The organism is Sphingomonas sp. PP-F2F-A104-K0414 (assembly GCF_004340945.1).
Taxonomy (GTDB): Bacteria; Pseudomonadota; Alphaproteobacteria; order Sphingomonadales; family Sphingomonadaceae; genus Sphingomonas.
In genome coordinates this window covers 115,343-171,410 of sequence record NZ_SLYD01000005.1, presented here as the reverse complement: position 1 = coordinate 171,410, position 56,068 = coordinate 115,343, and the positions used below count along the sequence as shown (strand labels likewise).

The window sequence follows — 56,068 nt, the reverse complement described above, 5'->3', positions numbered from 1 at the left end:
AGCATGCGGTTGCCGATGAACCCGTAGGTGACGCCGGCGACGACCGCGACCTTCTTGATCTTCTTCGCCAGCGCCATGACCGTCGCCAGCACGTCGTCCGCGGTCTTGTCGCCGCGCACGACTTCCAGCAATTTCATCACGTTTGCGGGCGAGAAGAAGTGCATGCCGACCACGTCCTCGGGCCGATTGGTGCACGCCGCGATCTCGTCGATATTCAGGTACGAGGTGTTCGACGCCAGGATCGCGCCCGGCTTGGCAATCGCGTCGAGCTTGGTGAAGATCTCCTTCTTCACCTCCATTGTCTCGTACACCGCCTCGATGATCAGGTCGCACTCGGCGAGATCGGCGAAGTCGAGCGTCGGCTTCAGCGCGCCCATCGCCTGCTCGACCTGCTCGGGCTTGATCCGGCCCTTGCCGGCGGTCGCCTCGTAATTCTTCCGCACGACGCCGGTGCCGCGATCGAGCGCATCCTGCTGCATCTCGACGATCGTGACGGGGATGCCCGCCGACAGGAAGTTCATCGAGATGCCGCCGCCCATCGTGCCCGCGCCGATCACGCCGACGCGCTTGATTTCGCGGAGCTTGGTATCGGCGGGGACGTCGTCGATCTTGGCGGCCTGGCGCTCGGCGAAGAAGATGTGGCGCTGGGCGGCCGACTGCACGCCGGTCATCAGCTTCATGAATTCCTGGCGCTCGAAGGCGATGCCCTCCTCGAAGCTGGAGCCGTCGGCGGCCTTCTCGACGCAGGCGATATTAGCGGCCGGCGCGTCGAAGTTACGGAAACGGCGTGCATTCTCCTTCTTGAACGCAGCGACGGCGTCGGGATCAGCCTGCGCGGTCTTCTCGGACGCACGGGGCAGGGGGCGCTTGCTCGCTACTTCGCGTGCGAAGGCGACCGCATCGGCTTCGAGTGAATCCTCGCCGACGATCTTGTCGATCAGGCCGGCGTCGAGCGCCTTCTTTGCCGAGATCGGATCGCCCTTCGCGGTCATCTCGAGCGCGAGCTTCACGCCGGCGATGCGCGGGATTCGCTGCGTACCACCCGCGCCGGGGAGCAGGCCGAGCTTCACTTCGGGCGTGCCGATCTTCGCCGAGGGGACGGCGACGCGGTAATGGCAGCCGAGCGTGACTTCGCAGCCGCCGCCGAGCGCGGTGCCGTGGATCGCCGCAACGACGAGCTTCGACGACGCTTCGATCATGTCGACGACGGTGGGCAGGCCGGGTTCGACCATTTCCTTGCCGAACTCGGTGATGTCCGCGCCCGCGAAGAACGTACGGCCGTCGCAGCGGATCACCATCGCGGTGATGCTGTCGTCCTTCACGCCTTCCTTGATCGCCGCTTCGAGACCCTGCCGGACCGCGGCGCCGAGTGCGTTGACGGGCGGGTTGTTCGAGATGATGACGAGGACGTCGTCATGGCGTTCGGTGCGGATCGGCGAAGTCATAGAGTCTCCTGTGATTTGAACGTCATGCCAGCAGAAGCTGATATCTCCTCGTAATCGGGAGACCCCAGCGTTCGCTGGGGTGACGGGGTAAGTTTGTATGCGTGGATCAGGTCATCGCGGCGTAGATCATCGTCTTCAGTTCGCGGCGGATGGGATAGACACTGCTCGGCGAAAGCTGCGTCATGAACACCATCGACACGCGTTCGACCGGGTCGACGAAGAACGCGGTCGAGAACATCCCGCCCCAGTAGAATTCGCCCTTCGACCCCGGCACCATCGTCTTCGCGACGTCGTCGGTGATAGCGAACCCAAGCCCGAAGCCGGTGCCCGCGTTCGACGCCTCGCTGAACAGCGACTTCGACATCGTCGCGAGATCGGATTTTCCGGGCAGGTGGTTCTGCGTCATCAGGTCGAGCGTCTTTCGCCCCAGGATCCGCGCACCATCGAGTTCGCCACCGTTCAGCAGCATCGTATTGAACCGGTGATAATCGAGCGCGGTCGAGACGAGCCCACCGCCGCCGGACATAAGCTTCGGCGCACGGCTCCAGGCGCTCTCGGCGCCGCGATCGTACATCACGCGGCCCTTGCCGGGCAGCAGCGTATAGCAGTCGGTCAGACGGTCGAGCCTGCCCTTGGGGACCTGGAAGAAGGTGTCTTTCATCTTCAGCGGCGCGAAGATGCGCTCCTTGAAGAACTGATCGAGCGGTAGGCCGGATACGCGCTGGACGACAGCGCCGAGCACATCGGTCGCGACCGAATAATTCCACGCGGTGCCGGGCGAGAATTCGAGCGGAATCTTGGCCAGTGCGCCGATGAACCCGTCAAGGTCATGGCCACCGTGCCAGCTCTCGATCTTGCCCTCGCGATAGGCGGCGTCGACGTTCGAACGGTTCTGGAAGCTATAGGTCAGCCCTGACGTGTGCCGCAGCAGGTCGACCATCCGCATAGGCTCGGCGGTCGGCTTGGTCACGAACGGAACGCCGCCACCGCCGCCATTATACACCGCAATATCCTTGAACTCGGGCAGCACGTGATGGACCGGCGTATCGACCGCGACGAGGCCTTGCTCGACCAGCATCATGAACACGACCGAGGTAATCGGCTTGGTCATCGACGCGATCCGGAACAGCGATCCTTCGTCGATCGCCTTGCCGCCCTCACGCGCCGCGCCGGCGTTCGAAAAGTGCACGATCTCGCCGTCGCGCGCGATCAGCAGTTGCGCGTTCGGCAGCTTGCCCGAATCGATGTAGCGCGTCTGAAGCAGCGTATCGATCGCCGCCAACCGGCTCGCGTCGAAGCCATGCGCCGCGGGCTTGGCGATTTTCATGTTTCGATCGTTCCCACCATGACCCGCTCCATACCCCTAGTTCGAACTTGTCGCCTCTATTGCCTTGAGTGCGGCAGGAATCAACTATAACCTGTCTTCGAACAGGCGATAAGCCAAACCCGAAATTCAACTCTGGAGTCAACCGGTCTTGGCAAGCGAACCGATCATCGCACTCGATCCCTCCTGGCCGGCGATGTCGCTCGCCGATGCCGAGCGAATGCTGACCGCGCCCGGCGCGAAGTTCGAGATGGAGACGATCACGATCGACGGCATCGCGACGCGCATCTGGAAGAATGCGCCGCCGTCGTTGCGCTGGCTGGCCGAGGCGGCGCGCGCGCATGGCGAGCAGGTGTTTACGGCGTATGAGGACGAGCGCGTCACCTACGAGGCGAACTTCCGCGCGATTGCGGTGCTGGCGCATCGGTTGCGCGAAATGGGGATCGGTCCCGGCGACCGCGTCGCGCTGGCGATGCGCAACCTGCCCGAATGGCCGGTTGCGTTCTTTGCGGGTGCGAGCATCGGCGCGATCATCGTGCCGCTCAATGCGTGGTGGACCGGCGCGGAGATGGAGTACGGCCTAGCCGATTCGGGGGCGCGCGTGCTGATCACCGACGACGAGCGTCATCACCGGCTGGAGGCGGCCTACGCGACGCTACCGGCGTTGGAGCACGTGTTCGTCGCGCGCGCCGCAGAACCGCTGACGGGGATCGTAACGCGGCTGGAGGACGTGATCGGCACCCCGCACGACTGGGCTGCGCTGCACGATGTAGGCCTCCCCGAAGCAACTATCGCGCCCGACGACGATGCAACGATCTTCTACACCAGCGGTACCACCGGCGCACCCAAGGGAGCACTCGGCACGCATCGCAACATGATGTCGAACATCATGTCCGGCGGCTATTCCTCCGCCCGCTCGTTCCTGCGGCGCGGCGAGGCACCGCCGGAGCCGACGCCGCGCGTGACCTTGACCGTGATTCCACTGTTCCACGTTACCGCCTGCTCGGCGGGGATGATGGGGGTGATCGCGACCGGCAGCACGATGATCTTCATGCGGAAATGGGACACCATCCGCGCGATGGAGATCATCGAGCGCGAGAAGGTCAACATCACCGGCGGCGTGCCGACCATCGCGTGGCAGCTTCTGGAACATCCCGATCGTGGGAAATACGACCTCTCGTCGCTCGAATCGATCGCCTATGGCGGCGCGCCCGCTGCACCAGAACTGGTGAAGCGCATCTACGCCGAGTTCGGCGCGATGCCCGGCAATGGCTGGGGCATGACCGAGACGATGGCGACCGTCACGCATCACGGCGGCGAGGATTACCTCAACCGCCCGACCAGCGCGGGGCCGCCGGTCGCGGCAGCCGACCTGAAGATTATGGCGGATGACGGCGTGACCGAGATGCCTCCGGGCGAGGTCGGCGAACTCTGGGCACGTGGCCCGATGATCGTGAAGGGATACTGGAACAAGCCCGACGCGACCGCCTCGACGTTCGTCGACGGTTGGGTGCGGACAGGCGATCTTGCCCGCCTGGGCGACGAAGGCTTCTGCTACATCGTCGACCGCGCCAAGGACATGATTATCCGCGGCGGCGAGAACATCTACTCCAGCGAGGTCGAGAACGTCCTCTACGCGCACCCCGCAGTGACCGACGCGGCGCTGATCGGCATTCCGCACCGGATCCTCGGCGAGGAGCCCGCTGCGGTGGTGCACCTCGCGCCGGGGGCGGTGACCACCGAGGCCGAGTTGCAGGGCTGGGTGCGGCAACATCTGGCGGCATTCAAGACCCCGGTCGCGGTGCGCTTCGTCCACGAGACTCTGCCGCGGAACGCGAACGGTAAGATCCTGAAGAAGGACCTGCAGGCGCTGTTCGAGGACCGGGTGGGGGTGTCGGCGTAGGAGACCGTACCTGATACTGCTCCGCCATCCGGACGAAAGTAAGGATTCAGGGTAACGGAGGGCCGCGCTTTTGGCTCTGGGTCTGACTTTTGTCAGGAGGACGAAGAGCGGGGGGCTTGGGATCAAGACATGATCGGACATAACGCGGCCTTTTCGAGGAATTCCATCGCGCTGGCACCGCGCGCCGCTTGAATGCCGGCCAGGATTACGGGATGGGAGTGGCAAAGGAATTGCCATGACGGACGAGGGTCTTCGCCAGGAAACGCACCAGCCGGGGGGCGGGGACGACATCGTCGCAGAAGGTCCGCCGGCGGAGAGCGCGTTCGGGCTGCCGATCGCGGTCGGGGTCGAGGATGCGATGCGGATCGCCCAGCGTCGCGATCGGTTGCTGGCGGCGTTGACGCTGACTGCCGGCGTCGGGCTGATCCTAGCCACCCCGTTCGCGCTGAAATCGGGGGCGGAGTTCTTCCTGCCTCTGACCATCGCGCTCGTGATCTCGGTCGCGCTCGTGCCGGTGCTGGAATGGCTCGAGCGGCGTCACGTACCGTCGCCGCTGGCCGCGATCCTGTGCATCCTGGTGTTCCTGATCGCCGCGAACATTGCGATCGCAGCGATCCTCGTGCCCGCGACCGACTTCTTCCGCCTGCTGCCGACACGGTTGGACCGGATTCAGAGCAACCTCGCACCGTTGCTCGACCTCTATTCGAGCCTCGAGAAATACGTGAACAAGACGCTCCGGCAGGTCGCGTCCACGCCGATAAAGCAGCCGGCGACCGCGGGGGTGGCCGCGCCGGGCTCGATCCTCGAACTCGCCGCGACCTCGGCGCCGGCGGTTATCGTGCAATTCCTGTTCGGTGTCCTGATCGTGTTCTTCTTCCTCTCGGGATGGACGCGGATGCGGCGGCAGACGATCACGGGGCGGACCAGCTTCGACGGGGCGATGGCGACCGCTCGGGTAATCCAGGATATCGTCGACGACGTGTCCGCGTATCTCGGCACGATTACCCTCATCAACATCGTGCTCGGGATCGTTACCGGGACCGCGTTGTGGTTCATCGGCATGCCGTATCCGGCGATGTGGGGCGGGATCGTCGCGTTGCTCAATTACATCCCGTATTTCGGGCCGGTGATCGGGGCGTTCCTGCTCGCGCTGGGCGGGCTGATGACGTTCTCCGACATCTGGATGGCGATGCTGCCGCCGGCGCTGATGTACGGGCTGCACCTGGTCGAGGCGAACGCGATCACGCCGTTCGTCGTCGGGCACCGGCTGACGATCAGCCCGTTGCTGATCCTGATCTCGCTGAGCTTCTGGGGATGGGTGTGGGGCACGTCGGGCGCGTTGCTCGCGGTGCCGCTGCTCATCATCATCCAGACGATCGTGAAGGCCGCCGGCAAGCCCGACATCGCCGGTTTCCTGTTCGAGCACGGGACGCTGGTACAGCCCAAGACCGGGCGAAACCATCGGCGTGGCGACGCACCCGAGGCACAACGTGAAACTGGCGGATAATTTGGGTTGACGGTATCCGAACCCTCGCCTAGTTGCCGCCTCCACGCTGTTTCAGCGGGTGTAGCTCAGTTGGTTAGAGCGCCGGCCTGTCACGCCGGAGGTCGCGGGTTCGAGTCCCGTCACTCGCGCCATCGTTTGCCCTGACCGGGTAGATGGTTCGAGATCGTGTTGAGGTTTTGACGAGCCTTCCCGCGTGTCTCTTGGGACGCTAGGGTTCGTCATTGGGAATGCGGGTGTAGCTCAGTTGGTTAGAGCGCCGGCCTGTCACGCCGGAGGTCGCGGGTTCGAGTCCCGTCACTCGCGCCACCCTATGGGTGGCCGAGACCCTTCAAAGTTATGGATGCTGCGGGCATTCCGTCCTGCCGCTTGGTCAGGACCATCTCCTCATACACCGTTCGTGCTGAGTAGAGACCGAGTAGCTTCGAAGAAGCGTACCGAGGGCTCGTATCGAAGCATGGGTTCCGCGCCCCACCTGTCCTTCGATACGCCGCTGCGCGGCTACTCGATGGCTACTCAGGACGAACGGTGGGGGCCAGGGGGGCAGCGGAGCGCATCGGCGCAGGGAGCCGGCAGGCGGGGCTGGGTTACCGCCCCAGCTCCATCCAGCGCAGGACTGGCTTCAACGGTGCGATCCAGATCAAGCCGGTGAACAGGTAGAACACCAATTGCGCCAGCCAGTGCCAGCTGCCGACGATGTTCGAGAGGCTGACGATGGCTACGCACCACACCAAGATCAGTAGCAAGATGCCGAGCATGCCGACGGGTTTGCGCCAGGTTGGCGTCATGGCGTGATCCAGTCTGATTCGGTGGCGATGGCGTGGAGCGGGACGTCCCACGGGTCTGGGGTCAGGCTATCGACCTGCTGCACCGATAGCGCAATGCCGACACGCCACGCGTTCGGGTGCGCGAGGAAGGCGCGGTCGTAATAGCCGGCGCCCTGGCCGATCCGGTTGCCGCGGCGATCGAAGCCGACGAGCGGCGTCAGGATGATGTCGGGTTCGAGTTCTGCAGCGTCGGCGGCAGGCTGGTGCAGTCCGAACGGTCCGGCGATCAGCGCCGCCTCGGTCGCCCAGGACAGGAAGCGCATCGGCAACGAGCGGCGGACGACATGGGGTAGGGCGATCACACATCCCGCATCGACGGCAGCGCGCGCGAAGGGCGAGGGATCGGCCTCGCCGCCGAACGGGACATAGGAAGCAACCGTCAATCCGGGCTTCAGCCGGGTCAAAAACGCCGATGGCACCGGAATATCCACAGGCGGGCGCGCTTCCCGCGCGGCGCGGAGCGAGGCTCTCAGCGCGCTCTTGTCGGTCATGCGCTTGCGACCCTGAAATAGGGAGAAAATGGTGGTGTGGCGGGCCCACCATGGCCGTGTGCCGGGTTATCCACTGACGCACGGTACGTCAGGTGGGGACCATATGCTTCGGACCAGGATCCTAACAGGGACAGCCCCCTATGGATGATGAATAGCCTCAGGGATAATAAAGGCTCGTACCGGGCAGAACCCGCCACAGCCAATCTAGGCGTTGGGCGGGCTAAGCTCAAGGGCTTGTGCGAGGCCTTCAAGACGATCTGCGATCCGCGTGAGTGCGATCTCGCTGACCGCCGAGCCTTCGGGTGGGCGATGCGCGGCTTCGTCGAGGTCGTCGGCGAGCATCAGCGCGACGAACAGCATCGCGCGCTCCGCGCTGAGACCGCCGGCCGCGCGGTCCGCGGTCGCCCAGCGTTCCGCGACCATCGCGCCCAACAAGCGGACGCGGGATTCTTCGCCATCGCGGCAGGCTACGGCGTGGGGACGACCGCCGATATCGAGCATGACCTGGGCCATCAGTTGGGGCTCCCGCGCGTGATGACATCGTCGAGCGCGGCGACGGCTTCGGCCATCCGCGCCTTGAGGGCGGCGTGGCGCTTGGCGAGCGCGTCGCCGGCTTCGGTGCGGGCTGCAATGGCGGATTCGATCCGTGCGATCGCGGCGTCGATCCGTTCGACGGCAGTTGGTCCGTCGGGAAGTGTTTCTGACATGCCATGCGAGATAGCATGGACGGGGGGTGCGACAAGTCGGTTTAGGCGAAACCCAACACCATCCACGGTGTTGACAGGGCGCCCCACCGCCCCGCAAAGGCTGCGCGCCCGGAACGGACTCGCGGGCGTAGCGGAGAGACAGCAATGACGGTCAAGGTTGCGATCAACGGTTTCGGGCGCATCGGCCGTCTCGTCGCCCGTGCGGTACTCGAACAGTCGAACGGCGCACTCGAACTCGTCGCGATCAACGATCTCGGCGATGCGAAGTCGAACGCCTGGCTGTTCAAGCGCGACAGCGTCCACGGCAAGTATCCGGGCGAAGTTTCGGCCGAAGGCAACGAGCTGGTCGTCGACGGCAAGCGCATCCGCGTCACTGCCGAGCGTGACCCGGCCAACCTGCCGCACGCCGAGCTGGGCGTCGACATCGTCCTCGAGTGCACCGGCTTCTTCACCGACAAGGCAAGCTGCCAGAAGCATCTCGATGCAGGCGCCAAGAAGGTGCTGATCTCGGCACCGGGCAAGAACGTCGACCTGACGGTCGTCTACGGCGTCAACCACGACAAGCTGACCGCCGAGCACACGATCGTCTCGAATGCGTCGTGCACCACCAACTGCCTCGCGCCCGTCGCCAAGGTCCTGAACGATGCGATCGGCATCGAGCGCGGCCTGATGACGACCGTCCACGCCTACACCAACGACCAGAAGATCCTCGACCAGATCCACCCGGACCTGCGTCGCGCGCGTGCTGCGGCGATGTCGATGATCCCGACGACGACCGGTGCCGCGCGTGCGGTTGCCGAAGTGCTGCCGGAGCTGAAGGGCAAGCTCGACGGTTCGGCGATCCGCGTGCCGGTGCCGGACGTGTCGCTGATCGACCTGACCTTCACCCCGTCGCGCGATACGACGCGTGAAGAGGTGAATGCGGTGCTGAAGGCGGCCTCCGAGAGCGGCCCGCTGGTCGGCGTGCTCGACTGGTCGGACGAGCCGCTCGTGTCGATCGATCTCCAGCATACCCCGGCGTCGTCGACGATCGACAGCCTGGAGACCGCGGTGATCGACGGCAAGCTGGTTCGCGTCGTCAGCTGGTACGATAACGAGTGGGGCTTCTCGAACCGCATGGTCGATACCGCCACCGCGATGGCGAAGTTCATCTAAGGTAGACGGACGCTGCGTTCCTACAACTTCCGGTCCGACCAAAACCGTCATCCCAGCGAAAGCTGGGATCTCCCCATTCGGGTCGAGACACCCGCCAACGAGGAGACCCCAGCTTTCGCTGGGGTGACGGACATTGGGATGGGCCGTTGATCGGCACCATCGCCGGCATAGCCCGCCACGCCCGTGCGAAAGCCCCGATGGAGGTCATCGACCATGTCGAGATCACCATCGAGGCGGGACTGCACGGCGACTTTCGCGGCTATGTGAAGCCGGGCGGCAAGGGGCGGCGCCAGGTCACGTTGCTGGAACACGGCGACTGGGCCGCGGCGATGGCCGAGGTGGGCCAGGATATCCCATGGTATGAACGCCGCGCGAACCTGCTCGTTGACGGCTTCGACCTACCGCAGATACCCGGCACCCGTCTGCGCATCGGCGCGGACGTCGTGCTGGAGGTGACGCGCCACACCGATCCGTGCGAACGCATGGAGGCCTTGGCGCCAGGATTGTTCGCCGCGCTGACGCCCGACTGGCGGGGCGGGGCCTGTACCCGAGTTTTGATGGGCGGCAAAATTGCCGTCGGTGATGAGATCAGGATCGAAGAACCATGACCAAGCCATTCAAGACGCTCGATGATATGGGCGACATCCAGGGCAAGCGCGTGCTCGTCCGCGAAGACCTCAACGTGCCGATGGCAGAGGGGCATGTGACCGACGACACCCGCCTGCGCGCGACCGTCGCGACCGTAGGCGAGCTTGCCGACAAGGGCGCGATCGTCCTCGTCCTCGCGCATTTCGGTCGTCCCAAGGGCGTGCCGAGCCCGGAGTTCTCGCTGTCGCAGGTCGTTAAGCCGTACAGTGAAGTGCTCGGGCGCGAAGTCCGCTACATCGACTGGGAAGGGGCGGATGACGCCGTCGCGACGCTGGAGCCCGGTGACATCGCGGTGCTTGAGAACACGCGCTTCTTCGGTGGTGAAGAGACCAACGACGAAGCGGTGGTCAAGCGTTTCGCGAGCCTTGGCGACCTGTATGTCAACGATGCCTTCTCCGCCGCGCACCGCGCGCACGCCTCGACCGAGGGGCTCGCGCACGTCCTACCCGCCTTTGCCGGCCGCGCGATGGAAGCCGAACTCGACGCGCTCCAGAAGGCGCTCGGCGCGCCCGAGCACCCGGTTGCGGCCGTCGTCGGCGGCGCGAAGGTGTCGTCGAAGCTCGACGTGCTGCGGCATCTCGTCACCAAGGTCGATCATCTGATCATCGGCGGCGGCATGGCGAATACCTTCCTCGCGGCACGCGGTGTCGATGTAGGCAAAAGCCTTTGCGAGCATGAGCTTGCGAGCGTTTGCGAACAGATCATGGAAGCTGCGGACAAGGCGAACTGCACGGTTCACCTGCCGTATGACGTCGTGGTCGCTAAAGAGTTCAAGCCGAACCCCGCCACCCGCACTGTCAACGTCCACGAAGTCGCGGCTGACGAGATGATCCTCGACGTTGGTCCTGCGGCGGTCGAGTCGCTTGGCGACGTGCTGAAGAACTGCCGCACGCTGGTTTGGAACGGTCCGCTCGGCGCGTTCGAGACGCCGCCGTTCGACAAGGCGACCGTTGCGCTCGCCAAGACCGCTGCGGCCCTCACCGAAGGCGGCTCGCTCGTCTCGGTCGCAGGCGGCGGCGATACGGTCGCGGCGCTCAACCATGCCGGCGTCGCGGACGCCTTCACGTTCGTCTCGACCGCTGGCGGCGCGTTCCTCGAATGGATGGAAGGCAAGGACCTTCCCGGCGTCGCCGCGCTGACCCGCTAGGATGCGGGCTCCCGAAGCATCGGGACCAGCAGGCCGTTCAAGGCGTCCAGGTCGAACGCGCCGGTTTTCGCATAGCGAACGATACCGGCGCGATCGATGATGTAGTTGGTCGGCAGCGCGCCCAGAACCGCAAACGGGCCCTTGATCCGGCGTGCGGACGGGATCGTCATCGCGGCGAACAGCGGCTTGAGCTTGTACGCGGGCAGCGAATCCTCTGTCGCCACCGCGAAGACCCGCAGGCCGTTGTTCTTGCGAAGCCGGTAGTAGGCATCGAGCAGCGGCAGTTCCGCCTTGCACGGCCCGCACCACGTCGCCCAGAAATTCAGGACTACGACTTGGCCGCGAAGGTCGGCGCTGCGGACCTTGCTGCCGTCGATCAGCGTCAGTTCGAAGTCGGGTGAGCGCTCGCCGATCTTTACCGCAGCGGTCGTTGCCGTTGCTGGTCCCGGTGCCGCGGATGCCGCCAGCAGCGCCGCACACGTCATGATCCCGCGCAAAATCGTCATTGCCCTCGTCCCCCTATGGACAGTTTCCGCGTCCGACGACCTTCCGTCAATCACGCGGCAAACCGAGCGGGCAGGGGATTGATCCCGGCTATCCGCGCGCCTATGTTTAACATGTTAAACGGAGACACGGATGCTCGGCGTCAGGCTCGACAGCGAACTCGAAGAGCGACTCGCGGCGGTTGCGCGCACCCAAGGGCGCAGCAAGAGCGATATCGCACGCGAAGCCGTGCGACGCTATGTCGAACGCCACGACGAGGCGTTCCTAGCGGAGGCACGACGTCAGTCGCTCGCGGCGGCTGATCACGATAGGCAGGCAGGTGAAGAGGATTGGGACGCACTAATCGGGGCGCCCCCTGCATGAAATTCGTCCGCGGTATGATCGTCGTCGGGGCGGGCAAGGGCGACTTCTCTAGCAAGCCGCGCCCCTTTCTTGTCGTCCAATCAGACCTTTTTGCCGATCACGCGACGATTTCTCTATGTCCGCTGACCAGCGTCATTAGCGGGACGAGCCTGTTTCGCGTGTCGCTCGAGGCATCGGCGGAAACCGGCCTATTTCGCGATAGCGAGATCCAGATCGACAAGGTTGATACGCTCGACCGCAACAAAATCGTCGAGATTATCGGTACGATACCCATCACCACCATGACCCGAGTCGACGACGCGCTGCGCCGCTGGCTCGAACTCTAAGACAGGATTTACCATGACATCCACGATCACCCCGCAAGTCAAAACCATTCTCGACAAATACGAGGCCACCAGTTCGGCGGTGAAGGCAAACCTCGCGCGCATCCTCATGCAGGGCAAGCTTGGCGGCACCGGCAAGCTCGTGATCCTGCCGGTCGACCAGGGCTTCGAGCATGGCCCCGCGCGCAGCTTCTCGGTCAATCCCGCGGCGTACGACCCGCATTACCATTATCAGCTGGCGATCGACGCAGGGCTCAGTGCCTATGCCGCGCCGCTCGGGATGCTCGAAGCGGGGGCGGATACGTTCGCCGGGCAGATCCCGACGATCCTGAAGTGCAACAGCTCGAACAGCTGGGCGACGACGATCGACCAGGCGGTGACCGCGACGGTATCGGACGCGGTACGGCTTGGCTCGGCGGCGATCGGCTTCACGATCTATCCGGGTGCGGACCAGTTCTTCGACCTCGTCGAGGAAATCCGCGAGCTGAGCGAAGAGGCGAAGTCGGTCGGCATCGCGACGGTGATCTGGTCGTACCCGCGCGGTGGCGAGCTGACCAAGGACGGCGAACTCGCTTTGGACGTCGGTGCTTATGCCGCGCACATGGCGGCGCTGCTCGGCGCGCATATCATCAAGACCAAGCTGCCGACCGCGCATATCGAGCAGAAGGAGGCCAAACCGCTTTACGCGAACACCGACTGGTCGAAGCAGTCGGACCGCGTGAAGCATGTCGTCCAGTCGAGCTTTGCCGGGCGTCGCATCAACGTCTTCTCGGGCGGCGCGTCGAAGGGCGAGGATGCGGTGTTCCAGGATGCGCGCGACATTCGCGACGGCGGCGGCAACGGCTCGATCATCGGCCGAAACACCTTCCAGCGCCCGCGCGAGGAAGCGCTGGCTATGCTCGACCGCATCATCCGGATCTACAAGAACGAGGAATAAGCGCCGTTCTGCGCGCTCGTCACCCCGCCACGCGCCGGGGTGACGAGCGCGGCATGAGGGGCTAGGGGGCGGACATGACCGAATTCGAAGATCCGCTGGGCCCGCTCGATCCCAATTTCGCCGAGAATTTCCGTCGCGACATGCGTCGGCCGGCTTGCCAGCTTTACCTGGTGTCGCCGCTGGATGTCGGGGGCGACTTTCCCGAACGCCTGGCGCGCGCCCTGGATGCTGGCCCCGTGGCCGCGTTCCAGTTCCGTGTGAAGGATATCGACCAGCATGCGGCTGCCGCACTCGGCGAGCCGTTGCGCGCGATCTGCGCCGAGCGTGATGTCGCGTTCATCGTCAACGACGACATCGGGCTCGCCAAGCGGCTTGATGCGGATGGCGTGCATCTTGGGCAGGACGATGGCGATCCGCGCGAGGCGCGGGCGCAGCTCGGCCCCAATGCGCAGATCGGCGTGAGCTGTCACGGCAGTCGCCATCTGGCGATGGAAGCGGGCGAGGCCGGGGCCGACTATGTCGCGTTCGGCGCCTTCTATCCGACCACGACGAAGGTCGCGACGCATACCGCCGAGCCGGTGATCCTGTCCTGGTGGTCGACGCTGTTCGAGATGCCCTGCGTGGCGATCGGTGGTATCACCCCGGAAAACGCCGCGCCGCTGGTTGCTGCCGGCGCGGATTTCATCGCTGTTTCGGGCGCCGTCTGGGGTGGTGACGAGGTTGCGGCGATCAAGGCGTTCGCTGAGGTTCTTGCGAAGCGCTGAGATCGCGCCCAACCGTTGGAAACAACCGTCCTCCCGACCGTTTGATGCAGAAGCGTAACGGTTTGGGATGAGCGGCATGACGGCATTTGTGACGAAAGCTTCGGTTCTTGCGGCGTGCCTGTTCGGCGTGGCCTCGCCTGTGTTGGCGCAGCCTGCACCGACCACGCCGGTTCCGATCGACCGCAATATTCTCCACGTACAGGTGATCCTCGATCATCTCGGCTTCGGGCCGGGTGTGCTTGATGGTCGTGGTGGGCAGTCGCTGGTCGCGGCGTTGAAGGGATTCCAGGAGGCGAAGGGCCTGCCGATTACCGGCAAGCCCGATGCGCGGACTTTGCAGGCATTGTATCCATACCGCGCCGCGCGGCCGACCGTGACGGTCGCGCTGACCCCCGAGATGCTGGCGGGGCCGTTCGTCAATCCGTTCCCGACGGACCCGGCAAAGCAGGCCGAACTCCCATCGCTCGGCTACAAGAATGTCATGGAGAAGCTCGGCGAGATGTTTCACACGACGCCGGCGGTGATCGTTGCGCTGAATTCTCCGACCACGAAACTATCGCCGGGCACTAAGGTGGTGTTCCCGAACGCCCTGCCGACCTCGCGCGCCTACGATCCGAAACTCAAGCCGGACTGGATCGCGACGCTCACGATGCTGAACGTCGATGCCAACCAGCCCAAGGCGGATCACGTCGTCGTCGACAAGTCGGACGGCGTGCTCCGCGTGCTCGATGCTAACGACAAGCTGATCGCGCAATTCTCCGCGACGATGGGGTCGAGCCATGATCCGCTGCCGCTCGGTACGTGGACGATCAAGGGCTCCGACTACAATCCGAAGTTCCACTTCAACCCTGCGCTGTTCTGGGATGCGAAGAAGGGGCAACAGAAGGAGATGCTGCCGCCGGGGCCGAACGGTCCTGTCGGCGTCGTCTGGATGGACCTGTCGAAGGAGCATTACGGCATCCATGGCACGCCCAACCCGGAGACGATCGGGCGAGCGGAGAGCCACGGCTGTATCCGCCTGACCAACTGGGATGCGGCGCGGCTGTCGATGATGATCAAGCCGGGGACCAAGGCAGTCTTCCAGGCCTGAAGCGATGACGCGGACGTTCTGGATCATTCTCGGGCTGATCGTCGTCGCGGTCGGCGGGTTTGCGTCGATGGTGTCGTTCGGCAGCAGCGGTGGCGGCATCGAGCGGCGGGTGCCTTGGCGGAAGCCGGCGCCTTCCGCCGAGGTCGATGCTGTTACCGTGATGCCTGGGGCTCTGGCCGTTCCGGTGGCCGGCGTTCCTCGGAAAGCTATCGCGGATAGCTGGAACGATGCGCGGGGCGGCGGTATACGCGGGCATCACGGTACGGACATCATGGCACCGGGCGGCACACCCGTCGTTGCTGCCGCACCGGGTCGGATCGAGAAGCTGTTCCAGAGCGGGCTTGGCGGGATCACGCTGTACGTGCGTTCGCCCGACCGGCGTTGGACCTATTATTATGCGCACCTTGCCGGGTACGCGGCTGGCATCCGGGAGGGGATGGCGGTCAAGGCAGGCGATACGCTCGGCTATGTCGGCGATACCGGCGATGCGGGTGCGGGCAATTACCACCTGCATTTCGGGCTGACCAAGATGCAGCCGGGTGAGCGGTGGTACCAGGGTGAGAACGTCAACCCGTACCCGCTGCTTGCCGGACGCGAGCGCGCCCGCTAAAGCCCGCCGCTTCGGGTTTCCGCAGAGCCACGCCTTGATGGCCAAGCTTCGCGGACGGCCCCTAGCTCTTTCCAGCAGGAATCGGTCATGAAGATCAACGCGGTCGAGATTCGTCCCGGCAACATTCTTGAATATGAGGGCGGCATCTGGCGCGCCGTCAAGATTCAGCACACCCAGCCCGGCAAGGGCGGTGCCTATATGCAGGTCGAGATGAAGAACCTCATCGACGGCCGCAAGAACAACACCCGCTTCCGCTCCGCCGAGAGCGTCGAGAAGGTGCGGCTCGAGACCGTCGACTTCCAGTTCCTGTTCCGCGAGGGCGACATGCTCACGTTCATGGACAAGGTGAATTACGAGCAGATCTCGCTCGACGCGGACATCCTTGGCGACGCCGCAGCGTTCCTGCAGGACGGCATGGACGTGGTGATGGAGCTCTGGGAAGAGCGGCCGATCTCGGTCCAGCTGCCCGATACGATCGAGGCGTTGATCGTCGAGGCGGATGCTGTTGTTAAGGGGCAGACGGCTTCGTCTTCGTATAAGCCTGCCGTGCTAGAAAATGGCGTGCGCGTTATGGTGCCACCGCATATCGGTGCGGGCACGCGGATCGTCGTCGATGTCTACGAGCAGACCTACGTTAGGCGCGCGGACTAAATTCCCCTTCCGCTTGCGGGAGGGGTTAGGGGAGGGCCTTCTTCCAGCTTCGCGTATTGGTTCAAGCCCTCCCCCGACCCCTCCCGCAAGCGGGAGGGGAGGAGATTTCTAATGCCCAGCCATTCCGGCATCATGACCGTCATCGAGCGCGCCGCCCGCAAGGCCGCGCCGCGTCTGCGTCGCGACTTCAACGAGGTCCAGCAGCTCCAGGTGAGCCGCAAGGGTCCGGCCGACTTCGTCAGCCAGGCCGACCAGCGCGCCGAGCAGACGATCTTCGAAGAACTTTCGCACGCGCGTCCCGACTGGGGCATGCTGATGGAGGAGCGCGGCGAGGTCGAGGGTGACCCGAACAAGCCGCGGTTCATCGTCGATCCGTTGGATGGGACGTCGAACTTCCTCCACGGCATCCCGCATTTCTGCATCTCGATCGCGGTCGAGGAGCCGATGCCGAACGGCAAGCGAGAGGTTACCACCGCATTGGTGTATCAGCCGCTGACCGACGAGAGCTTCTGGGCCGAGAAGGGCCGGGGGGCATGGCTCACCGACCAGCGCTTGCGCGTGTCGTCGCGGCGCGATCTCTCCGAATCGCTGATCGCTACGGGGATTCCGTTCCTAGGGCATGGCGACTTCGCGCAGTGGAGCCGGATTTTTGGCGCGGTTGCACCTGAGGTTGCGGGGATCCGTCGTTTGGGCGCTGCGGCGCTTGATCTGGCTTGGCTTGCTGCGGGCCGGTTTGACGGGTTCTGGGAATCGAACCTGAAGCCTTGGGATGTTGCGGCTGGCATGTTGCTGGTGAAGGAAGCCGGCGGTTTCGTTACCGACTTCCGCGGTGGCGATCGCGCGATGGAGCGTAATGAGTTTCTTGCGGCGAACGACGCGCTGCATTCGCGGCTGCATAAGCTGGTGGCCGGCGCACTGCGCTAAGTTGGATTGTGAAGAGGGCAACTGGGACCGAATTCGGTTACTCCCGCTCCCAATCCGACTGCCATCCCCATCCGTCACCCCAGCGAAAGCTGGGATATCCCCGTGATGGTCGCCGCGCCCGCCAACCACGATACCCGAGCTTTCGCTGGGGTGACGGATGGGGGAGCGTAAAGGCCAGAGTGGGGTCAACAGCGCAACGGCGTCGACCCCGGCTCGGTCCGTCATGCCGGGCTTGTTCCGGCATCCACCGTTCCGCATTCTCGCCGCCGCTGGTGTGCGGCACCGTGGACCTCGGAACCAGTCCGGGGTGGCGGGCATGGTTCGGTGACGTCCCCGACATTCAGTGGAAGTCGCGGCCGCAGTCATCGGCGCGCCAAGTAACGCATGTTTCCCACCACCCCCGTCCCTCCACTTGCGAGTGATTCTCACACCCCCCGAGCCTTGCCCCGAACCCCCCATCGGCCTAAAGCGGCCCCGTTCCGTTCGCACTTGCGAGAAGCAATTTGGTCGACCTGTCGCACTATCTTCCGATCCTCCTGTTCCTCGGGATCGCCATCGCATTGTCGAGCACGTTCGTGTTCCTGCCGATGGCCGTCTCGCGCCTCACGGGGTCACACAAGCCTACGCCTGAAAAGCTCAGCGAATACGAGTGCGGCTTTCCCGCATTCGAGGATCCGCGTAGCCAGTTCGACGTACGCTTCTACCTGATCGCCATCCTCTTCATCATCTTCGATCTCGAGGCCGCGTTCCTGTATCCCTGGGCTGTCTCGGTCTTCACGCTCGGCTGGACCGCGTGGATTTCGATGATGATCTTTATCGGCGAATTGGCCCTCGGCCTCGTCTACGCATGGAAGAAGGGAGCACTCGATTGGGAGTAGAGCTTCAGCCCGCACCCGGTTCGCCCAGTTCGCTGGTGCCACCCGACCAGGGCTTTTTCGACGGTTTGAACGGTGAACTGACGGATAAGGGTTTTCTTGTCACGTCTACCGAGGAGTTGTTCCAGTGGGCGCGTACCGGCTCGCTGTGGTGGATGACGTTCGGGCTCGCGTGCTGCGCGGTCGAGATGATCCACGTCAACATGCCGCGCTACGATCTGGAGCGCTTCGGCGCCGCACCGCGCGCGTCGCCGCGCCAGTCGGACGTGATGATCGTCGCTGGTACGCTCTGCAACAAGATGGCCCCGGCACTCCGCAAGGTCTACGACCAGATGTCCGAGCCGAAGTACGTGATCTCGATGGGATCGTGCGCGAACGGCGGCGGCTATTATCATTACAGCTACAGCGTCGTGCGTGGCTGCGATCGGATCGTGCCGGTGGACATCTACGTTCCCGGGTGCCCGCCGACGGCTGAGGCATTGCTGTACGGCATCATGCAGTTGCAGCGGAAGATCCGGCGGTCCGGGAGCATCGAGCGTTGAGGGCTCCCGCACCAGCATACACGTCGAACGACGGTGTGATCGACAGCGCCCGCGCGGCGCTCGGCGGCATGCTGCTCGACGCGGTCGACCATGTCGGCGAAGTCGCGCTGCACGTTCGTCGCGAAGACCTGTATGACGCGATGATCGCGCTGCGCGACACGCCGGGGCTTGCCTATCAGCAGCTCATGGAGATCGCCGGCGTCGACTATCCGGATCGCACTGAGCGGTTCGACGTCGTCTATTGCATGCTGTCGCTGACGCGGAACCATCGCCTGCGCGTCCATGTCGCGACCGACGAGGAGAAGCCGGTGCCGTCGGTGACGGACATCTGGCCGGTCGCGGGCTGGCTCGAGCGCGAAGTGTACGACATGTACGGCGTGCTGTTCAGCGGCAATCCGGACCTGCGGCGCATCCTGACCGACTACGGCTTCCGCGGTCATCCGCAGCGCAAGGACTTTCCGCTGACCGGGTATGTCGAGCTGCGCTATTCGGAAGAGTCGAAGCGCGTCGTGTACGAGCCCGTGCAGCTTGCGCAGGATTTCCGTACGTTCGATTTCATGAGTCCGTGGGAGGGTGCGAACTACGTGCTCCCCGGTGACGAGAAGGGCGCCTTGCCCCAGGCCAAGGGTGCGCAGACTCCCTTGTCGGCGGACACGATCGTCAAGGCCAACGCGGCGCAGTCGCCGACCCAGGCGCCGACCGAACCCAAGAGCACCGAGTCGACCGCGCAGACGGGCGCCGGCAAGTCGGAGTCCGATGCGACGCCGAAGCCTGCGAACCCGGACGTGGTCCCGACCAAGGGTGGAGGACAGAACCAGTGAGTCTGTATGTCGAAGAGCTTCTGGGTGAAGCCGACGCAGCCGATCCGACGACCGGCGACGTCACGATCCAGAACTACACGATCAACTTCGGTCCGCAGCATCCGGCCGCGCACGGCGTGCTTCGGCTCGTCATGGAACTCGACGGCGAGATCGTCGAGCGCGTCGATCCGCATGTCGGCTTGCTCCACCGCGGCACCGAGAAGCTGATCGAATACAAGACCTACACGCAGGCGCTGCCGTATTTCGATCGTCTCGATTATTGCTCGCCGCTGTGCATGGAGCATAGCTGGGTGTTGGCGGTCGAGAAGCTGCTCGACCTCGAAGTGCCCGAGCGTGCGCAGTATCTGCGGGTGTTCTTTGCCGAACTGACCCGCATCTCGAACCACATGTTGAACCTCGGGTCGCATGTCATGGACGTCGGCGCGATGACGCCGAACCTGTGGCTGTTCGAGATCCGCGAAGACTGCATGAACTTCTTCGAGCGCGTTTCCGGCGCCCGCATGCATTCGAACTATTTCCGTCCCGGTGGCGTGCATCAGGACGCGCCGCTGAAGCTGCTCGCCGACATCGGCGACTGGCTCGACACGCGCCTGCCGCGGCTGTTCGAGGATGCGATCTCGCTTGTCGCGGACAACCGCATCTTCAAGCAGCGCAACGTCGACATCGCCGTGGTCAGCCGCGACGACGCGATCAAGTGGGGCTTTTCCGGCCCGATGATCCGCGGCTCGGGGATCGCCTGGGATCTGCGCAAGTCGCAGCCCTATGACGCCTACGCGAAGATGGACTTCGAAGTGCCGGTCGGCACGCGCGGCGATTGCTATGACCGGTTCATGGTGCGCGTCGAGGAAGTGCGTCAGTCCGCGCGGATCATGAAGCAGTGCCTGCGCGACATGCCCGAGGGGCCGATCGCGTCGCTCGATCGCAAGGTCGTGCCGCCCAAGCGTGGCGAAATGAAGCAATCGATGGAAGCGCTGATCCATCACTTCAAGCTCTACACCGAGGGCTTCCACGTGCCCGCCGGCGACGTCTATGTCGCGACCGAGAGCCCCAAGGGCGAGTTCGGCGTGTATCTGGTCGCCGATGGCTCGAACAAGCCGTACCGCTGCAAGATCCGCCCGACCGCGTTCTCGCATCTGCAGGCCATGGACTTCATGGCGAAGGGCCACATGCTGGCAGATACGACCGCGATCCTCGGCGCGATGGATATCGTTTTTGGTGAATGTGACCGCTGATGGCTGAAGCTCCGAAAATTCCCGACGAGGCCGAGACCCGCGCTCGATGGGGTTCGTTCGCGTGGACGGACGAGAACCAGGTGAAGGCGAACGAGATTCTCGGGCGCTATCCCAAGGGTCGCGAGCAGTCGGCGTCGATCCCGTTGCTCGATCTGGCGCAGCGCCAGGTCGGCGCGGAAACGCAGACGCAGGGCTGGTTGCCGGTGCCGGTGATCGAGTTCGTCGCGCGTCAGATCAGCGTGCCGTACATGCGCGTGTATGAGGTCGTGACCTTCTACACGATGTTCAATCTGGCGCCCGTCGGTCGCTTCCACGTCCAGGTTTGCGGCACCACGCCGTGCATGCTGCGTGGGTCGGACGACGTTCTGGCTGCGTGCAAGAACCGCGGGCTGGTCAAGGGCGGCACGACGCCGGACGGCATGTTCACGTTGACCGAGGTCGAGTGCCTGGGCACGTGCGCGAACGCGCCGATGGTGCAGATCAACGACGATAACTTCGAAGACCTCGATTACGACAAGACGACCGAGATCCTCGAGGCGCTGGCCAATGGCGGGCACCCGACGCCGGGGCCGCAATTCGGTCGTCGCGCAAGCTGCCCCGAAGGCGGCCCGACCTCGCTGAAGGCGATGGTCGACGCGAACCACGATTACCGGGGGGAGTGGGCCTGATGCTCGCCGACAAGGACCGCATTTTCACCAACGTCTACGGTTTCCAGCCGTGGACTATCGACGCGGCGATCATGCGCGGTGATTGGGACAATACCAAGGACCTGATGGCGCTCGGCCAGGACGCGATCATCGACGTGATGAAGGCGTCGGGTCTGCGCGGCCGTGGCGGGGCGGGCTTCCCGACCGGCACCAAATGGTCGTTCATGCCGAAGGAGCCGAAGCCCGATCGGCCGAACTTTCTCGTCATCAACGCCGATGAGTCCGAACCGGGCAGCTGCAAGGATCGCGAGATCATCCGCCATGATCCGCACAAGCTGATCGAGGGCGCGCTGATCGCCGGGTTCGCGATGCGCGCGCGCGCCGCGTACATCTACATCCGCGGCGAGTATATCCGCGAGGCCGAGACGCTCTTCGCAGCCGTCGCCGAGGCCTATGACCGCGGCTTCATCGGCAAGAATGCGTGCGGGTCGGGCTACGACTTCGACGTGTTCGTGCACCGTGGCGCGGGCGCCTACATCTGCGGCGAAGAGACCGCAATGTTGGAGAGCCTCGAGGGGAAGAAGGGCCAGCCGCGGCTGAAGCCACCTTTCCCGGCAGGTGCTGGACTCTATGGCTGCCCGACGACGGTCAACAATGTCGAATCGATCGCGGTTGCGCCGACGATCCTGCGGCGTGGCGCGGCGTGGTTCTCCAGCTTCGGCGCTGAGAACAACCGCGGCACCAAGCTGTTCCAGATCAGCGGCCATGTGAACAAGCCGTGCGTGGTCGAGGAAGAGATGAGCATCTCGTTCCGCGACCTGATCGAGACGCATTGCGGCGGTATCCGTGGCGGCTGGGACAATCTGCTCGCGGTGATCCCAGGTGGCTCTTCGGTGCCGCTCGTTCCGGCCGCGCAGATCATGGACTGCGCGATGGACTTCGACGGCCTGAAGGCAGTCGGCTCGGGCCTCGGCACCGCGGCCATCATCGTCATGGACAAGTCGACCGACATCGTCCGCGCGATCAGCCGCATCTCGTACTTCTACAAGCATGAGAGCTGCGGCCAGTGCACGCCGTGCCGCGAGGGCACCGGCTGGATGTGGCGCGTGATGGAGCGGATGCGCACCGGCGACGCCGAGCTGTCCGAGATCGACATGCTCCAGCAGGTCACCAAGCAGGTCGAGGGTCACTCGATCTGCGCGCTCGGCGACGCCGCCGCATGGCCGATCCAGGGCCTGATCAAGCATTTCCGCCCAGAGATGGAGCGCCGTATCCGCGAACGTGGTGGCGACACCGCGCCGATGATGGAAGCCGCAGAGTAATGCCCTTAGTCAAAGTCGATGGCGTAGAGATCGAGGTGCCGCAGGGCGCCACCGTGCTGCAGGCGTGTGAGCTTGCCGGCAAGGAAATCCCGCGTTTCTGTTATCATGAGCGCCTCAGCATCGCTGGCAATTGCCGGATGTGCCTGGTCGAGGTGAAGCCTGGTCCGCCCAAGCCGCAGGCGTCGTGTGCGCTGCCGGCGGCGGACAAGCAGGAGATCTTCACCAACTCGCCGATGGTGAAGAATGCCCGCGAGGGCATCATGGAATTCCTGCTGATCAACCATCCGCTCGATTGCCCGATCTGCGATCAGGGCGGCGAGTGCGATCTGCAGGACCAGTCGGTCGCGTACGGTCGCGGCCATTCGCGCTATGACGAGAACAAGCGCGCGGTCACCGAGAAGTACATGGGCCCGATCGTCAAGACGGTCATGACCCGCTGCATCCAGTGCACGCGCTGCATCCGGTTCGCCGAGGAAGTGTCCGGCGTCGAGGAGATCGGTGCGATCTTCCGTGGTGAGGACATGCAGATCACCTCGTATCTCGAGAATGCGGTCAAGAGCGAACTCTCCGGCAACGTCGTCGATCTGTGCCCGGTGGGCGCGCTGACGTCGAAGCCGTATGCGTTCGAGGCGCGTCCTTGGGAATTGCGCAAGACGCTGACGATCGACGTGATGGACGCGGTCGGCACCAACATCCGGCTCGACAGCCGTGGTCGCCAGGTGCTCCGCTGCGTGCCGCGGATCAACGAGGACGTGAACGAGGAGTGGGCGACCGACAAGACGCGCCACGCGATCGACGGCCTCGTCCGTCGTCGCCTCGACAAGCCGTATGTCCGCGTGAACGGCAAGCTGGTTCCCGCGACGTGGGATGAGGCTTTCGCAGCGATCAAGGCTGTGAACGCTGGGTCGAGCGTGGCGGCTGTCGCCGGCGATCTGGTCGATTGCGAGACGATGTACGCCGCCAAGGCGTTGCTGGCGAAGATGGGGTCGAGTCTGCTCGAAGGCCGTCAGACCGGCATGGACTATGACGCGACGAGCATCGCCGCGGTCAATTTCAACACGACTATTGCCGGTACCGAGCGTGCCGACGCGATCCTGCTAGTGGGGACCAACCTGCGCTGGGAAGCGCCGCTGGTGAACACGCGGGTTCGGAAAGCGATCAAGAAGGGCGCGAAGGTCTTCGCGATCGGGCCGGAGACGGACCTGACGTACAAGGTCGAGTGGCTCGGCGACGATCTGGCACTGCTCGGCAATCTGCCCGAGGCGGTGACCGAGGCGTTCGGCAAGGCTGAGCGTCCGATGGTGATCGTCGGTGGCGGCGCGCTGAAGGGTGGCCATGCGGCTGCGCTGAAGCTGGTCGATACGCTGGGTCTCGTGAAGGCGGACTGGAACGGGTTCAACGTCGTCCACATGGCGGCCTCGCGGATGGGCGGGCTGATGCTCGGCTATGCGCAGAAGGGCGGTATCGCCGACGTGATGGGGGCGAAGCTCGGCTTCTTCCTCGGCGCGGACGAGGTCGATTATTCGAAGTTCGCAGGCTTCAAGGTGTTCGTGGGGCATCACGGCGACAAGGGTGCGGCGGCTGCCGACGTCATCCTGCCGGGTGTCACCTACGCGGAGAAGTCCGGCACGTGGGTCAATCTCGAAGGTCGCGTCCAGCGCGGCGAGCGCGCGGTGTTCGCACCCGGCGACGCGCGTGACGACTGGTCGATCTTCCGCGCGCTGTCCGATACGCTCGGCCACACGCTGCCGTTCGACAGCTTCGAGGGTCTTCGCGAGGAAATGTACGCCGACGTGCCTGCGCTGCGTCATCAGGCGCTCGCGACGTTCGAGTGGAATCCGCCTTCGCTTTCGGGTGAAGGGCAGGGCGTCCTCGCCGGCTATCCGATCAAGGACTTCTATCTGACCAACGCGATCTGCCGTGCGTCGCCGACGATGCAGCGCTGCTCGGCCGAACTTCTCCACGGGGAAGACTACGCGGAGGCAGCCGAATGATCTCCTGGTTCGAATCCTCGCTCGGTTACGACTGGGCGTTCTTCCTCGCGACGATCATCGACATACTCGTGATCGCGCTGCCGCTGATGCTGGCAGTAGCGATGATCATCTATGCCGATCGTAAGATCTGGGCGGCGATGGCGCTGCGGCGTGGTCCGAACGTCGTCGGTCCGTTCGGCTTGCTGCAGAGCTTTGCCGACGGCCTGAAGGTGTTCCTGCAGGAGACGATCGTCCCCGCAGCCGCCAACCGCACGCTGTTCCTGCTCGCCCCCATTATCACCTTCACGGTCGCACTGATCGTCTGGGCGGTGGTGCCGTTCGGCGTCGGCGTCGTGCTCGCGGACATCAACGTCGGGCTGCTCTACGTGCTCGCGGCCTCGTCGCTCGGCGTGTACGGGATCATCCTGTCGGGCTGGGCGTCGAACTCGAAATACCCGTTCTATTCGGCGCTTCGTGCGGCCGCGCAGATGGTGTCGTATGAAGTCGCGATCGGCTTCATCCTGATTTCGGTCGTGCTGTGGACCGGCAGCTTCAACCTGTCGGCGATCGTGATGGCGCAGAAGTCGCATGTCTGGATCTTCAACGGGTACATCCTCAACCCGTTGATGTTCCCGATGGCGGTGATGTTCTTCATCTCTTCGCTCGCGGAAACGCAGCGTGCGCCGTTCGATCTGACCGAGGCGGAGAGCGAGCTCGTCGCCGGGTACCAGACCGAATATTCGTCGATGTCGTTCGCGCTGTTCTGGCTCGGCGAGTACGCCAACGTGCTGTTGATGTGCGCGCTCAACGCGACGCTGTTCTGGGGCGGCTGGCTGCCCCCGGTCGATTGGGCGCCGCTGTATTACGTGCCGGGGATCATCTGGCTGTTCGCTAAGATCCTGTTCTTCTTCTTCCTGTTCAGCTGGGTGAAGGCGACCGTGCCGCGCTATCGCTACGATCAGTTAATGCGGCTCGGCTGGAAGGTTTTCCTGCCCGTCTCGCTGTTCTGGGTTTTCCTCGTGTCGGGCTATCTCATGCTGACGCGCGTTGGAGTGGGTTCATGAGCGTCGCTCAGATCATCAAGTCGTTTACCCTGTGGGAATTCGTGAAGGCGCACGCGTTGACGCTTCGCTATTTCTTCAAGGAAAAGGCGACGATCAACTATCCGTACGAGCGCAATCCGGTGTCGCCGCGGTTCCGTGGCGAGCATGCGCTGCGTCGTTATCCGAACGGCGAAGAGCGGTGCATCGCGTGCAAGCTGTGCGAGGCCGTGTGTCCTGCGCAGGCGATCACGATCGAGGCCGAGCCGCGTGACGACGGTTCGCGTCGCACCACGCGCTACGACATCGATATGACCAAGTGCATCTACTGTGGCCTGTGTGCCGAGGCGTGCCCGGTCGATGCGATCGTCGAGGGACCGAATTACGAGTTCGCGACCGAGACGCGCGAAGAGCTGATCTACGACAAGTCGAAGCTGCTCGATAATGGCGACCGTTGGGAAAGCGCGATCGCGGCGAACCTTGCCGCCGATGCGCCGTACCGTTAAGCGAGCGCCGCGATGACACAGATTAACTCCGTCGTCCCAGCGCAGGCTGGGATCTCCCCGTTTCAGAGCGCGCCCGCGCGGCTTGAGACCCCAGCGTTCGCTTGGGTGACGAGGACCTCATGATTCAGGCCTTAGCCTTTTACCTCTTCGCCTTCGTCGTCGTCCTGTCGGGCGCGCTGACGATCGCGTCGCGCAACCCGGTCCATTCGGTGATGTGGCTGATCCTCGCGTTCTTCAACGCGGCCGGCCTCATGATCCTGGTCGGTGCCGAGTTCATCGCGATGCTGCTCGTCATCGTCTATGTCGGTGCGGTCGCGGTGCTGTTCCTGTTCGTCGTCATGATGCTCGATATCGACTTCACCGAGCTTCGCGCAGGCGTCGCCCGGTATTTCGGGATCGGTCTCGCATTGGCCGTCGCGCTCGCCGCCGAGGTGATGATCGCGATCGGCGCGTGGAGCACGGGTCCGATCCAGCTCGCGCGCCGCGCTGCTCCGATCGACGACACCGTGCCGAACATCCAGGCGATCGGTAACCTACTCTACACGCGCTATCTGTTCGTGTTCGAGGGTGCCGGTCTGGTGCTGCTGGTCGCGATGATCGGTGCGATCGTGCTGACCCACCGGCAGCGTGGCGGCGTCAAGGCGCAGAACATCAGCCGCCAGAACGCGCGTCGTCCGCAGGATGCCACGCGCAACACGAGCCCGGTCGTCGGGCAGGGAGTCGAACTGTGACGATCGGTCTCGTCCATTATCTGGTCGTCGCGGCGATCCTGTTCACGATGGGGGTGCTCGGCATCTTCCTGAACCGCAAGAACCTCATCGTCATCCTGATGGCGATCGAGCTGATCCTGCTGGCGGTGAACATCAATCTCGTCGCGTTCTCGGCGTTCCTCCACGATCTCGTCGGACAGGTGTTCGCGATGTTCGTGCTGACGGTCGCCGCGGGTGAAGCCGCGATCGGCCTCGCCATTCTCGTGATCTATTTCCGCGGTCGCGGCACCATCGCGGTCGACGACGTCAACCGGATGAAGGGGTAATACGGTTGATCCAGCTTATCGTCTTCCTGCCGTTACTGGCCGCGATCGTTGCCGGGTTCGGCAATCGCGCGATCGGCAACGTGCCGGCGAAACTCGTCACCACGGCTGCGCTGTTCGCGTCGTGCCTGTTGTCCTGGCCGATCTTCATCGGCTTCCTCTCGGGCACCAGCACGGCCACCGTCGCGCCGCTGCTCGACTTCATCCACTCCGGCGACATGAACGTCGCGTGGTCGCTGCGCGTCGATGCGCTGACCGCGGTGATGCTCGTGGTCGTCACCTCGGTCTCGGCGCTCGTCCACCTGTATAGCTGGGGCTATATGGACGAGGATCCCGATCAGCCGCGCTTCTTCGCGTATCTGTCGCTGTTCACCTTCGCGATGCTGATGCTCGTGACGGCGAACAACCTCGTCCAGATGTTCTTCGGCTGGGAAGGCGTGGGCCTCGCATCTTACCTCCTGATCGGCTTCTGGTTCCGCAAGCCGTCCGCCAGCGCCGCCGCGATCAAGGCGTTCGTCGTCAACCGCGTCGGCGATCTTGGCTTCATGCTCGGTATCTTCGGCACGTTCCTGGTGTTCGGCACGGTCTCGATCCCCGAGATCCTCGCCGCGGCCCCTGGCATGGCGGGTTCGACGCTCGGCTTCCTCGGCTACCGCTTCGACACGATGACGGTGCTCTGCTTACTCCTGTTCGTCGGCGCGATGGGCAAGTCGGCGCAGCTCGGCCTGCACACGTGGTTGCCGGACGCGATGGAAGGCCCGACCCCGGTGTCGGCGCTGATCCACGCAGCGACGATGGTCACGGCCGGCGTGTTCATGGTGTGCCGCCTATCGCCGATGTTCGAGATGAGCCCGGTCGCGCTGACCGTGGTCACCTCGGTCGGTGCCGCGACCTGTCTGTTCGCAGCCACCTGCGGTCTCGTGCAGACAGACATCAAGCGCGTGATCGCGTATTCGACCTGTTCACAGCTCGGCTACATGTTCTTCGCGGCGGGTGTCGGCGCGTACGGCGCGGCGATGTTCCACCTCTTTACGCACGCGTTCTTCAAGGCGCTGCTGTTCCTCGGCGCCGGCTCGGTCATCCATGCGATGCACCACGAGCAGGACATGCGTTATTATGGCGGCCTGCGTAAGAAAATCCCGGTGACGTTCTGGGCGATGATGGCGGGTACGCTCGCGATCACCGGCGTGGGCATCCCCGGCATCTTTGGTAACACCGCGATCGGCTTTGCAGGCTTCCATTCGAAGGATGCGATCATCGAGGCGAGCTGGGCTGCAGGTCAGCCGGGCGTGTGGTTCGTCGGCGTGCTCGTCGCGTTGCTGACCAGCTTCTATTCGTGGCGTGTGATGTTCCTGACCTTTTGGGGCAAGCCGCGCTGGGCCGCATCGGAGCACATCCAGCATGCGCTTCACGACGCGCATGGTCACGATGACCACGCGCATGATGCGCATCACGCGGATGATCATCATGCGAACCCGGCGCAGGCCGAGGACGCAGGTCATGCGCCGCACGGTCATCACGACGCCGCGCATGCACCGGCCGAGGGCGATGGTGGGTATCACCCGCACGAGAGCCCGTTGCCGATGCTGATCCCGCTGATCGTCCTGTCGATCGGTGCGGTTCTGGCCGGCTTCGTGTTCCACGGCTTCTTCATCGAGCCCACCGCAGGCGAAGAGTTCTGGAAGGGCGCACTCGCATTCCGCGAACATCTGATGCACGAGATGCACGGCGTGCCGTTGCTCATCAAGCTGTCGGCGACGATCGCTATGCTGCTCGGCCTGCTGACCGCCTGGTACGCCTATATCAAGGCACCGACGTTCCCGGCCAAGGTCGTCGAACAGTTCGGCGTGCTCTACGACTTCCTGCTGCATAAGTGGTATTTCGACGAGTTGTACGACCTGATCTTCGTCCGCCCGGCGTTCGCGATCGGCCGTTTCCTGTGGCACCGCGGCGACGAGAAGACGATCAACCGGTTCGGGCCCGACGGCGCGACCTGGGTCGTCCAGATCGGCAGCCGCGTCGCCAACCGCTTCCAGACGGGATACCTCTACACCTATGCCTTCGTCATGCTGATCGGGCTGACCGCAGCCGTAACCTGGGCGATCGGACTGTAATGACCGGCTTTCCTATCCTTTCCGTCCTGATCGCGGTCCCGATGGTCGCGGCCGTCGTGTGCCTGTTCGTCTCGGCGAACACGGCGCGGACTTTGGCGCTGGCGGCAACGCTGATCGACTTCGTTCTCGGCATCGTGCTGTGGATGAATTATGACATCGGCGGCGCGCAGTGGCAGTTCGTCGAGCATGCCCCCGGCATCTTCGGTCCGTTCGGCTGGTCGCTCGGCATCGACGGCTTCGCGCTGATGCTGATCATGCTCAGCGTGTTCCTGATGCCGATCTGCATCGGCGCCAGCTGGCGCTCGATCACCACCCGCGTGCCCGAATACATGGCGGCGTTCCTGTTCACCGAAGTGCTGATGATCGGCACGTTCGCGGCGCAGGACCTGTTCCTGTTCTACGTGTTCTTCGAAGCCGGCCTGATCCCGATGTACCTGATCATCGGCATCTGGGGCGGTGCGAACCGGATCTACGCGTCGTACAAGTTCTTCCTGTACACGCTGCTCGGCTCGGTCCTGATGTTCATCGCGATGCTGTACATGGCGAAGACGGCAGGCACGACCAGCATCCCGGCGCTGATGAACTACGACTTCCCGGCGCACGTGCAGACGTGGCTGTGGCTGGCGTTCTTCGCGTCGTTCGCGGTCAAGATGCCGATGTGGCCGGTCCACACCTGGTTGCCCGACGCGCACGTCCAGGCGCCGACCGCGGGCTCGGTGATCCTGGCGGGCGTGCTGCTGAAGCTCGGCGGATACGGCTTCCTGCGCTTCCTGCTGCCGATGTTCCCCGAAGCGTCGGGCCAGCTGACCTGGCTGATCTTCGGCCTGTCGGCGGTCGCGGTGATCTACACGTCGCTCGTCGCGCTCGTGCAGTCGGACATGAAGAAGCTGATCGCCTACTCGTCGGTCGCGCATATGGCGATCGTTACGATCGGCCTGTTCGCGTTCAACCGGCAGGGCATCGAAGGCGCGATGATCATGATGCTGAGCCACGGCTTGGTATCGGGCGCGTTGTTCCTGTGCGTCGGTGTGATCTACGACCAGCTCCATACCCGCGAGATCTCGCGCTATGGCGGCCTCGCGATCAGCATGCCGAAATACGCGATCTTCTTCCTGTTCTTCACGATGGCCTCGATCGGCCTGCCGGGGACCAGCGGCTTCGTCGCCGAGTTCCTGTCGTTGATGGGCACGTATCAGGTCTCGACCTGGACCGCGCTGCTCTGCACGACGAGCATCATCCTCGGCGCTGCATACATGCTGTTCCTGTATCGTCGCGTCGTGTTCGGCGAGATCAAGTCCGACGACGTCCGCGCGATGGTCGACCTGTCGGGCCGCGAGATGTGGCTGCTCGCACCGATCGCAGCCGTCGTGCTGTGGATGGGCGTGTATCCCGAGAGCTTCCTGGCACCGATGCGCAAGGACGTGGGCGTGCTTCTCGCCCGTGTCGACCGCGCCAAGCCTGCCAGCGATTCCAACCCAACGGCGGGGAAGCCCGCTACTGTCCATAGTGCCGCGCACGGGGAGGCACACTGATGGATTACGCCGCTAACATCGCAATGACGCTGCCCGAACTGGTGCTGGCGTTGGGTGCGATCGCCCTGATGCTCGTCTCGGCCTGGGGCGGGGACAAATCGACGCGCGCAGTCTCGATCGCCGCCGTCTTCGTACTAGTTGGGGCAGGGATCGCCCTGGTCGGCCCGGCCTCGTCAGGTGGCTATGCGTTCGACGGCCTGTACCGCGCGGACGCGTTCGGTGCGTTCGCCAAGGTGCTGATCTACATCGCCTCGGCGGTAGCGATCGTCATGGCGCCGAGCTTCTTTGCGCGCACGCACGGCGACGATCTGCGTCCGGAATATCCGGTGCTGATCCTGCTGTCGGCTTGTGGCATGGGCATCATGGTCTCGGCCACCGACATGCTCACGCTGTATGTCGGTCTCGAGCTCCAGAGCCTCGCAGCATACGTCCTCGCCAGCTTCATGCGGCGCGACGGACGGTCTGCCGAAGCGGGTCTGAAGTATTTCGTGCTCGGCGCGCTCGCCAGCGGCATCCTGTTGTACGGCATTTCGCTGGTCTACGGGTTCAGCGGCACGACGTTGTTCTCGGGCATCTCGGAAGCCTATGCGGGCACCAAGTCGCTCGGCCTGCTGTTCGGTCTCGTGTTCGTGTTCGCAGGCCTCGCATTCAAGATCAGCGCCGTGCCGTTCCATATGTGGACACCCGACGTGTACGAAGGCGCGCCGACCCCGGTCACCGCGTTCTTCGCATCCGCCCCCAAGGTCGCGGCGCTTGCGCTCAGCGTCCGCGTGGCGGTCGATGCGATGGGCCCGGCGACGGACCAGTGGCGCCAGATCGTAATCTTCGCGGCACTCGCCTCGATCATCCTCGGTGCGGTTGCGGCGATCGGCCAGACCAACATCAAGCGGCTGCTCGCTTACTCGTCGATCAATAACGTCGGCTTCGCGCTGATCGGTCTCGCGGCGGGAACGCCGGAAGGCGTGTCGGGCGTGCTGATGTACCTGACGATCTACGTCGCGATGACGCTGGGTTCGTTCCTGGTCGTGTTGCAGATGCGCGGTGACGACGGGCAGCCGGTCGAGACGATCGATAGCCTCGCCGGCATGTCGCGGACGCGGCCTGCACTCGCCGCGGCACTCGCTATCTTCATGTTCAGCCTCGCCGGCATCCCGCCGCTGTTCGGCTTCTACGCGAAGTTCGCGGTGTTCAGTGCTGCGGTCGACGCCGGGCTCTTCCCGCTGGCGGTCGTCGGCATCGCCGCCTCGGTGATCGGTGCGTATTATTACCTGCGCGTCGTCAAGACGATGTACTTCGATGATCCGGCACCTGCGTTCGCGCCGATGGAGAGCAAGGTCGAGGGTGGCCTGATCGCCATCGCCGCGGTGTTCGTGTCGCCAGCCGGTTACCTCCTCATCCCCGTGCTCGGCGCGTGGACGATGGCGGCCGCACGGGCGTTGTTCTGAGCATCATCCGCACCGTCGCGGAGACAGGATCGACCAACGCCGACCTGCTGGAGCTTGCACGCGGCGGTGCCGAGGACGGTCTTTGGTTGCGCGCGATCCGCCAGACGGCGGGACGGGGACGGCTCGGGCGCGAATGGTCGTCGCCCGAGGGTAACCTATACACTAGCACGCTGGTCCGGTTGCGGCCGAACGATCCGCCGGCCGCCAGCCTCGCGCTGGTCGCCGCGGTCGCGTTGCAGGAAACGGTGTCGACGTTCCTCGTAGCCGGGATCTGCCAGGGCACGACCGATGCGAGCGAGACGCTGGTCCTGAAATGGCCTAACGACCTATTGCTCGCGGATGCCAAGCTGTCGGGCATCCTGCTTGAACGTGCGGACAATGCGGTGATCGTCGGCTACGGCGTCAACATTGCGCATCATCCCGATCTGCCCGATCGTGCAACGACCGATCTCGCCGCGCACGGCGTGGTGGTCGAACCGGCGATGTTCCTCGACATCCTCGCCGACAGTTTCGCGCGTTGGATCGGTCGCTGGCGGACCGAGGGTATCGCCCCCGTCCGCGAGCGCTGGGTCGATTGCGCGCATCCCGCCGGCACCGCGCTGACCGCTCGCCTCCCCGATGGCAGCGGGATCGACGGTCTGTTCGTCGGGCTCGACACCGACGGCGCACTGATCCTCCGCTTGGCGTCTGGCGAGCGGCGTGTCATTCACGCTGCCGACGTCTTCCTGCTTTGAGGCCCCGCTGATGCTGCTCGCGATCGATGCCGGCAATACCAATGTCGTGTTCGCGCTGGTCAAAGCCGGCGAGATCGTCGCGCGCTGGCGGATCGCAACCGATCCGCGGCGGACGGCGGACGAATATGCGGTGTGGCTGAGCCAGTTGATGCAGCTCGGCGGGCATGATCGCACCGCGGTCGAGGGCGTGATCGTCGCCACCGTCGTGCCGCGCGCGCTCCACAACCTCCAGGTGCTCGCGTCGAAATACTTCAATACCGACGCGCTGATCGCCGGTCATCCGCCGGTCGAATGGGGCATCGCAATCGACGTCGACGAGCCTTTCTCGCTTGGTGCCGACCGTGCGGTCAACACGATCGCCGCGCATGCGCTGCATCCCGGCGACCTGATCGTGATCGACTTCGGCACTGCGACCACGTTCGACGTCGTCGACTATAGCGGCGCGTACAAGGGCGGGATCATCGCGCCGGGGATCAACCTGTCGCTCGACGCACTGGTGACCGCCGCGGCGAAACTCCCGCGGATCGCGATCGAGGCGCCGACCGATACCAGCGTGATCGGGCTCAACACCGTCTCGCAGATGCACATCGGCATCTATTGGGGTTATGTCGCGATGATCGAGGGGCTGGTCGCGCGGATGAAACGCGAGATCGGCCGTCCCGTGAAGGTCGTCGCCACCGGCGGGCTTGCCACATTATTCGAGAAACAGACCGACGTGTTCGACGTCATCGAAGCCGACCTGACGATCCAGGGGCTGGCGATGATGTGGGATCGTCACCATATCTAGGGCCATTGGGCTCGCGCCGACCGGCCTGCGGGCCATATTCCTGTATAATCCTGAAAGTAATCAATGACTCCGAAGAACGAACTCCTTTTCTGTGGCCTTGGCGGCTCCGGCGAAATCGGCATGAACGTCAACCTGTACGGCTGCCAGGGCAAGTGGGTGATGGTCGATCTCGGCATCACCTTCGCCGATCCGCAATATCCCGGCGTCGACGTGATCCTGCCCGACCTGTCCTTCATCGAGGACCGGATCGACGACCTGCTCGGCATCGTCATCACGCATGGCCATGAAGATCACATCGGCTCGCTGCCGTACCTCGCCGAAGATCTCGGCGTGCCGATCTACGCGACCCCGTTCACGATGGGCCTGATCCGCGGCAAGCTCGAGGAAGAGGGCATCGCCAACCGCGTGAAGCTCAAGATGATCCCGATGGGCGGCAATTTCCAGCTCGGGCCTTTCGGCTTCACCTTCGTCGAGATGTCGCATTCGATCCCCGAGGCGAACGCGCTGCTGATCGACACGCCTTACGGCCGCGTGTTCCACACCGGCGACTGGAAGCTCGACAAGAACCCGGTGATCGGCAACCCGACCACGCCCGAGGGCTTCATGGCGATCGGCGACAAGGGCGTCGACGTGCTGGTCTGCGATTCGACCAACATCTTCAACACCACCGCGTCGGGCAGCGAGAGCACCGTCCGCAAGGGGCTGTTCGAGGAGGTCAGCAAGGCCAAGGGCCGCGTGATGATCACCAGCTTCGCGTCGAACGCCGCGCGGCTGCACACGTTCGGCGAAGTCGCGAAGGAAACCGGGCGCAAGCTGTGCGTGACCGGGCGCTCGCTCGACCGGATCATCAAGGTGGCGCGCGCGACGGGCTATCTGAAGGATTTCCCCGACACGATCAGCCCCGACGAGGCGATGCGCCTGCCCAAGAACAAGGTGCTGATCATCGCTACCGGTGGCCAGGGTGAAGAGCGTGCGGCGCTGGCGCGTGTGGCCAATGGCCAGCACACGATCACGCTCGAAGCCGACGACACGGTGATCTTTTCGTCGAAGCAGATCCCGGGCAACGAGGTCCAGATCGGTCGCATCCAGAACACGCTGGCGGCCAGGGGCATCCGCATGATCACCGAGCGCCAGGCGCACGTCCATGTGTCGGGTCACCCGGGTCAGCCGGAACTCGCGCAGATGTATGACTGGCTGCGGCCCGAGGTACTCGTGCCGACGCACGGCGAGATGCGTCATATGATGGAGCATGCGCGCTTTGGTCTCGAGCAGGGCATTCCGCGCGCGATCGTGCAGAGCAACGGCGACATCATCCGTCTGGCGCCCAAGGGCCCTGCGAAGATCGGCAACGCGACCGTCGGGCGTCTGGTGCTCGACGGCGACGTGATCCTCCCGGCGGATGGCGCGACGCTGAGCGAGCGGCGGAAGCTGGCGATCAACGGTCAGATCTCGGTCGGTGTCGCGCTTGGCAAGGACGGCCGGATGGTTGGCCAGCCGCAGGTTCGCGTGCAGGGCGTGCCGGTCGAGGAAGACCGCGCGGCATTCATCGCCGATGCGGTCCAGGCAGCCGCGGACACAGTGCGCGGCGGCAAGCGCGAGAGCGAGAAGATGCGTGAGCAGATCCGTCTTGCGGTGCGCAAGGTCGCGAAGCGCTGGACCGGCAAGCAGCCGATCGTCGACGTGCTGCTGATCGAGGGCTGATCGGGTGCGCTGGACCTCGGCACTCGCGATCTACGTCCTGTTCTGGTCGTTCTCGGTGTTCCTGGTCCTGCCGTTCGGCGTGAAGACGACGCGCGAGGTCGGGGGCGAACACGTCCCCGGCCAAGCCGAGAGCGCGCCGCATGAGTTTCGCTCGGGGCGGACGGCGTTGCGGGTGACGGTGGTGGCGACGGTGCTGTTCGTGCTGTTCCAGCTGAACTATGCCTACGGGTGGATCACTCCGCAAACGGTCGACCTGTTCGACCGCGGCAACATGGTCACTCGCTAGGGCGACCCCGCGATCCTCCCCCGCCAGGGGGAGGTGGCTGGCCTCGGCCAGACGGAGGGGGAGGCACGCGCCAACCTTTGTTCCGTGTCCTCCCCCTCCGTCACCTTCGGTGACACCTCCCCCTTGCGGGGGAGGATCGTGAGGGAGCGGCTATCCCGGTGACGCGGCAGAGCCCGCGAGCAGCCCGCCATCGATATTGATCTCGGTTCCCGTGATGTACGTGGCCTCGTCCGACGCCAGCATCACCGCAACCGCGGCGACCTCGTCCGGCATCCCGAACCGCTTCAACGGTGTATCCGCCACCAGCGCCGCCATCCGCGCCTCGCGGTCCGGCCCATCCCCGAGCATCGGCTCCCAGATCGGCGTCAGGATCGCGGCCGGATGCACCGAGTTGCAGCGGATTTTCCACCCCTGTTGCGCGGAATACAGCGCCACCGTCTTGCTGTGATTACGGATCGCCGCCTTTGACGACGCATAAGCCGCGGCGAGGGGGATGCCGACCAGCCCGGACCGCGACGAGATGTTGATGATCGAGCCCGTGCCCGCGGCCTTCATCGCACCGATCGCATAGCGGCAGCCGAGGAACGTGCCGTCCAGATTGACCGCATGGACCGCGCGCCAGTCCGCCAAGCTCGCATGTTCGGGATCGTGCGCGACCATGCCGTGCTCGAACCCCGTCACGCCGGCATTGTTGACGACCACGTCGGCGACCGGAACGATCTCCGACAGTCGCTGCCAGTCCGCCCCTTCGCGGACGTCCAGCTTTTCGAACCGGCAGCCGATCGCTGCCGCAGTCTCGGCGCCAATGGTTTTGTCGATATCGGTGAGGATGACGATGGCGCCCTCGTCATGGAAGCGCTCGGCGATCGCGCGGCCGATGCCGCGCGCGGCGCCGGTGACGACGCAGATCTTGGTGTTCAGTCTGGGCATGTAAGCCTCGAAATATGAGTCCGGTCGGCGGATTGCTCCGCTGGCGATGGCCGCGTCAGCGGTGGCGCTGGATCATTTCGAGAACTCCTATTCGGTCGGGCTCAGCGCAAGCGTTCGATCGCCTGTGCCAGTGCCACGTACAGCTTGCCCATGTCGGACGACAGCAATGTGACCCCGAGCGGCGAGCCGTCGCGTTGCGTCAGGATCGTGCGGAGCATCGCTTCGAAGTCGTGGATGTAGCGGTTGACCATCTCGCGGAAGGTCTCGTCCTCGTCGTAGAGGCCGGCAATCTCGCGGACTTCGCTGGCGTCGAGAATGCGGACCGCGCGGCGGGTGAACACCCCGCGGTCGCCCTTGAGGTACGCGCCCCATGCGCTGTCCGAGATTTCGGGTGCGATCGCCTTGGTGATGTCGATCGACGCCGAGTTGAGCGACTCGATCAGCAGCGACACGCGACGCGCAAAGGTGTCCTGGTCGGCGTCTTCGCGTTCGGTGCGCGCCTCTTGGATCCGCGTTTCCACGATTGCGGTCTGGTCGACGATCGTCTGGACTTCACGCGCAAGGCGTTCGGTCGCGCCGGTGGCGGCATCGACCGCAGCGCCGGTTGCGTCGGTGAGCGCCTTGACCTGGCGTTCCACGGTGTCGTTGGTCGCGCGGCGCATCGCGTCGGCGCTGGCGGCCTCGAGCGCGGCTGCGGCCTCGGGGATGACCTTCGACAGCGTTTCGCGCGCCTTGTCGGCTGCGACCGCGGCGGTCTCGCGGACGCGGTGGAGTGCCTCGATCAACTGCGGCGCGGCGTCTTCGGCGAAATGTTGCGTGCGGCCGATCGCCTCGTCGACCATGTGACCGAGCGCATCGGCCTTTGCGCGACCGGTATTGAGCGTGTTGAGCAGGTCGGTCGACAGCGTGTCGAGGACGAGGCGCTGTTCGGAGATCACGCCGGCGATCGCCTCGATAGCGTCGTGCGTGCTTTCCGCCGCAGTGACGAGCGCGAGCAGCTCGGGGCGTGCCGAGACGACGATGCTCTTGCTTGCAAGCACCTGAGAATCAAGCCGGCCCAAAGCTTCAGGCATGGTCTCGTCGATCTCGCGTGCGGCGGCGTCGAGCGCGACGAGCAGCGTTTCGGTCGTGGCGATCGTGCGGTGCGCCATGTCGTCGCCCGCGCGCAACGCTTCGGTCATCGCATTCGCCGAGCCGCCGAGTGCGCTGATCGATGCGGCGAGGTCTTGCGTGCGCTCGGTCCCATGGCGGTGGAGCAGTTCGATCCGCGATTCGACTTCGCCGAGCCCAGTGTGGAGGTCGTCGACGATCCGGTCGCCGGCGCTACGCTGTAGATCGAGGCGGATCGCGACGCGTTCGATCGCGTCCTCGACCGCGGCGATACGGTGCGCGAGCGCTTCGGCGCTGTCACGCGCGGCGCTGTCGAGCGCGGCCTGGTTGGCGCCGACCATCGCCAGCATCGCGTCGCCCTGTGCAGCGATGCCGCGACGCGACAGATCGACCGCATCGGCGGTGCGGTTGAGCAGCGCGTCGACCGCAGCGGACATGCCGTCGGTCACCGATTCGAGATGCGCACCCGCGGTCTGGCTGGTCGCCTCCATCCGGACGATGTGCGCGGCGAGGCGTTGCGCGGCGCCGCTCGCCATCGCGTCGGCCTCGCGGCCACGTTCGGCGAGCGCAACGATCTGCGCGTCGAGAGCAGCGGCGTGTTCGCTGGCCGACAGACCCGTGCGTTCGAGACGCTTGGCGACGTCGTCGATATCCGCCTGTGCACGGGGAAGGGTGGCGATCAGGACGCCGAGGCTGGTTTGTGCGCCGGCAGTCGAGGTTGCGAGGTTGCGCGCGTGGGCTGCAGCCTGGTCGATTTCGGAGACCATGCCGCGACCGATCGCGGCCAATTGTTCGGTCGCGCCGCCGCCCATCGCCATGAGCGCGTTCAATTGTTCGGCAAGGTGCTGGCGATTGGCGTCGATCGTGTCCGACAGCACTGCGACGGTGCGCTCCAGGCTGGCCGCTTCGTCGCGCATGGCCTGCGCGGTGATGCCGAACCGATGCGCCTCGGTGCGGCTGGTGCGCATGGTGAGCAGCCAGACGATGCCGACGAGCGCAGGGACGATACAGAGCGCGGCGATGAACTGGACCAGCGCGACCGGTTCGATCGTCGCCAGCGAACCGCGTGCGATCCACAGCATCGCGGCTAGCCATATCGCTACGATCGCGACCGCAATACCGGCGAAAAGCGGACCGCGTTCGGGCGCAGGCTCTTGCGAGGGCTCGTCGAAATGGGGCTCGGTGACGGTTTCGGACATGTCTTCTATCACCGGATCCATCACGATGTCCGCGCGAATGGGATGGGCATTGCCTGCCGACGCGCGAAACCCGATCATTGACGAACCCCCGTTCATGAATTGCGGAAGTATCATGGATTGTCGTCGGACAAAACGGATGATGCGACGGTTCGGCGAACATCCGTCCGGTAAGCGGGGCGACACGGCGTATGATCGTGGTGGCGCCGCGAGAAGCCGCGGTCGATCCATGTGATAAGCACGGGAGGATGTGGCGGTATAGTCGCCCCAGCCGGGTGGTTTCTCGCGCGTAACGTTGAACCGAACCGCGACGCAGGGCAGTTCGACCTAACGCGGGCTTTGCAGGACGGCGCGTACCGCCTAACAGCCTGCGATGCTTGCCGGCCTATTATTTGCAATTCACGACGCCGACGATCGTCCCGATCGTCTGGCCGCGACGCTGCCGTTCAGCGGCGTCACGCTTATCGAATACCAGGCACGGTTGCTGATCGCGGCCGGCGTGTCGCAGGTGATCGTCGTCGTCGCGCGGATGACGCCCGAGCTTTTGGGGGCGATCAACCGGATCGGGCGGCGCGGCGTTTCGGTCGATACGGTGCGCTCGGCGACCGAAGCGGTCGAGAAGCTGCATCCGCTCGCCCGCGTGCTGATGCTCGGCGACGGGCTGGTCACCACCGAGGCGATCGTCAAGGCGATGGCGGGCGAGGAGGGCGATTGCCTGCTCGTCGTGCCGGAGAGCGATGCCGGGCCGGGGTTCGAACGTGTCGGCGGGCAGATGGCGTGGGCCGGGGTCGCCCGGCTGAGTTCGAGCCGGATCGCCGAGGTCTCGGCTTTGCCACAGGATTACGATCTTCAGTCGTCGCTGTTGCGCTTGGCGGTACAGTCGCGCGCGACGCAAGTGTTGCTGCCAACCGATGCGGTGCGCGGTGGGCACGGTATCGAGCGGCAGGCGCGGACGCTGGAGGAACGCGGGCGTGCGGTGCTGATGACGATCGTGTCGGGGCGGCGCGGCTGGTTCGACCGGTTCGTGCTCGCGCCGATCGCGCGGCTGGCGTTGCCGCTGCTGGTCGATCGCGGCGTCGCGGGGACCACGGTGGGCGCAGCTGGGCTGGCGCTGGGCGTCGCCGGGCTGGTGACGATCGGCGTAGGCCTGTCCTCGACCGGGCTGATCCTGGCGCTGGTCGGGTGCATCGCATTGGCACTTGGTTCGGTGTTGAGCGGGCTTCGCGACGAAGAGCCGATGGCGCATGGCCAGACCGTGGCGATCGGCGGTGTCGTTGCCGCCGCGATCCTCGTCTTTGCGTTCTTCGTCAGCGGCTATGCAGGCGAGAACACCGCGCTGGCGATCGGTACCGCCCTCGTCGCGATCGGCGGACTGGCCGAGCGCGCGATCGTCGAACGCGAGCGCCAGTTCTGGTGGGGCAGTCCGACTGCGTATCTGCTGATCGTGACGCTGACCGCACTGGTCGGTTTTTCGGTAGTGGGATTGGGGTTGACCGCGGCCTATGCGACCGCGACGCTGGCGGCGGTGATCGAACGATTGCGCCGCGCGCCTTAGGCGGACCTTAACGACCGGAGGCTAAGCACGGGGCGATGTCGGTCGGCCGAGACCCAGTTGACGCTATGCCGTCCTATGACGATCCGCTCGCGCGGGCCGAGACCGTGCGCTTGCGCGCGGAGACGCGACTGGCGGGGACGATCGCCGACTTCTTCCTCGATGCGGATGCGCGGTTGGACGACCGGACGCGGCTGATGCTGGCGCATGTGCTTGATGCGATCGTCGGTTCGATCGAGTGGGATATCCGCCGCCACGCCGCGCGGTCGCTTGCCGGAAACGGATCGACGAAGGCGGGCGAGGCGATCCTCAAGGCGGGCGCGGGGGGCGTCGTCGATCGACTGACGCGCGCTGGATTGCTCCGTGACGAGGAGTTGATGGACGAACTGATCGCGCGCGTCCGCCACGATCTGATCGCGGCGTCGCTGCCGGTCGAGGTGGCCGAGCCCGACGAGGCGAGCCTGCTGGTCCGTCTCGCTGGCGTGCCGGACAGTATCGTAGCGTCGGCGGCGTCGGCCCTGCTTGCGGCGGAGAGCCGACGGCGGGTCGCGAACGAACAGGGTGTGGTCGGTGGGAGCGAACTCCCCGCCGAACTCCATCACCGGCTGGTCTGGTGGGTGGCGGCGGCAATCCGCGACGGCTTGCGGCATGCGACGCGCGAGAGCGACCGCGCGATCACCGACGCGGCGCAGCGCAGTCTCGCGGCGCATGACGAGGGCGAGCGGCCCGATGCGGTGGCGATGCGGCTGGCGGGGGCGCTCGATGCGCGGCCCAATGAACTCGCCGCAGTGCTGGTCGAATCGATCGGTGATCGGCGATTGTCACTGTTCGTGGCGGTGCTGGCGCATGCGCTCGGCATCGCGTTCGATCAGGCGCGGGCGATCACGCTGGAGCCCGAGGGCGACCGGCTGTGGCTGGCGTTGCGCGCGCTCGACATGGATCGGCCGACGATCGCCCGGATCGGGCTGGCCCTGTCGGAAGCGGACCCGCGGCGCGATATCGAGGCATTTGCGGACGCTTTGGATGCGATCGTTGCGGTCGGTGTCGAGGATGCGCGGGCGTCGATCGCACCACTGGCACTGAACCGCGATTTTCGGATGGCGTTGCGGGCGCTGGCGCGTACGGGTCGGCGATGAGCGTGTTCGACCCTTCGACCGAAAGCCCCATTGCCCACGCGATCGTTGCACCCGACGGCTCACTGTCGTTCGCGGATCCGGCGCTGATCGCGCTCAACCAGCGCGCGGGCGGCATGCGTGGCGCGCCGTTGGCGGTGCCGCAGCTTGCGACGATCGCCCGCCTCGCACGGCGGCTTGGCATCGTCGTGTCGCGCGGCGTGGTGGTCGCGGACGACGAGACCGACGTCGATCTGTGGGTGCGCGCGCAACCGGACGGCGAGAACGTCCGTCTTACGGTCAGCGGCTGGCGCGAGATCGTCGCATGGCGCCCGGCGCGGCCGGCACCCGATGCGCAGAATGATTTTCTCGGCAGCGATACCGACTGGCGGTGGGAAACCGACTCCGCGCTGCGGCTGACGTTCGTGACGCTGGATGCGGGGCCGAAGCATGGGTTCGATGCGTTCGCGCTGCTCGGCCAGCCGCTGACGGCGATGTTCGCGCTCGATGCCGGAACGGACGGGACGTTGCCGATTCTCGACTCGCTGGCGAGGCGGCGGGCGATGGCTGCGCAGCCCGCGCATCTTCGGAGTTCGGGCCGCGCGGTGACGCTGACCGCCAATGTCCGGCACGATGCATCGGGCGATTTTGCCGGGTTCGTCGGCGTGGCGCGGATGGTCGTCGAGGACGCCCTGGCGCCCGTTGCCGCGGACAGGCTGTCGCCGACCTTCACCAGCGGGCTCGACAAGGCGTTGCGGATTCCGCTCGCGCGGATCGTCGCCAATGCCGACAGCATCAACGCGCAGGCCGATGGCCCGGTGCAGCACGACTATGCCGATTACGCCGCGGATATCGCCAGCGCCGGCCGGCATCTGCTCGAACTGGTCGACGATCTCGTCGATCTGCAAGCGGTCGAGCGTCCGGACTTCGCGCTGGCACCCGAGCCGATCGACCTCGCCGACGTCGCTCGCCGCGCTGCGGGTCTGCTGACCGTACGCGCGAGCAATGCCGAGGTGACGATCGTTCGGCCGGCGATGGACGCACGCGTGCCGGCCCTCGGCGATTTCCGGCGTTTGCTGCAGATCCTGGTCAATCTCGTCGGCAACGCGGTGCGCTATTCACCCGCGGGGTCGCATGTCACCGTGTCGGTGGAGCGGTCCGAGACGCAGGCGATTGTCGTCGTCGCGGACCAGGGCAAGGGCGTCGCGCCCGAGGATCAGATCCGGATTTTCGAGAAGTTCGAGCGGGTCGATCCGTCGGAGGCCGGGGGCAACGGGCTCGGCCTGTATATTGCACGACGCTTGGCGCGGGCGATGCAAGGCGATCTCATGATCGAGAGCGCGCCCGGCGAAGGCGCGCGGTTCGTCTTGACGTTACCGGCGGATCCGGCGCGCCACTAATATCAGCGCGAGGCCGAACGCGGCGAGAAATGCACCGCGATCCGCCCATGGCCGCTGGTCGAGCATGAAGCTCGACTGCGGCCAGTGGACGTAACCGAGCCCCTGGCCGATCCAGAGCAGACCCATCAGCGCGCTGAGCACGCCGACGATCATCAGGATCGGCCGGAGCGTCTTCATTAGCGTGACGCCATCGGGACGTAGTCACGTGCGGTCGGGCCGCTGTACAGCTGGCGCGGACGGCCGATCTTCTGGTCTGGATCGGTGATCATCTCGTTCCACTGCGCGACCCAGCCGACGGTGCGGGCGAGCGCGAAGAGGACGGTGAACATCGACGTTGGGAAGCCGATCGCCGACAGGATCACGCCCGAATAGAAATCGACATTCGGGAACAGCTTCTTCTCGATGAAGTACGGATCGCTGAGCGCCAGACGCTCGAGCTCGATCGCGACGTCGAACACGGGGTCGGTGACGCCCAGCTCGCCGAGCACTTCCTTGACGGTCGTCTGCATGACCGCCGCGCGTGGGTCGTAGTTCTTGTACACGCGGTGGCCGAAGCCCATCAGGCGGAACGGATCGTTCTTGTCCTTGGCGCGGGCGATATACTCGGGGATGCGATCGACGGTGCCGATCTCATGCAGCATGTTGAGCGCGGCTTCGTTAGCGCCGCCATGCGCTGGGCCCCACAGGCAGGCGATGCCGGCCGCGATACACGCGAACGGGTTGGCGCCCGACGAACCGGCGAGACGGACGGTCGAGGTCGACGCGTTCTGCTCGTGGTCGGCGTGGAGGATGAAGATGCGGTCCATCGCCTTTTCGACGATCGGGTTCACGACATACTTCTCGGCGGGGACGCCGAACGTCATCTTCAGGAAATTGCCGGTGTAGCTCAGCGTGTTGTCCGGATAGACGAACGGCTGGCCGACGCTGTACTTGTACGCCATCGCGGCGATCGTCGGCATCTTGGCGATCAGGCGGTGCGACGCGATGACGCGCTGCGCCGGATCGTGGATGTCGGTCGAATCGTGATAGAACGCCGACAGTGCGCCGACGACGCCGCACAGGATCGCCATCGGATGCGCGTCGCGGCGGAAGCCACGGAAGAACTGCGCGAGCTGCTCGTGCACCATCGTGTGGCGCGTGATCGTGTTGGAGAAGTTCGCCAGCTCGTCTTCGCTCGGCAGTTCGCCGTTGAGCAGGAGGTACGCGACCTCCATGAAGTTCGACTGTTCGGCCAGCTCGCCGATCGTGTAGCCGCGGTGCAGCAGCGTGCCGGCGTCACCATCGATATAGGTCAGCTTCGACTGGCACGACGCCGTCGACGTGAAGCCCGGATCATAGGTGAAATTGTCCGTCTGCGCGTACAGCTTGCGGATATCGATGACATCGGGTCCGACCGTACCGGACATCACCGGATACTCGAAATCCTTGCCGTCGACCTTGAGGGTTGCGGTCTCGCTCATGCTTGTATCCTTCCTCGAAATCTTATCAGCTAGCCATCCGGTCGGCGATCCGGCCAAGGCTCTCGTCGCGCCCGAGCAGGTCGAGCACATCGAAAATCCCCGGCGACGTCTTGCGTCCCGTCAGCGCGGCGCGAAGCGGCTGTGCGACCTGGCCGAGCTTGACGCCCCGCGCTTCGGCCACGCGCCGTACCGCGCCTTCGAGCGCCTCCGTATCCCACGTGGCGAGCGCGTCAAGTTCGGCATGGACATTGACCAAAATCGCACTCGCTTCACCCTGTAAAAGGCTCGCCGCAGCGTCATCCATCGCCAGAGGGCGCTGGCTGAACAGGAAATTCGAGCCTTCGGCCAGCTCGTTCAGGTTTGCGGCACGTGGCTTCAGGACGGGCATCGCGCGAGTCAGAAGATCGAGTCCGCCAGACGGAAGGTCGTGGCCGAGACGATCCGCGGCGAGTTGCGCGAGACGCGCGTCGTCGGCTTCGCGGATATAATGGCCGTTGAGGTTCTCGAGCTTCTTCAGGTCGAAGCGCGAGGGCGATTTGCCAACCCCCGACAAGTCGAACCACTCTACCGCCTGCTCGCGGCTGATGATCTCGTCGTCGCCATGACCCCAGCCGAGCCGTAGCAGGTAATTGTCGAACGCCTCGGGCAGGATACCCATCTCGTCGCGATACGCTTCGATGCCGACCGCGCCGTGACGCTTCGACAGCTTGGCGCCGTCGGGGCCGTGGATCAGCGGGATGTGCGCGTAGATCGGCTCAGGCCAGCCCATCGCGCGGTAGATCGGCAGCTGGCGGAACGCATTGTTGAGGTGATCGTCGCCGCGGATGACGTGCGTCACGCCCATGTCGTGATCGTCGACGACGACGGCCAGCATGTAGGTCGGTGTACCGTCCGAGCGCAGCAGGACGAGGTCGTCGATCTCTTCGTTCTTGACCGTGACGGACCCTTGCACGCGGTCCTCGATCGTGACGGCGCCTTCCTGCGGCGCGCGCAGACGAACGACGTGGGGCAGGTTCGGCGCTTCGCTCTCGGGGCGATCGCGCCACGGGCTGCGGATGCGGAGCGGCTTCTTCGCGGCCTGTGCCTCGGCACGCATCGCGGCGATTTCGTCGTTGGTCATGTAGCAGCGATAGGCGTGCCCGTTCGCGACCATTTCGTGCGCGACCTGTGCGTGACGCTCGGCGCCCGCGAACTGCATGACGACATCGCCGTCCCAGTCGAGTCCGAGCCAGCGCATCCCGTCGATGATCGCGTCGATCGCCGGCTGGGTCGAGCGGACCCGGTCGGTATCCTCGATCCGCAGCAGGAACTTGCCGCCATTAGCTTTCGCAAACAGCCAGTTGAACAGCGCGGTGCGCGCGCCGCCAAGATGCAGGAACCCCGTCGGCGACGGAGCGAAACGGGTAACCACGGGTGCGGCCGAATTGGCGGTGCCCGTATCAGATATTGCGCCCAACCGCGGGTGCTCCCAGACTGATGAAACGATGGAGAAACGATGGCCATGACAGCCGTCGCCGCCCCTAGCATGCGTCCTTGGCGGCGACAAATGGGCGTGCCGCGATGGGGGGCTGTCGTCGGGCTTGCCGTGGAGCGCGGGGGGCTGGCGGTCGAGCGCTGGCTGGAGGCGGAGCGCGACCAGTTGGTGCTGTGGCTGCCGGTGATGCTGGGGGGTGGGATAGCGCTGTGGTTTGCGCTGTCGGACCCGGCGGCATGGTGCGTGGCGGTGTTGCTGTTGGTGGCGAGCGGGCTTGCGTGTCTGGCGGTGGGGCAGGGCGGACGTGCGGCGCGCGCGCTGGCGATTGGTTTGCTGACTGCGGGGCTCGGTCTTGGGCTGATCTGGGCTCGGTCGGAATCGGTGGCACGACCGGTGTTGGGCGGCCCGACGATCGCGAGCTTCTCGGCGAAGGTTGAGGCGATCGAGCCGCTGGTGGCGCGAAAATTGGTGCGATTGACGGTTCTGCCACTTGGCAAAGGTAAGGAGACTGATGGGCAGCCGGTTGCCTTGCCTTACCGGGTCCGCGTCAACCTCGCGGAGACCGATGCGCCGAAGCTGCTCGGGACCGGGGCAGTCGTACACCTGCGCGCTCGCCTGATGCCGCCGCCTTTGCCAGCGGTGCCGGGCGCCTACGACTTTGCGCGCGTCGCGTGGTTCGGCGGAATCGGCGCGACCGGGCGCGGCTTCGCACCGGTGGTGGTGACGGCGCCGAGCAAATCGGGTGCGGGCATTCGCGTCGCTCTGTCGCACCATATCGTCTCGCGACTGGACGGCAGCGCAGGCGGCATAGCGGCAGCGCTCGCAACGGGTGACGTTGGTGCGATCAGCGAAGAAGATTCGGAGGCGATGCGCCGGGCGGGCCTCGCGCATCTGCTGTCGGTTAGTGGGTTGCATATCACCGCGGCGGTGGCGGCGACGATGTTGATCGTGCTGCGGCTACTGGCGCTCAGTCCTTGGCTGGCGCTTCATGCGCGACTGCCGCTGATCGCTGCATTGGCGGGTGCGGCGGCGGCGATCGGCTATACCTTGCTGACCGGGAGCCAAGTGCCGACGATCCGGTCGTGCGTGGCCGCGTTGCTCGTGCTGGCGGCACTGGCGATGGGACGCGAGGCGATGACGTTGCGGCTCGTCGCGACCGGAGCGGCGTGCGTCATGCTGGTATTGCCCGAATCGGCAGCCGGACCGAGCTTCCAGCTGTCGTTCGCGGCGATCACCGCGATCATGGCGCTGCACGAGCATCCTGTGATCCGCGCGTTCTTTGGTCCGCATGACGAAGGACGCGGGCGCAAACTCGCGCGGGGTGTCGCATCGCTGCTGTTGACGGGCCTGCTGGTCGAATTCGCGCTGATGCCGATCGCGGTCTATCATTTCCACAAGGCGGGGCTGTACGGCGCGTTCGCCAACATCGTCGCGATCCCGCTGACGACGTTCGTGGTGATGCCGCTGGAAGCGTTGGCACTGCTGCTCGATGCGGGCGGTCTTGGCGCGCCGATCTGGTGGCTGGTCCAACGCTCGCTCGATGCGCTGCTCTGGCTGGCGCATATCGTCGCCAGCGCTCCCGGCTCGGTGCGGTCGTTGCCCGCGATGCCGACGGCGGCGTTCGCGCTAATGATCGTCGGGGGGATTTGGATTGCGCTCTGGCGGACCCAGTGGCGACGCCTTGGACTGGTGCCGCTGGCCGTCGGCGCGATCTGGGCACTGACCACGCCGGCGCCGGACGTTCTGGTGACGGGTGACGGTCGCCACGTCGCGGTACGGACTGCGGCGGGGCTGGCGATGCTGCGCGACCGGGCGGGCGACTATACGCGTGACATGCTGGCCGAGAATGGTGGGGTGGATGGCGAGCCGCTCCTGCTCGCGGACCAACCCGATGCCCGATGCAGCCGCGATCTGTGCGTCACAGATATCGCTGGACGAGGACGGATGTGGCGCATCCTGGCGACCCGCAGCGCTTATATGGTTCCGATCGCCGAGTTCCTTGCCGCCTGCCGCGGTGCCGATGTCGTCGTCAGCGAACGCGGTTTGCCGAAACGTTGTGCGCCGCGGTGGCTGAAGCTGGATCGTCGTGTGCTCCGGCGGACGGGCGGTGTCGCGCTGACCTTGGGGAGCGGGACTGTCGTGACCATCCTCAACGCCGGCGATCGTCACCCGTGGCGCAATCCGCCTCTCCTCGAACACACCGCGCAGGCGTTCGGGCCGCGACATGGCCGGTTTCACGGTGCTGCGTCGGCGTTTCGCGCCAGCCGAGGTAGTGGAAAGTAGAAATATTCACGCGAAGGCGCAAAGGCGCGAAGGTGATGCGATTTGGGAGACATTCACACTTCCATGAACGATAAGCCGACGTCGGTTTTTCGGTGGTCTATGAAGTCAAATAGAGGCCAATCTAAACACCACATCTCCGCGTCTCCGCGCGAACCAATCCTTCGCTACCTGGGCGATTGGCGGCGATATGTTCGCGCAGAGGCGCAGAGGCGCAGAGATTGAGGGTTTGAGTCTAAATCGCGCCTGTGCATCGAGGGTGAGAGAGTCTTCCGTACGCTTGGCGGTGTTTATTTGGGGGTGTCGACCAAATGTCTCCGACGGCGTGTTGCACGTCTTAGATTGCTGAACAGACCGGTCGCTGTTGCCGGTAGGAAAAAGCACATGGCTTACCGGCCTAGCTGTCGCTTTTTCTTAGCGACCGAAACCGGGACCGGCCTGCGTCGCGATGACGCGGGCCGGTCCCTGCCATTCAGTCGTAGCGGCGGAGGATGCCGGAGAGTTTGCCTTGGACGCGGACTTGGGCGGGTGCGTAGCGTTGGGGATCGTAGGCTCGGTTTGCAGGGTCGAGACGGACCATGGCGCCTTCGCGGCGGAAGTATTTCAGGGTGGCTTCGCTGTCTTCGATCAGGGCGACGACGATCTCGCCGTCTCGGGCGGTCTCGGTGCGGCGAATCAGGGCGTAGTCGCCGTCTAGGATACCGGCCTCGACCATAGAGTCGCCGGAGACTTCGAGCGCATAGTGTTCACCCGAACCCAGCAGTGCGGCGGGGACGGCCAGCATCGTGCTGCCTTCGAACGCTTCGATCGGGACGCCGGCGGCGATGCGGCCGTGGAGGGGGATCTCGACGACGTCGTTCGCTGGCTGTGGCGCGGTAGCGGGCGCGGGCTTTACGTTCGACGCCTTTGATGGCGCCTTTTTCTCGGCACGCTCGGGCATGCGAAGCACTTCGAGTGCACGCGCGCGGTTTGGCAGGCGGCGGATGAAGTTGCGCTCCTCGAGCGCGCTGATCAGACGGTGGACGCCCGACTTCGACTTGAGGTCGAGGGCGTCCTTCATCTCCTCGAACGACGGCGAGACGCCGGTATCGTTGAGGCGATCGTTGATGAAGCAGACGAGTTCGTGCTGCTTGCGCGTGAGCATGGCGGTTCTCCGTCCGGAACAGACTGGGAACTTCTATGGAACATAATTAACGCCGTCAAGCGCTCGCTTCACACGATCACGAGGATTTCCGCCGATTCGCCTGTCTTTGCAACCGGTGCGTTGCCGGGGCGGACGATCAGGCAGGTCGAGCGGGCCAGCGTCAGCAACATCGAGCTGTCCTGGATCGTCGAGGCGTAGGCTTTGCCGTCGCGCAGTTCGGCGCGGAGATAGTCGGTGCGGGCGTTGTTGGCGGGCAGGTCTTCGCCGAGCAGCGCGTGGGTCGAGTGGGGGAGCGGATCGCGTGCGCCGGCCATGTGCGCGACGACGGGCTTCACGAACAGCGTTGCGGTGACGAACGCGGAGACCGGGTTGCCGGGGAGGCCGAGCACCATCATCTCGCCGATCCGGCCGGCCATCATCGGCTTGCCGGGGCGCAGCGCGATCCGCCAGAAATCTATGGTGCCGCCGGCGGCTTCGATCGCGGGGCGGACGAGGTCGTGGTCGCCTACCGACGCGCCGCCGGTGGTGACGAGCAGGTCTGCATAAACGCTGGCGAAGGCCTTGCGGAGGACTTCGAGATTGTCGGGCAGGATGCCGAGGTCGATGAGGTCGACGGGCATGTTTGCGAGCATCGCGGCGAGCATGATGCCGTTCGATTCGGGGAGCGCGACGCCGTCGGTGGTCGAGCCGGGGGGGACGAGTTCGTCGCCGGTGGCGGCGACGGCGACGCGGACGCGGCGGTTGACGGTGAGGCTGCCGTGGCCGCCGGTCGCGGCGACGGCGATGCGCGCGGGGCTGAGGCGGTCGCCGGCGGCGATCAGGCGGGTGCCGGTGGAGAAGTCGAGGCCCTTGCGGCGGGTGTTGCGGCCGAGCGTTGGCGGGCCTTCGCCGGCGAGGATCAGGGTTTCGCCGTCACGCTCGGCTTCTTCTTGGACCATGACGGTGTCCGCGCCGTCGGGCATGGCGGCGCCGGTGAAGATGCGGGTGGCCTCGTTGGAGGCGACGTTGCCTGCGAAGGGGCGGCCGGCGGCGCTTTCGCCGATGACTTTCCAGGGGCCCGGGAGGTCGGCGTAACGGATTGCGTAGCCGTCCATGGCCGACAGGTCCGCCGCGGGCTGCGTGCGGCGGGCGAGAATGTCCTCGGCGGCCCAGCGGCCGGCGGCTTCGCGTAGCGTCACGGTCTCGTGGCCGACGCGGGGGGCCATGGCGAAGAGGCGGGACTGGGCTTCGGCGACGGGGACTAGGGTCATGCTAAGGCTCTGTTTTTGGGCGGTTCTGAAAAGTGAAGTATAGGAAGTGTAGACGCTGGGAGCGGTTTGGCGGTTTGTGTTTGGTAGATGAGAAGCGCGGGGTGCGCGGGTATGTTCCGCGCTCTGCCATGGGTTTGGTGTGTAGGACAGGCGTTGTTGGCTTGGCGGGCAGAGCGATGGCGGCCCCCTGTGACGGCGTCTTGGTTGACCATGTCGACCGATATCGAACGTTCGCTACTGCCTACTTGTTCTCCCGCGAAGGCGGGAGCCCAGACTGGGTCCCCGCCTTCGCGGGGAAACAGGGGTTGGGCGGAGGGCGGTTGCTATAATGCTGGCCTTCCCAATTGGACCCCGGCCTTCGCCGGGGGGGTGCTCGTTCGCCGGGGTGGAGCCAGTTCGCTGGGGTGGTGCTGGTAGGTTGGTGCCGCTGCTTTCTTTCGGGTCGGCGAGTGGATGCGGGTGATCGCCTTCGCGCCCTTCGAACCTCTAGCCAGCGCGGGTTCATCCTTTGCGGGGCTTTGTTTGGGGGAAAGAGACACCAGATCAGCATGATGACACGGAATCAGCCTCGGGCGAGAGACAGGATCGGGGCGGCGGTGGGTGCTGTCGTGTTGCCGGGGGTGCTGGGTTATGCGCTGCTCAACGGGCTGGTGGTGCCGATGCCGGCGGCGGTGAGCGATGCGTTGAAGGTGTTCGATGCGGCGCCGCCTCCGCCACCGCCGCCCGAGGAGAAGGTGAGGCCTCGGCCTTCGCCTAGTCGCAAGCCGGAGGGGGCTGCGTCGCCGCCTAATTTGAAGTCGAAGGCTACCGAGGTGGTGGCGCCAAAGCCAGTGGTGCCGGTTGTGGTGCCGCCGCCTGTCGTGGTCGCGGAGAAGGCTGGCGTGGGGGCGCAGGCTACGGCGGGGGCTTCGGATATTCGCGGGCCGGGGACCGGAAGTGGCGGAGTCGGGAATGGCACCGGGAGTGGGGGATATGGCGACGGCGATGGCGGCGGGGGCGAGGAGACGCCGCCGGAGTGGCGTAGCGGGCGGTTGCGGGATTCGGATTATCCGCGGGAGGCCGCCGAGACCGGGATCCGAGGGCGGGTGTATGTGCGGTACTTGGTCGAAACCAATGGGCGGGTGTCGGGGTGCCGCGTGACCCGGTCGAGCGGGAGCCGGGTGCTGGATAATTTGACGTGTCGGTTGATCGAGCAGCGGTTTCGGTATGATCCGTCGCTCGATGCGGCGGGGCGGCCGGTGGAGTCTACGATCGTGGAAAGCCACGACTGGTCTATGGATGGGGATTGAAGTCTCAGGCTAGGCGCGCTTTGCTTGGCTTGCCCTCACCCTCGCCGCCTTTGGCGGCTTTCCCTCTCCCCGTTGGGGAGAGGGTTCTTTCAAGCGGTCCAGTTGCCGGATTTGCCGCCGCTCTTGGCGCGGACGCGGATGTCCGTGAGGACCATTGTCTTGTCGATCGCTTTGGCCATGTCGTAGATCGTCAGGAGCGTTACGGTGGCCGCCGTCAGGGCTTCCATTTCGACGCCGGTCTTGCCTTCGGTCGAGGCGGTGGCGGTGGCGGTTACGCCGGTTTCGTCCACCACGAGTTCGATCTCCACCTTGGTAAGCGGGAGCGGGTGGCAGAGGGGGATGAGGTCGCTGGTGCGCTTGGCGGCCATGATGCCGGCGACCCGCGCGACGGCGAGGACGTCGCCCTTCTTCGCGGTGCCGGCGCCGATCGCTGCGGCGGCTTCGGCGGACATGGTGATGCGGCCGGAGGCGACGGCTTCGCGGGCGGTGACCGCCTTGCCGCCGACGTCGACCATTCTTGCCGCGCCGGCTTCGTCGATGTGGGTCAGGCCGGTCATCCGACGAGCGCCCGAGTAGCGGCTTCGACGTCGTCCTGGCGCATGAGTGCTTCGCCGATCAGGAAGCAGTGGATGTCGTGTTCGGCCATCGCGTCGAGTTCCGCGCGGGTCGTCAGGCCGCTTTCGGCGACGAAGGTGCAGTCCTTGGGCGCCTTGCCGACGAGGTCGTAGGTCCGCTGGAAGTCGACCGAGAAGTCGCGCAGGTCGCGGTTGTTGACGCCGATCAGGCGCGACTTGAGCCGCAGCGCGCGCTCCATCTCGTGCGCGTCGTGGACCTCGACCAACACGTCCATGCCGCATTCGAGCGCGGAGGCCTCGATCTCGGCCATCTGGATGTCGTCGAGCGCGGCGACGATGATCAGGATGCAGTCGGCGCCGATCGCGCGCGCTTCGGTCGACTGCCACGGGTCGACCATGAAGTCCTTCCGCAGGACGGGAATGGAGACGGCGTCGCGGGCCGCGGTCAGATAGGCGTCGCAGCCCTGGAACCACTTTTCGTCGGTCAGCACCGAGAGGCAGGCGGCGCCTCCGGCTTCATAGGCGCGGGCGTGGGCGACGGGATCGAAGTCGGCGCGGATCAGGCCTTTCGAGGGGCTGGCTTTCTTGACCTCGGCGACCAGCGCGTAGCCGGTCTTGGCGTCGCCCTTCTTCGCGTCGAGCGCGGCGCGGAAGCCGCGAGGCTTCGACATGCGGGCGATGCCGGCGTCGATGTCGGCGAGCGAGGTCGTGGCCTTGCGCGCGGCAACTTCGGCGCGCTTGGTCTCGAGGATACGGTCGAGCATGGTCATGTCAGTAGGCGATCCAGCGGGCGAGCAGCGCGTCTGCGCTGCCGGTGTCGAGGGCGGCGGCGGCTTTGGCCGCGCCGTCGACAAGATTGGGGACGGTGCCGGCGACCATCAAGGCGGCGGCGGCGTTGAGCAGGACGGCGTCACGGTAGGCGCCGGTCTCGCCCTTGAGCAGGCGGCGGAGCGCGTCGGCGTTGTGGTGCGCGTCGCCGCCGCGGATGTCGGTGATGGCGTGGCGGGTGAGGCCGGCGTCTTCGGGGGCGACTTTAGCGGGCAGCGTTACGGTGCCGACCGAGGCGACGATGCTGGGGCCGGCGCCCGACAGTTCGTCGAGGCCTTCTTCGCCCGAGACGACGAGCGCGGCTTCGGTGCCGAGCTGTTCGAGCGCTTCGGCGTAGAGCGTGACGTAGTCGGGGCGGGCGATGCCGATGAGCTGGCGGGTGGTGCCGGCCGGGTTGGCGAGCGGGCCCATCAGGTTGAAGATCGTACGCTTGCCGATGCGTTGGCGGATCGGGGTGATGCGCTTCATCGCCGGGTGGTGGTTGGCGGCGAACAGGAAGGCGATGCCGATCTCGTTCAGGCTTGCCTCGGCGGTGGCGCCGGCGCGGTCCATGTCGAGGCCGAGGACTTCCAGCGTGTCGGCGGCGCCGGCCTTGCTGGAGGCGGCGCGGTTGCCGTGCTTGGCGACGGGCACGCCGGTCGCCGCGACGACGAGCGCTACGGCGGTCGAGACGTTCAAGGTGTGGTGGCCGTCGCCGCCGGTGCCGCAGACGTCGATCGCGCCGGCGGGGGCGTCGATCGGGATCATCCGGTTGCGGAGTGCGCGCGCGGCTTCGGCGATCTCGATGCTGGTTTCGCCGCGGGTCGCGAGGTCGGTGAGGAAGGTGGCGATCGCGTCGTCGCTCGCGCGGGCGTCGAGGATGTCGGCGAACGCTTCTCGGGCGGACTCGCGCGAGAGGGGGGAGCTGGGGTCCGGCAGGAGCGTGGTGGTGGTCACATTCCCCTCCCGCTTGCGGGAGGGGGCAGGGGAGGGGCTTTCTGTCCAGCCAAGGTCGTGGGTGCGGCGCTGCCCTCCCCCGACCCCTTCCGGAGGCGGGAGGGGAGTTGGTGGGGGATGTTCGCCATCTTGAGGAAGTTGGCCAGCATTTCGTGGCCGTGTTCGGTAGCGATGCTTTCCGGGTGGAACTGCACGCCGTGGATCGGCAGCGTCTCGTGGCGGAAGCCCATCACCGTGCCGTCCTGCGCGGTCGCGTTCACCACCAGCGTGTCGGGAACCGCGTTGACGATCAGCGAATGATAGCGCGTGGCGATGAACGGCGAGGGCAGCCCGGCGTACAGCCCGGTATCGTCGTGGACGACGGGCGAGGTCTTGCCGTGCATCAGGCCGCCGCGCTCGACCTTGCCGCCGAAATGCTGGCCGATCGCCTGGTGGCCGAGGCATACGCCAAGCAGCGGCTTGCCGGCATCCGCGCAGGCGGCGACCAGGTCGAGGCTTACGCCCGCCTCGGTCGGCGTGCAGGGGCCGGGGGAAATGAGGAACGCGTCCGCGCCCGACGACAGAGCCTGCCCGGCGGAGATCGCATCGTTGCGGACGACTTCGACCTCGGCACCCAGTTCCATGAGGTAATGGACGAGGTTCCAGGTGAAGCTGTCGTAATTGTCGACGACGAGGATCATGGCGCCGCCATAGCCTAAGCGGGGCCCGGTGCAATATGCCCGCGTCGGGCTGCGGTCGTGCCGGGTCATCGCGATTTCGTCGCGGGCGGGTCGCGATCGGTCGGAGCGACCCCTATATGGCGGAAGCAGCGCAGGCATTCATTCAGTGCGGAGCAATGCCGTGTGACGGACGTTATTCGTTCAAAGGAGCCTGATCCATGTTTCGTACCGTCGTCCTTGCCGCACTGATTGCACTTCCCACAATGGCGTTCGCGCAGGATGCTCAGGTCGCCTCGCCACCGCAGCGCATCCGCAGCGTTACGCTGACCGGTGATCAGAAGTGTCCGCCGTCGACCAACGGCGAGGTGGTGGTGTGCTCGACGCTCGATCAGCCCTATCGCATTCCGAAGGCGCTGCGCGACGATAAGCCGATCGCGGCGCAGAACCAAAGCTGGGTGAACCGTGCCGCGTCGATGGACCAGCTTGGGCGCGTGGCTGGCGGGTTGCCGGATACGTGTTCGGCGGTCGGGACGGGCGGCCAGTCGGGCTGCTTCCTAGCACGGAACAATGCCTATGCACAGGAGCGTCGGGCGCCGGCTAGCGAGACGACGACCACGCCGTAAGCAAAACAGGGTAGGGCAAATGACCTTGTTCTCCCGCGAAGGCGGGAGCCCAGTCTGGGTCCTCGCCTTCGCGGGGAAACATTCTTTATGATTCTTTATTAAGCCGGATTACTGACCGAAGCCCGGTGCCTTAGCCCGGCTGACCGCTTCTCGCGCTGCTGCCAGGATCGCCCCGGCCTTGGCCTCGCACTCGCGCTGCTCGTATTCGGGGACGCTATCGGCAACGATGCCGGCGCCAGCCTGGACGTGGATCGTGCCGTCCTTCACCACCGCCGTCCGCAGCACGATGCACGAATCCATCGAGCCGTCGGGCGAGAAATAGCCGACCCCGCCGGCATAGGCC

General features: G+C 65.3%; 56 protein-coding genes and 2 tRNA genes (2 of these 58 cut by a window edge). 39 read left to right on the top strand and 19 right to left on the bottom strand.

Annotation, left to right across the window (positions count from 1 at the left end):
• On the bottom strand, positions 1-1,445 hold the 5' portion of the coding sequence (locus C8J46_RS13245; protein ID WP_132739969.1) for a 3-hydroxyacyl-CoA dehydrogenase NAD-binding domain-containing protein. Its footprint begins 586 nt before the window's first position; only the first 1,445 of its 2,031 coding nucleotides appear in the window; its start codon is at positions 1,443-1,445; the stop codon falls past the left edge of the window.
• Between the two features lie 106 nt (positions 1,446-1,551).
• The gene (locus tag C8J46_RS13240) at positions 1,552-2,772 is read right to left on the bottom strand and encodes a serine hydrolase domain-containing protein (RefSeq protein WP_132739966.1); all 1,221 of its coding nucleotides are present in this window, start codon (positions 2,770-2,772) and stop codon (positions 1,552-1,554) included.
• A gap of 193 nt (positions 2,773-2,965) precedes the next feature.
• Here C8J46_RS13240 and C8J46_RS13235 point away from each other — a divergent pair, with 193 nt between their 5' ends.
• The 4 genes from C8J46_RS13235 to C8J46_RS13220 all read left to right on the top strand — a co-directional run bounded on the left by C8J46_RS13235 (position 2,966) and on the right by C8J46_RS13220 (position 6,485).
• A complete protein-coding gene (locus tag C8J46_RS13235; protein ID WP_132740783.1) occupies positions 2,966-4,672 on the top strand; it encodes a class I adenylate-forming enzyme family protein in 1,707 nt (568 codons plus the stop codon).
• A 358-nt stretch (positions 4,673-5,030) separates the two neighbouring features.
• Positions 5,031-6,179: an AI-2E family transporter gene (locus C8J46_RS13230; RefSeq protein ID WP_132740780.1), complete on the top strand. Its 1,149-nt coding sequence runs from the start codon at positions 5,031-5,033 to the stop codon at positions 6,177-6,179.
• A 54-nt stretch (positions 6,180-6,233) separates the two neighbouring features.
• Positions 6,234-6,310 (top strand) — tRNA-Asp (locus C8J46_RS13225).
• A gap of 98 nt (positions 6,311-6,408) precedes the next feature.
• A tRNA-Asp gene (locus C8J46_RS13220) sits at positions 6,409-6,485 on the top strand.
• A gap of 278 nt (positions 6,486-6,763) precedes the next feature.
• Here the strand turns inward: C8J46_RS13220 and C8J46_RS13215 are convergent.
• From C8J46_RS13215 to C8J46_RS13200, 4 genes are all read right to left on the bottom strand, one after another.
• Positions 6,764-6,964, bottom strand: a complete 201-nt coding sequence (locus C8J46_RS13215; RefSeq protein ID WP_132739963.1) for a DUF2842 domain-containing protein — start codon at positions 6,962-6,964, stop codon at positions 6,764-6,766.
• Positions 6,961-7,494, bottom strand: a complete 534-nt coding sequence (locus C8J46_RS13210) for a 5-formyltetrahydrofolate cyclo-ligase (RefSeq protein WP_132739959.1) — start codon at positions 7,492-7,494, stop codon at positions 6,961-6,963. Before C8J46_RS13210 ends, C8J46_RS13215 begins: the two co-directional genes overlap by 4 nt.
• 204 nt (positions 7,495-7,698) lie before the next feature.
• Entirely contained in the window at positions 7,699-8,007 is a 309-nt protein-coding gene (locus C8J46_RS13205) for a cell division protein ZapA (protein WP_056048487.1), read from the bottom strand.
• Entirely contained in the window at positions 8,007-8,201 is a 195-nt protein-coding gene (locus C8J46_RS13200) for a hypothetical protein (RefSeq protein ID WP_181321090.1), read from the bottom strand. The genes C8J46_RS13205 and C8J46_RS13200 overlap by 1 nt, the downstream gene beginning before the upstream one ends.
• 144 nt (positions 8,202-8,345) lie before the next feature.
• Here C8J46_RS13200 and gap point away from each other — a divergent pair, with 144 nt between their 5' ends.
• The 3 genes from gap (at position 8,346) to C8J46_RS13185 (ending at position 11,151) form a co-directional block, all read left to right on the top strand.
• Entirely contained in the window at positions 8,346-9,356 is a 1,011-nt protein-coding gene (gene gap, locus C8J46_RS13195) for a type I glyceraldehyde-3-phosphate dehydrogenase (protein WP_056048489.1), read from the top strand.
• Between the two features lie 197 nt (positions 9,357-9,553).
• On the top strand, positions 9,554-9,964 hold the full coding sequence (locus C8J46_RS13190) for an MOSC domain-containing protein (protein WP_132740778.1): 411 nt from the start codon (positions 9,554-9,556) through the stop codon (positions 9,962-9,964).
• Positions 9,961-11,151, top strand: coding sequence for a phosphoglycerate kinase (locus C8J46_RS13185; protein ID WP_132739956.1), 1,191 nt, complete (start codon positions 9,961-9,963; stop codon positions 11,149-11,151). The genes C8J46_RS13190 and C8J46_RS13185 overlap by 4 nt, the downstream gene beginning before the upstream one ends.
• Here C8J46_RS13185 and C8J46_RS13180 read toward each other — a convergent pair.
• Positions 11,148-11,657, bottom strand: a complete 510-nt coding sequence (locus C8J46_RS13180) for a TlpA disulfide reductase family protein (protein ID WP_132739953.1) — start codon at positions 11,655-11,657, stop codon at positions 11,148-11,150. The genes C8J46_RS13185 and C8J46_RS13180 overlap by 4 nt on opposite strands.
• Before the next feature lie 130 nt (positions 11,658-11,787).
• On the opposite strand from C8J46_RS13180, the gene C8J46_RS13175 reads away from it, so the two are divergent.
• From C8J46_RS13175 to C8J46_RS13050, 26 genes are all read left to right on the top strand, one after another.
• The gene (locus tag C8J46_RS13175) at positions 11,788-12,018 is read left to right on the top strand and encodes a ribbon-helix-helix protein, CopG family (RefSeq protein ID WP_056482291.1); all 231 of its coding nucleotides are present in this window, start codon (positions 11,788-11,790) and stop codon (positions 12,016-12,018) included.
• The gene (locus C8J46_RS13170; protein ID WP_243643377.1) at positions 12,015-12,344 is read left to right on the top strand and encodes a type II toxin-antitoxin system PemK/MazF family toxin; all 330 of its coding nucleotides are present in this window, start codon (positions 12,015-12,017) and stop codon (positions 12,342-12,344) included. The genes C8J46_RS13175 and C8J46_RS13170 overlap by 4 nt, the downstream gene beginning before the upstream one ends.
• A 13-nt stretch (positions 12,345-12,357) precedes the next feature.
• The gene (locus tag C8J46_RS13165) at positions 12,358-13,278 is read left to right on the top strand and encodes a class I fructose-bisphosphate aldolase (protein ID WP_132739950.1); all 921 of its coding nucleotides are present in this window, start codon (positions 12,358-12,360) and stop codon (positions 13,276-13,278) included.
• A gap of 74 nt (positions 13,279-13,352) precedes the next feature.
• The gene (gene thiE / locus C8J46_RS13160; protein WP_132739947.1) at positions 13,353-14,042 is read left to right on the top strand and encodes a thiamine phosphate synthase; all 690 of its coding nucleotides are present in this window, start codon (positions 13,353-13,355) and stop codon (positions 14,040-14,042) included.
• A gap of 76 nt (positions 14,043-14,118) precedes the next feature.
• On the top strand, positions 14,119-15,132 hold the full coding sequence (locus tag C8J46_RS13155; protein ID WP_132739944.1) for a L,D-transpeptidase family protein: 1,014 nt from the start codon (positions 14,119-14,121) through the stop codon (positions 15,130-15,132).
• Between the two features lie 4 nt (positions 15,133-15,136).
• Positions 15,137-15,742 carry a M23 family metallopeptidase gene (locus tag C8J46_RS13150; RefSeq protein WP_132739941.1) on the top strand — a complete coding sequence of 202 codons (606 nt, stop codon included), beginning with the start codon at positions 15,137-15,139 and terminating at the stop codon, positions 15,740-15,742.
• An 87-nt stretch (positions 15,743-15,829) separates the two neighbouring features.
• A complete protein-coding gene (gene efp, locus C8J46_RS13145) occupies positions 15,830-16,393 on the top strand; it encodes an elongation factor P (RefSeq protein ID WP_056058307.1) in 564 nt (187 codons plus the stop codon).
• Between the two features lie 111 nt (positions 16,394-16,504).
• The gene (locus tag C8J46_RS13140; RefSeq protein WP_056048515.1) at positions 16,505-17,317 is read left to right on the top strand and encodes an inositol monophosphatase family protein; all 813 of its coding nucleotides are present in this window, start codon (positions 16,505-16,507) and stop codon (positions 17,315-17,317) included.
• Positions 17,318-17,820: 503 nt separating this feature from the next.
• A complete protein-coding gene (locus C8J46_RS13135; protein WP_056048518.1) occupies positions 17,821-18,195 on the top strand; it encodes an NADH-quinone oxidoreductase subunit A in 375 nt (124 codons plus the stop codon).
• Positions 18,186-18,734, top strand: coding sequence for an NADH-quinone oxidoreductase subunit B (locus C8J46_RS13130; RefSeq protein WP_056058310.1), 549 nt, complete (start codon positions 18,186-18,188; stop codon positions 18,732-18,734). The genes C8J46_RS13135 and C8J46_RS13130 overlap by 10 nt, the downstream gene beginning before the upstream one ends.
• Positions 18,731-19,555, top strand: a complete 825-nt coding sequence (locus C8J46_RS13125; RefSeq protein WP_132739938.1) for an NADH-quinone oxidoreductase subunit C — start codon at positions 18,731-18,733, stop codon at positions 19,553-19,555. Before C8J46_RS13130 ends, C8J46_RS13125 begins: the two co-directional genes overlap by 4 nt.
• Positions 19,552-20,787: an NADH-quinone oxidoreductase subunit D gene (locus C8J46_RS13120; protein ID WP_056048527.1), complete on the top strand. Its 1,236-nt coding sequence runs from the start codon at positions 19,552-19,554 to the stop codon at positions 20,785-20,787. Before C8J46_RS13125 ends, C8J46_RS13120 begins: the two co-directional genes overlap by 4 nt.
• Complete coding sequence (locus C8J46_RS13115; protein WP_056048529.1) at positions 20,787-21,455, top strand: NAD(P)H-dependent oxidoreductase subunit E; 669 nt, start codon at positions 20,787-20,789, stop codon at positions 21,453-21,455. Before C8J46_RS13120 ends, C8J46_RS13115 begins: the two co-directional genes overlap by 1 nt.
• Entirely contained in the window at positions 21,455-22,756 is a 1,302-nt protein-coding gene (gene nuoF, locus C8J46_RS13110; protein WP_107955021.1) for an NADH-quinone oxidoreductase subunit NuoF, read from the top strand. Before C8J46_RS13115 ends, nuoF begins: the two co-directional genes overlap by 1 nt.
• Positions 22,756-24,750: an NADH-quinone oxidoreductase subunit NuoG gene (nuoG, locus tag C8J46_RS13105; RefSeq protein WP_132739935.1), complete on the top strand. Its 1,995-nt coding sequence runs from the start codon at positions 22,756-22,758 to the stop codon at positions 24,748-24,750. The genes nuoF and nuoG overlap by 1 nt, the downstream gene beginning before the upstream one ends.
• Positions 24,747-25,793, top strand: coding sequence for an NADH-quinone oxidoreductase subunit NuoH (gene nuoH / locus C8J46_RS13100; RefSeq protein WP_132739932.1), 1,047 nt, complete (start codon positions 24,747-24,749; stop codon positions 25,791-25,793). Before nuoG ends, nuoH begins: the two co-directional genes overlap by 4 nt.
• Positions 25,790-26,275, top strand: coding sequence for an NADH-quinone oxidoreductase subunit NuoI (gene nuoI, locus C8J46_RS13095; protein WP_055877898.1), 486 nt, complete (start codon positions 25,790-25,792; stop codon positions 26,273-26,275). Before nuoH ends, nuoI begins: the two co-directional genes overlap by 4 nt.
• A gap of 119 nt (positions 26,276-26,394) precedes the next feature.
• A complete protein-coding gene (locus C8J46_RS13090; protein ID WP_056048540.1) occupies positions 26,395-27,006 on the top strand; it encodes an NADH-quinone oxidoreductase subunit J in 612 nt (203 codons plus the stop codon).
• A gap of 2 nt (positions 27,007-27,008) precedes the next feature.
• Positions 27,009-27,311, top strand: a complete 303-nt coding sequence (nuoK, locus tag C8J46_RS13085) for an NADH-quinone oxidoreductase subunit NuoK (protein WP_175518104.1) — start codon at positions 27,009-27,011, stop codon at positions 27,309-27,311.
• Positions 27,312-27,316: 5 nt separating this feature from the next.
• Positions 27,317-29,422 (top strand): NADH-quinone oxidoreductase subunit L, encoded by a 2,106-nt coding sequence (gene nuoL, locus C8J46_RS13080; protein WP_132739929.1) that lies wholly within the window; start codon positions 27,317-27,319, stop codon positions 29,420-29,422.
• Positions 29,422-30,954: an NADH-quinone oxidoreductase subunit M gene (locus C8J46_RS13075; RefSeq protein WP_132739926.1), complete on the top strand. Its 1,533-nt coding sequence runs from the start codon at positions 29,422-29,424 to the stop codon at positions 30,952-30,954. Before nuoL ends, C8J46_RS13075 begins: the two co-directional genes overlap by 1 nt.
• Positions 30,954-32,399, top strand: a complete 1,446-nt coding sequence (gene nuoN / locus C8J46_RS13070) for an NADH-quinone oxidoreductase subunit NuoN (protein WP_060524719.1) — start codon at positions 30,954-30,956, stop codon at positions 32,397-32,399. Before C8J46_RS13075 ends, nuoN begins: the two co-directional genes overlap by 1 nt.
• A gap of 2 nt (positions 32,400-32,401) precedes the next feature.
• Positions 32,402-33,133, top strand: coding sequence for a biotin--[acetyl-CoA-carboxylase] ligase (locus C8J46_RS13065; protein ID WP_132740773.1), 732 nt, complete (start codon positions 32,402-32,404; stop codon positions 33,131-33,133).
• A 10-nt stretch (positions 33,134-33,143) separates the two neighbouring features.
• On the top strand, positions 33,144-33,920 hold the full coding sequence (locus C8J46_RS13060) for a type III pantothenate kinase (protein ID WP_132739923.1): 777 nt from the start codon (positions 33,144-33,146) through the stop codon (positions 33,918-33,920).
• 63 nt (positions 33,921-33,983) lie between these two features.
• Positions 33,984-35,621 (top strand): ribonuclease J, encoded by a 1,638-nt coding sequence (locus C8J46_RS13055; protein ID WP_132739920.1) that lies wholly within the window; start codon positions 33,984-33,986, stop codon positions 35,619-35,621.
• 4 nt (positions 35,622-35,625) lie between these two features.
• Positions 35,626-35,907, top strand: coding sequence for a DUF1467 family protein (locus C8J46_RS13050; protein ID WP_132739917.1), 282 nt, complete (start codon positions 35,626-35,628; stop codon positions 35,905-35,907).
• Positions 35,908-36,057: 150 nt separating this feature from the next.
• On the opposite strand, the gene C8J46_RS13045 is transcribed toward C8J46_RS13050, so the two are convergent.
• The gene (locus C8J46_RS13045; RefSeq protein ID WP_132739914.1) at positions 36,058-36,837 is read right to left on the bottom strand and encodes an SDR family oxidoreductase; all 780 of its coding nucleotides are present in this window, start codon (positions 36,835-36,837) and stop codon (positions 36,058-36,060) included.
• Positions 36,838-36,938: 101 nt separating this feature from the next.
• Positions 36,939-39,224 (bottom strand): hypothetical protein, encoded by a 2,286-nt coding sequence (locus C8J46_RS13040; RefSeq protein WP_132739912.1) that lies wholly within the window; start codon positions 39,222-39,224, stop codon positions 36,939-36,941.
• 292 nt (positions 39,225-39,516) lie between these two features.
• On the opposite strand from C8J46_RS13040, the gene C8J46_RS13035 reads away from it, so the two are divergent.
• From C8J46_RS13035 to C8J46_RS13025, 3 genes are all read left to right on the top strand, one after another.
• Positions 39,517-40,698, top strand: coding sequence for a hypothetical protein (locus C8J46_RS13035; RefSeq protein WP_132739909.1), 1,182 nt, complete (start codon positions 39,517-39,519; stop codon positions 40,696-40,698).
• 65 nt (positions 40,699-40,763) lie between these two features.
• Complete coding sequence (locus tag C8J46_RS13030) at positions 40,764-41,831, top strand: DUF2336 domain-containing protein (protein ID WP_132740770.1); 1,068 nt, start codon at positions 40,764-40,766, stop codon at positions 41,829-41,831.
• Positions 41,828-43,207, top strand: a complete 1,380-nt coding sequence (locus tag C8J46_RS13025) for a HAMP domain-containing sensor histidine kinase (RefSeq protein ID WP_132739906.1) — start codon at positions 41,828-41,830, stop codon at positions 43,205-43,207. Before C8J46_RS13030 ends, C8J46_RS13025 begins: the two co-directional genes overlap by 4 nt.
• Here the strand turns inward: C8J46_RS13025 and C8J46_RS13020 are convergent.
• The 3 genes from C8J46_RS13020 to gltX are packed head-to-tail and all read right to left on the bottom strand — an operon-like array spanning position 43,181 to position 46,078.
• Positions 43,181-43,384 (bottom strand): hypothetical protein, encoded by a 204-nt coding sequence (locus tag C8J46_RS13020; RefSeq protein WP_107962026.1) that lies wholly within the window; start codon positions 43,382-43,384, stop codon positions 43,181-43,183. The genes C8J46_RS13025 and C8J46_RS13020 overlap by 27 nt on opposite strands.
• Positions 43,384-44,667 carry a citrate synthase gene (locus C8J46_RS13015; RefSeq protein WP_056048581.1) on the bottom strand — a complete coding sequence of 428 codons (1,284 nt, stop codon included), beginning with the start codon at positions 44,665-44,667 and terminating at the stop codon, positions 43,384-43,386. The genes C8J46_RS13020 and C8J46_RS13015 overlap by 1 nt, the downstream gene beginning before the upstream one ends.
• 25 nt (positions 44,668-44,692) lie before the next feature.
• Positions 44,693-46,078: a glutamate--tRNA ligase gene (gltX, locus tag C8J46_RS13010; protein ID WP_243643376.1), complete on the bottom strand. Its 1,386-nt coding sequence runs from the start codon at positions 46,076-46,078 to the stop codon at positions 44,693-44,695.
• A 249-nt stretch (positions 46,079-46,327) separates the two neighbouring features.
• On the opposite strand from gltX, the gene C8J46_RS13005 reads away from it, so the two are divergent.
• Positions 46,328-48,424, top strand: coding sequence for a ComEC/Rec2 family competence protein (locus tag C8J46_RS13005; protein WP_243643421.1), 2,097 nt, complete (start codon positions 46,328-46,330; stop codon positions 48,422-48,424).
• A 469-nt stretch (positions 48,425-48,893) separates the two neighbouring features.
• Here the strand turns inward: C8J46_RS13005 and lexA are convergent, their stop codons facing one another.
• Positions 48,894-49,565, bottom strand: coding sequence for a transcriptional repressor LexA (gene lexA / locus C8J46_RS13000; protein ID WP_132739903.1), 672 nt, complete (start codon positions 49,563-49,565; stop codon positions 48,894-48,896).
• Between the two features lie 68 nt (positions 49,566-49,633).
• Positions 49,634-50,815, bottom strand: a complete 1,182-nt coding sequence (locus tag C8J46_RS12995; RefSeq protein WP_132739901.1) for a molybdopterin molybdotransferase MoeA — start codon at positions 50,813-50,815, stop codon at positions 49,634-49,636.
• Positions 50,816-51,411: 596 nt separating this feature from the next.
• Between C8J46_RS12995 and C8J46_RS12990 the strand changes: the two genes are divergently transcribed.
• Positions 51,412-52,104, top strand: a complete 693-nt coding sequence (locus tag C8J46_RS12990) for an energy transducer TonB (protein WP_243643375.1) — start codon at positions 51,412-51,414, stop codon at positions 52,102-52,104.
• An 89-nt stretch (positions 52,105-52,193) separates the two neighbouring features.
• Here the strand turns inward: C8J46_RS12990 and moaC are convergent, their stop codons facing one another.
• From moaC to C8J46_RS12970, 4 genes are read right to left on the bottom strand one after another with little or no spacing between them, the layout of a single operon-like run.
• Complete coding sequence (gene moaC, locus C8J46_RS12985) at positions 52,194-52,661, bottom strand: cyclic pyranopterin monophosphate synthase MoaC (protein WP_132739898.1); 468 nt, start codon at positions 52,659-52,661, stop codon at positions 52,194-52,196.
• Complete coding sequence (gene trpC / locus C8J46_RS12980) at positions 52,658-53,449, bottom strand: indole-3-glycerol phosphate synthase TrpC (RefSeq protein WP_132739895.1); 792 nt, start codon at positions 53,447-53,449, stop codon at positions 52,658-52,660. The genes moaC and trpC overlap by 4 nt, the downstream gene beginning before the upstream one ends.
• Position 53,450: 1 nt before the next feature.
• On the bottom strand, positions 53,451-54,443 hold the full coding sequence (gene trpD, locus C8J46_RS12975; RefSeq protein ID WP_132739893.1) for an anthranilate phosphoribosyltransferase: 993 nt from the start codon (positions 54,441-54,443) through the stop codon (positions 53,451-53,453).
• Positions 54,440-55,123, bottom strand: coding sequence for an aminodeoxychorismate/anthranilate synthase component II (locus C8J46_RS12970; RefSeq protein ID WP_132740759.1), 684 nt, complete (start codon positions 55,121-55,123; stop codon positions 54,440-54,442). Before C8J46_RS12970 ends, trpD begins: the two co-directional genes overlap by 4 nt.
• Before the next feature lie 197 nt (positions 55,124-55,320).
• On the opposite strand from C8J46_RS12970, the gene C8J46_RS12965 reads away from it, so the two are divergent.
• The gene (locus tag C8J46_RS12965) at positions 55,321-55,725 is read left to right on the top strand and encodes a hypothetical protein (protein WP_132739890.1); all 405 of its coding nucleotides are present in this window, start codon (positions 55,321-55,323) and stop codon (positions 55,723-55,725) included.
• A 108-nt stretch (positions 55,726-55,833) separates the two neighbouring features.
• On the opposite strand, the gene trpE is transcribed toward C8J46_RS12965, so the two are convergent.
• On the bottom strand, positions 55,834-56,068 hold the 3' end of the coding sequence (gene trpE / locus C8J46_RS12960; protein ID WP_132739887.1) for an anthranilate synthase component I. 1,256 nt of this gene lie beyond the right edge of the window; only the last 235 of its 1,491 coding nucleotides appear in the window; the start codon falls outside the window, past its right edge — the gene reads right to left on this strand; its stop codon occupies positions 55,834-55,836.

Bases quoted from the DNA above. Each gene is read 5' to 3' on its own strand.
- C8J46_RS13240 (WP_132739966.1), bottom strand. From the start codon at position 2,772: ATGAAAATCGCCAAGCCCGCGGCGCATGGCTTCGACGCGAGCCGGTTG.
- C8J46_RS13235 (WP_132740783.1), top strand. From the start codon at position 2,966: ATGTCGCTCGCCGATGCCGAGCGAATGCTGACCGCGCCCGGCGCGAAG.
- C8J46_RS13230 (WP_132740780.1), top strand. From the start codon at position 5,031: ATGCGGATCGCCCAGCGTCGCGATCGGTTGCTGGCGGCGTTGACGCTG.
- C8J46_RS13215 (WP_132739963.1), bottom strand. From the start codon at position 6,964: ATGACGCCAACCTGGCGCAAACCCGTCGGCATGCTCGGCATCTTGCTA.
- C8J46_RS13210 (WP_132739959.1), bottom strand. From the start codon at position 7,494: ATGACCGACAAGAGCGCGCTGAGAGCCTCGCTCCGCGCCGCGCGGGAA.
- C8J46_RS13205 (WP_056048487.1), bottom strand. From the start codon at position 8,007: ATGGCCCAGGTCATGCTCGATATCGGCGGTCGTCCCCACGCCGTAGCC.
- C8J46_RS13200 (WP_181321090.1), bottom strand. From the start codon at position 8,201: ATGTCAGAAACACTTCCCGACGGACCAACTGCCGTCGAACGGATCGAC.
- gap (WP_056048489.1), top strand. From the start codon at position 8,346: ATGACGGTCAAGGTTGCGATCAACGGTTTCGGGCGCATCGGCCGTCTC.
- C8J46_RS13190 (WP_132740778.1), top strand. From the start codon at position 9,554: ATGGAGGTCATCGACCATGTCGAGATCACCATCGAGGCGGGACTGCAC.
- C8J46_RS13185 (WP_132739956.1), top strand. From the start codon at position 9,961: ATGACCAAGCCATTCAAGACGCTCGATGATATGGGCGACATCCAGGGC.
- C8J46_RS13180 (WP_132739953.1), bottom strand. From the start codon at position 11,657: ATGACGATTTTGCGCGGGATCATGACGTGTGCGGCGCTGCTGGCGGCA.
- C8J46_RS13175 (WP_056482291.1), top strand. From the start codon at position 11,788: ATGCTCGGCGTCAGGCTCGACAGCGAACTCGAAGAGCGACTCGCGGCG.
- C8J46_RS13170 (WP_243643377.1), top strand. From the start codon at position 12,015: ATGAAATTCGTCCGCGGTATGATCGTCGTCGGGGCGGGCAAGGGCGAC.
- C8J46_RS13165 (WP_132739950.1), top strand. From the start codon at position 12,358: ATGACATCCACGATCACCCCGCAAGTCAAAACCATTCTCGACAAATAC.
- thiE (WP_132739947.1), top strand. From the start codon at position 13,353: ATGACCGAATTCGAAGATCCGCTGGGCCCGCTCGATCCCAATTTCGCC.
- C8J46_RS13155 (WP_132739944.1), top strand. From the start codon at position 14,119: ATGACGGCATTTGTGACGAAAGCTTCGGTTCTTGCGGCGTGCCTGTTC.
- C8J46_RS13150 (WP_132739941.1), top strand. From the start codon at position 15,137: ATGACGCGGACGTTCTGGATCATTCTCGGGCTGATCGTCGTCGCGGTC.
- efp (WP_056058307.1), top strand. From the start codon at position 15,830: ATGAAGATCAACGCGGTCGAGATTCGTCCCGGCAACATTCTTGAATAT.
- C8J46_RS13140 (WP_056048515.1), top strand. From the start codon at position 16,505: ATGCCCAGCCATTCCGGCATCATGACCGTCATCGAGCGCGCCGCCCGC.
- C8J46_RS13115 (WP_056048529.1), top strand. From the start codon at position 20,787: ATGGCTGAAGCTCCGAAAATTCCCGACGAGGCCGAGACCCGCGCTCGA.
- nuoF (WP_107955021.1), top strand. From the start codon at position 21,455: ATGCTCGCCGACAAGGACCGCATTTTCACCAACGTCTACGGTTTCCAG.
- nuoG (WP_132739935.1), top strand. From the start codon at position 22,756: ATGCCCTTAGTCAAAGTCGATGGCGTAGAGATCGAGGTGCCGCAGGGC.
- nuoH (WP_132739932.1), top strand. From the start codon at position 24,747: ATGATCTCCTGGTTCGAATCCTCGCTCGGTTACGACTGGGCGTTCTTC.
- nuoI (WP_055877898.1), top strand. From the start codon at position 25,790: ATGAGCGTCGCTCAGATCATCAAGTCGTTTACCCTGTGGGAATTCGTG.
- C8J46_RS13090 (WP_056048540.1), top strand. From the start codon at position 26,395: ATGATTCAGGCCTTAGCCTTTTACCTCTTCGCCTTCGTCGTCGTCCTG.
- C8J46_RS13075 (WP_132739926.1), top strand. From the start codon at position 29,422: ATGACCGGCTTTCCTATCCTTTCCGTCCTGATCGCGGTCCCGATGGTC.
- nuoN (WP_060524719.1), top strand. From the start codon at position 30,954: ATGGATTACGCCGCTAACATCGCAATGACGCTGCCCGAACTGGTGCTG.
- C8J46_RS13060 (WP_132739923.1), top strand. From the start codon at position 33,144: ATGCTGCTCGCGATCGATGCCGGCAATACCAATGTCGTGTTCGCGCTG.
- C8J46_RS13055 (WP_132739920.1), top strand. From the start codon at position 33,984: ATGACTCCGAAGAACGAACTCCTTTTCTGTGGCCTTGGCGGCTCCGGC.
- C8J46_RS13045 (WP_132739914.1), bottom strand. From the start codon at position 36,837: ATGCCCAGACTGAACACCAAGATCTGCGTCGTCACCGGCGCCGCGCGC.
- C8J46_RS13040 (WP_132739912.1), bottom strand. From the start codon at position 39,224: ATGATCGGGTTTCGCGCGTCGGCAGGCAATGCCCATCCCATTCGCGCG.
- C8J46_RS13035 (WP_132739909.1), top strand. From the start codon at position 39,517: ATGCTTGCCGGCCTATTATTTGCAATTCACGACGCCGACGATCGTCCC.
- C8J46_RS13030 (WP_132740770.1), top strand. From the start codon at position 40,764: ATGCCGTCCTATGACGATCCGCTCGCGCGGGCCGAGACCGTGCGCTTG.
- C8J46_RS13025 (WP_132739906.1), top strand. From the start codon at position 41,828: ATGAGCGTGTTCGACCCTTCGACCGAAAGCCCCATTGCCCACGCGATC.
- C8J46_RS13020 (WP_107962026.1), bottom strand. From the start codon at position 43,384: ATGAAGACGCTCCGGCCGATCCTGATGATCGTCGGCGTGCTCAGCGCG.
- C8J46_RS13015 (WP_056048581.1), bottom strand. From the start codon at position 44,667: ATGAGCGAGACCGCAACCCTCAAGGTCGACGGCAAGGATTTCGAGTAT.
- C8J46_RS13005 (WP_243643421.1), top strand. From the start codon at position 46,328: ATGCTGGGGGGTGGGATAGCGCTGTGGTTTGCGCTGTCGGACCCGGCG.
- lexA (WP_132739903.1), bottom strand. From the start codon at position 49,565: ATGCTCACGCGCAAGCAGCACGAACTCGTCTGCTTCATCAACGATCGC.
- C8J46_RS12995 (WP_132739901.1), bottom strand. From the start codon at position 50,815: ATGACCCTAGTCCCCGTCGCCGAAGCCCAGTCCCGCCTCTTCGCCATG.
- moaC (WP_132739898.1), bottom strand. From the start codon at position 52,661: ATGACCGGCCTGACCCACATCGACGAAGCCGGCGCGGCAAGAATGGTC.
- trpC (WP_132739895.1), bottom strand. From the start codon at position 53,449: ATGACCATGCTCGACCGTATCCTCGAGACCAAGCGCGCCGAAGTTGCC.
- C8J46_RS12970 (WP_132740759.1), bottom strand. From the start codon at position 55,123: ATGATCCTCGTCGTCGACAATTACGACAGCTTCACCTGGAACCTCGTC.
- C8J46_RS12965 (WP_132739890.1), top strand. From the start codon at position 55,321: ATGTTTCGTACCGTCGTCCTTGCCGCACTGATTGCACTTCCCACAATG.